Genomic DNA, 43,244 nt, shown 5'->3' with positions numbered 1-43,244 from the left:
CGGCTGCCGGCTGCCCGGCGGCCGGCGCTACGGCAGATTCTGCCGCGGCCAGGACCTCGGCCAGGCTTTTGCCGGTCTGGGCCGCAACCGCGGCGGCCACCGTACCTTCCACCAGCGGGGCATCGGCCATCCGCACACGCTGCTGCTGGTCGGGTTCCAGGAACTCCAGCGCCATCTCGGCCGTCATCACGGCCGAGCCCAGATCGGTCAGCAACAGGACGCCGTCACCGGAGTCCGACTGAGCAATGCCGGCCTGGATTTTTTCCAGGCTGGTGCCGATGCCGCCGTCGTCGGTCCCGCCGGCCGGCGCGAGCTGAACATCGGCCGCCATCTGGGCGGCAAGTTCGCAGACCCCTTCAGCCAGTTTCCCGCTGTGCGAGACCACCACCAGGCCCACGCTCATGCCGGGCCCTCCGCTGCCTGCACGGCGGCCTGCAGGATCAGGGCGGTGGACGCGGCACCGGGATCCAGATGGCCCGCACTCCGCTCACCCAGGTAGCTGGCCCGGCCCTTGCGCGCCACCAGCGGTTCGGTGCCGGCCAGTCCGGCCTCGGCGGCGTTGGCCGCCGCGGTCAGGATCTCCACCGGCCCCGAGCCGGCGGCCTCCGCGGTGGCCGCGGCGTCGACGGCGGGTGTCCAGGCATCCACCATGGTCTTGTCCCCGGTTTCGGCCTTGCCGCGGGCAACGATGCCGTCCCGTGCGGCGGTCAGCGCTGCGGTCAGCTCCGCCGGACCGAGGGCAGCGGCGCTGCCGGCGGCGGTGGAAGCACGCAGGAAGGCGGTGCCGTACAGCGGTCCTGCCGCACCGCCCACTTTGGACATAAGCGTCATGGCCGCGGTCTTGAACACTGCGCCGGGAGTATCCGGCACGCCGTCGGCGTCGAGCTTCTCCACAATGGCACTGAACCCGCGTTCCATGTTCTCGCCGTGGTCGGCATCGCCGATCTCCCGGTCAAGGGTGGTCAGCCGCTGCCGGTTTTCCGTCACCGCCCGGGCGCTGTCCCGCATCCAGCGGTCCGCCCATGCTGCATCAAGTGCCATGCCTAAACTCCCCACCGCATTGCCGGCGTTTTCACCGGCGAGTCCCACAACTCCGTCATTTCATCGTCCAGGCGCAGCACGGTTACCGAGGCGCCCTGCATCTCCAGGGCCGTGATGTAGTTCCCGACCAGGGACCGCTCAACCCGCACCCCGCGTTCGGCCAGGATCTCCGCGGCGCGGCGGTACACAATGTAGAGCTCGCTGAGCGGTGTTCCACCCATCCCGTTGACGAACAGCAGCACCCGGTCCGAATCCTTGATGCCGAGATCGCTGAGCACCGGTTCCATCAGCTGGTCCGTGATGGCGTCGGCGTTGGTCATGGGCACCCGGTGCCGGCCTGGTTCGCCGTGGATGCCCACCCCCATCTCAATCTCGTCCTCGGCAAGGGTAAAGCTCGGCTCGCCGGCGTGGGGCACGGTGCAGGGTTCCAGCGCCACCCCCATGGAGCGGACGTTGCTGTTCACGCGTTCGGCAATCCCCGCGACCTTGTCCAGGTCATCCCCGCGGTCCGCGGCGCCGCCGGCAATGCGCTCCAGCAGCACGGTGCCTGCCACCCCTCGGCGTCCTGCAGTGTAGGTGGAGTCCTCCACGGCGACGTCGTCATTCACCACCACGGTACGGACGTCTACGCCTTCCGCTGCGGCCAGTTCCGCAGCGGTCTCAAAGTTGAGGATGTCCCCCGTGTAGTTCTTCACCACCAGCAGCACACCGGAACCGGAATCGCTGCGGACAATGGCCGGCAGGATCTGGTCCGGGGTGGGCGAGGTAAACACCGCGCCGGGAACTGCGGCAGTCAGCATGCCCGCTCCCACGTAGCCGCTGTGCAGGGGCTCATGTCCGCTGCCACCGCCGGAAACCAGGGCAACCTTCCCCTGCACGGGGGCATCGCGGCGTACCACGTAGTCAGGGTCCAGATGGACTTCCACCAGATCCTGGTGGGCCTGCCCGAATCCCGCCAGGGATTCCGCAACCACGGACCGCGGATTGTTGATCAGTTTCTTCATGGCGCTGGAACTCCTTCGTAGAACTTCCTCCGGCACAGAACCATCCCGTCTCCACGTTCGACACTACCCGGGCCCGGCACGGCACAACAGGGTGTTCGGCGGCGGCCGGGCGGGCATTCGGGCAAACAAAAAGCGGGAGGGGTGTCCCTCCCGCTTTTCCGCGTTGGCGGCCGCAGGCGCGGCCCGGCGGCGTTACTTGCCCTTGAAGGCGTCCTTCACGTTTTCGCCGGCGTCCTTGAGCTTGGACTTGGCCTGATCGCCGTGGCCTTCGGCTTCCATGCTTTCGTTGCCGGTGGCCTTGCCCAGGCCTTCCTTCACCTTGCCGCCAAGGTTTTCGGCCTTGTTCTGCATCTTGTCATCTGCGCCCATTGCTGAACTCGCTTTCTGATCGGCTTCCGGAACGGCAGCACACGCTTCAAAATCCTGCGCCTGCCTCCGACCTGCAGAAAGGCTGCGGGGCCGGCCGTTCCATCGGCATCGGATGATGCTAAGTACCCTTAGTATAGCCGGGGAAAGGAGCCGTGGCCACTTGGGCGCAAGCTGCACCCCGCCGCAGGCCCTAGAGCCAGCGGATCATCCGGGTATTTCCCAAGGTGTTCGGCTTGACCCGGGCCAGGTCCAGGAACTCGGCCACACCCTCGTCATGGGAGCGCAGCAGTTCCGAATAGACCACGGGGTCCACCGCGTTCTGGTTCTCCATCACCTTGAAGCCGTGCCGTTCAAAAAAGTCCACTTCGAAGGTCAGGCAGAAGACGCGTGCCACCCCAATGTCCAGGGCATCGCCCAGCAGCGTTTCCAGCAGGGCGTGGCCCACTCCGCGGCCGCGTGCAGCGGGATCCGTGGCCAATGTGCGCACCTCGGCCAGGTCCTCCCACATGACGTGCAGCGCACCGCAGCCGATGACGTTGCCTTCGCCGTCTTCGGCGATCCGGAATTCCTGCAGGCCCTCATAGTAGGCCACCGCTTCCTTGGCGATCAGTACCCGCTCGCGGGCCAGCGGCGCCACGAGCCGGCGGATGTCGTGGACATCGGCGGTACGGGCACGGCGGACGGTGATCTGTGAAGCGGACATCATCGGACCAGTCTAGGACTTTCACCCTGTGTACCGGCGGTGCATCCGTAACAGGCGGACGCGCGGGCGCCGGACGTACGGACGGGTCCCCGTCCGAACGCAGGGCCGTGCAGCCAGGAGACGCCCGGACGCAAAGGAAGCCCCGGATAACTCCGGGGCTTCCTTTGGTGAAACTGTTTCCCTTGCGTGCGGGGTTACTCCCCGACGCCTGCCTCGATGGCGGGATTGGCTTCCTCGATGGCCTTCGGTGCGCCGTGGCCCACGAACGTGAACCGGGCTTCGTCACCCTCACCCTCGACGTCCACCGAAATCAGCTCACCCGGCTTGATCTCTCCGAAGAGGATCTTCTCGGACAGCTGGTCCTCGATTTCGCGCTGGATGGTGCGGCGCAGCGGGCGGGCACCCATGGCGGGATCGTAGCCGCGGGTAGCCAGCAGCACCTTGGCGGCGGGGGTGAGCTCGATGCTCATGCCCTTGTCGGCCAGGCGCTTGCCCAGGCGGTCCAGGAAGAGATCCACAATCTGGACAATCTCGTCCTGGGTCAGCTGCGGGAACACCACGGTGTCATCAACACGGTTGAGGAACTCGGGGCGGAAGTGCTGGCGCAGCTCCTCCGTGACCCGGGCCCGCATCCGGTCATAACCGGTCTTGGTGTCCGTGCCGGACTGGAAGCCGGTCATAACGCCCTTGGAGATGTCCTTGGTTCCAAGGTTGGTCGTCATGATGATGATGGTGTTCTTGAAGTCCACCATCCGGCCCTGTGCGTCCGTCAGGCGTCCGTCTTCCAGGATCTGCAGCAGCGAGTTGAAGAGGTCCGAGTGGGCCTTTTCAACTTCGTCGAACAGCACCACGGAGAACGGCTTGCGGCGGACCTTCTCGGTCAGCTGGCCACCTTCTTCGTAGCCCACGTAGCCGGGAGGGGCACCGAACAGACGGGAAACGGTGTGCTTCTCGGCGTATTCGGACATATCCAGGGTGATGAGGGCGTCCTCGTCACCGAACAGGAACTCCGCCAGTGCCTTGGCCAGCTCGGTCTTGCCGACGCCGGTGGGGCCGGCGAAGATGAACGAGCCGCCCGGACGCTTGGGGTCCTTCAGTCCGGCACGCGTACGGCGCATGGCCTGCGAGATGGACTTGATCGCCTGGTCCTGGCCGATGACGCGCTTGTGCAGTTCGTCTTCCATCCGCAGCAGGCGGGTGGATTCTTCCTCGTTCAGCTTCACCACGGGGATGCCGGTGGAGTTGGCAAGCACTTCGGCGATGAGTTCCTCATCCACCTCGGCGATGTCGTCCAGGCCGCCGGACTTCCACTGGCGTTCCTTCTCGGCGCGCTGGTCCTGGAGCTTCTGCTCCTTGTCGCGCAGGGAAGCGGCACCTTCGAAGTCCTGGGAGTCGATTGCCGACTCCTTCTCCATCTTCAGGGCCGAGATCCGCTCGTCGATTTCCTTCAGCTCCGGCGGAGCCGTCATCCGGCGGATACGCAGGCGGGCACCGGCCTCGTCGATCAGGTCAATGGCCTTATCGGGGAGGAACCGGTCGCTGATGTACCGTTCGGCCAGCGTGGCAGCCGAGGCCAGGGCGGCATCGGTGATGGATACCCGGTGGTGCGCTTCGTAGCGGTCACGCAGGCCCTTGAGGATCTCGATGGCGTGGGCCACCGAGGGCTCGGCAACCTGGATCGGCTGGAAGCGCCGTTCGAGGGCGGCATCCTTTTCGATGTGTTTGCGGTACTCATCCAGCGTGGTGGCACCGATGGTCTGCAGCTCGCCGCGGGCCAGCATCGGCTTCAGGATGGAGGCGGCATCGATTGCGCCTTCGGCGGCACCGGCACCCACCAGGGTGTGGATTTCGTCGATGAACAGGATGATGTCGCCGCGGGTGCGGATTTCCTTGAGGACCTTCTTCAGGCGTTCCTCGAAGTCGCCGCGGTAGCGGGAGCCGGCAACCAGGGAGCCGAGGTCAAGGGTGTAGAGCTGCTTGTCCTTCAGCGTCTCGGGAACGTCGCCGCGCACGATTGCCTGGGCCAGTCCCTCGACGACGGCGGTCTTGCCGACGCCGGGCTCGCCGATCAGCACGGGGTTGTTCTTGGTGCGGCGCGAGAGCACCTGCATCACGCGTTCCATTTCGTGCTCGCGCCCGATGACGGGGTCAAGCTTGGCTTCGCGCGCTGCCTGTGTCAGGTTGCGGCCGAACTGGTCCAGCACCACCGAACCGGCGGGCTGGCCTTCCTGCTGCTGGCCGCCGCTGGCGACGGGCTCCTTGCCCTGGTAGCCGGAGAGCAGCTGGATGACCTGCTGGCGGACCCGGTTCAGGTCGGCACCGAGCTTGACCAGGACCTGCGCGGCAACACCTTCGCCTTCGCGGATCAGGCCGAGCAGGATGTGTTCGGTACCGATGTAGTTGTGGCCGAGCTGCAGGGCTTCACGGAGCGAGAGCTCCAGCACCTTCTTGGCCCGCGGGGTGAAGGGGATGTGGCCGGTCGGGGCCTGCTGGCCCTGACCGATGATCTCCTGCACCTGCTCGCGGACAGCACCAAGCGAGATGCCCAGGGATTCAAGGGCCTTAGCTGCAACACCTTCACCCTCATGAATGAGGCCAAGCAAAATATGCTCGGTGCCGATGTAGTTGTGGTTGAGCATGCGGGCCTCTTCTTGGGCAAGCACGACAACGCGACGGGCACGGTCGGTAAATCTTTCAAACATGAGGCACACTCCTAGCTAACGCGTAATTCGATGCTACGTGCCTAAGGGGTGCAATAGGAGCTTGTTCGCCGTGGGCGTGAGACCTGCACGGCATCCCTCCGCCGGGAAACGGCGGAGGGACCGGCGGAAGAGGGCCGCCGGACCCGTTCCGCGGCTAGCCCTGGGCGGCGCGGTAAGCGTCGATGATCTCGCTGTTGACCCGGCCCCGCTCGGAAACGGTGTAGCCGTTCTTCCGGGCCCATTCGCGGATCTGCGCTGCCTCGTTGCTGCGGGCGGAACCGGAGCTGCGCGGACGGCCGGTGCGGCCGCCTACCTTGCGGCCGGCATCCACATAGGTCTTCAGGGCATCACGAAGGTTTTTCGCATTGTCCTTTGACAGGTCAATCTCGTACTGTGACCCGTCCAGGGCAAACCGAACAGTCTCATCGGCACTTCCACCGTCGAGGTCGTCCACGAGAATGATTTTTACCTTTTGTGCCATGACAGGCTCCTAAGCAGCTAAAAACGGGAAGACTTATTAATGAGACCACTTAGAGTATGGCGCAATTAGCAAAGCCCCGTCAAAGTACTTGGGTATTAATTCTCTTCTTCGCCTGTTTTCTTCAAAGGTTGCTGGTCTACACTCTGGTCCAGCTCCCTCTCCGCCTCGGCGAGAGCCTGCCGCTCCGCGCGATCAGAGTTGAGGAGAGCCTTCATCACGAAATAAAAGAGAGCTGCAACACAAACTGACGGCAGGAGTACTTCTACATATTCCATGTCTAACCCATTTCCGGCTTAAGGAGGGGAAACAGAATTGTTTCCCTGATTCCCGTATTCGTGAAAAGCATCACAAGGCGGTCAATTCCCAGGCCGATACCGCCCATGGGAGGAGCGCCGTATTCCAGTGCGCGGAGGAAGTCCTCGTCCAGTGCCATGGCCTCGTCATCGCCGTTGGCTGCCAGGCGTGACTGTTCGGTAAGCCGTTCACGCTGGATAACCGGGTCAATGAGCTCGGAGAACGCCGTGCCCCTTTCCATGCCGCCGATGATGAGGTCCCAGGCTTCGATCAGGCGCGGATCGTCCCGGTTCGGGCGGGCCAGCGGCTGCGCGGACGGCGGGTAGTCATAAACAAAGGTCGGCTGGAGCAGCGTAGGTTCGACAATCTCGCCGAACAGTTCAATAACCAGCTTTTCGGCATCCCACTTGGGATCCACCTTCACGTTGTGCCTATCCGCAATCTCCCGCAGCTGTGCCGCGTCGGTGTCCGGGGTGATCTCCGTTCCAACGGCCTCCGAAAGGCCCGGATAGACGCTCAGCCAGCGCCACTCGCCGTCGAGGTCGATGGTCCCGGCAGCGGTTTCGATCTGCCGGCTGCCCATGAGGTCTGCGCAGTGCAGGATGATTTCCTTCATCCGGTCTGCCATAACGTACTGGTCTGCGTATGCCTCGTAGCATTCCAGCGTGGTGAATTCCGGCGAATGCGTGGAGTCCACGCCTTCATTGCGGAAAATGCGGCCGATCTCGAAGACCCGCTCAATCCCGCCCACCACTGCACGCTTGAGGTAGAGCTCGGTGGCGATACGCAGGGTCATCTTCTGGTCGAAGGCGTTCAGGTGGGTTTCGAACGGCCGGGCGGCGGCTCCGCCGTGCACCAGCTGCAGCATGGGTGTTTCCACTTCCACGTAGCCGTGCCCGTGGAGGGTGTCGCGGACGCCGCGGATGATGGCCGCGCGGTTGTAGACCATGTCGCGGGCCTCGTCGCGCACCATCAGGTCCACGTAGCGCTGGCGGACGCGGGTTTCCTCGTTGAGTCCGGCGTGGAGCACCGGCAGCGGACGCAGCGCCTTCGAGGCCATGGACCAGGACTGGGCCATCACGGAGAGTTCGCCGCGGCGGGAGGAGATGACTTCGCCGCGGATAAAGACAATGTCGCCCAGGTCCACCAGGGACTTCCAATCCGCCAGCGACTCCTCGCCTACGACGGCGAGGCTGAGCATCGCCTGGAGGCGGGTGCCGTTGCCTTCCTGCAGTGTTGCGAAGCAGAGCTTGCCGGTGTTGCGGATGAACACTACGCGGCCGGTGACCCCCACTGTTTCACCGCTGGCCTCGTCGGCCTGCAGGTGGCCGAACTTTTCCCGGACTTCCTTGAGCGAAGACGTGCGCTCCACGCCTACCGGGTAGGCCTCGTCCCCGCGGTCAATCAGCCGCGCACGCTTTTCGGCGCGGATGCGCATCTGTTCGGAGGTATCGGCGGCTTCGGGAACGGGGTTAGATGTGGTCACGGTTATTAAGTTTACAGAGCAATGCGCTTCCCCCGGTCCGCTGCCCCGTGCTCCTGCGCCGTAAGACAGGAGGAACACGGGGCAAACGTTCCGCAAGGCAGCCCCGCCGGGTCCCGGAACCGCAGGAAAAGCAGGCCGGTCCGCCGGGGCGGCATGGTTATAGGGCAGGCCGCTAAGGCAGCACCGTATTGTCGATCAGCCGGACCGGGCCCACCCGGGCGGCCAGCAGCGCCAGCGCCGGCTGGCTCAGGGGTTCATCCGTGGGCAGGGGCTCCAGGGTTGCGGGGTCCACAACCTCGAAGTAGTCCAGGTCCACACCTGGCTGCTCCGCAACAAGCCCGACGGCGGAGGCCAGGTCCAGCGCCTCACCGGCAGCGGCGCGGTCCTTCAGCAGGGTCAGGGCCTTCGACAGGACCAGCGCGGACTGGCGCTGTCCGGCATCCAGGAACCGGTTGCGGCTGGATTCCGCCAAACCGTCTGCCGCGCGCACGATGGGCACCGCCGTGATTTCCACCGGGAAATTCAGGTCGGCGGCCATCCGCCGGATCAGTGCCACCTGCTGGGCGTCCTTCTGCCCGAAGTAGGCCCGGAAGCGGGCGGGCACCGGCGGTGCAGCGTAGTGGAAGAGCTTGGCAACCACGGTGAGGACGCCGTCGAAGTGGCCCGGCCGTGACGCGCCTTCCCAGCGGGTGCCCATGGTGCCGGAGCTGACCCGGACCTGCGGCAGGCCGCCGGGGTACACCTCCTCCACGGACGGGGCGAAAACCAGGTCGACGCCGGCACGGCCCAGCAGTTCCAGGTCCGCGTCCAGGGTCCGCGGGTAACGCTCCAAGTCGGCGGGGTCGTCGAACTGGAGCGGATTGACGAATACCGACGCGGTCACCACGTCGTTTTCGGCCCGTGCGGCGGACATCAGCGAGGCGTGGCCTTCATGCAGGGCGCCCATGGTGGGGACCAGCGCCAGGGCGGGAGGGCGTGAGGGGTTGGCTGACGCCGCTTTTCCAAGCAGCTCCGCGGTGGCGGTGCGTAGGTCTGCGGCGGTGGTGACGAGGCGGGGGGTGTTCAACGCTGTCCTTCTGGGGTTGTTTCTTCTGGATCCGTGGGCTCCGGCCGCAGCGCCCGGGCGATTGCTTCGCCCTGTTCGGCGGTGAGCAGGCCGCGGTCCACGGCGCGGGCGGCCGTGGCGGCCGAGAGTGCCTGGTAGGCGGTACGGAGGTCTTGGGTGCCGGCGTCGGCCAGGGCACGGGTATGGGCGGCAACGGTGCCGGCGTCGCCGCGCGCCACCGGTCCGGTCAGGGCACCTTCACCGGAGGCGAGGGCGTTTTCCAGCGACGCGCGCATCAGCGGCCCGAGCAGGCGGTCCGGGTGTTCGACGCCGAGGGAGGCCAGCAGTTGGGTGGATTGGGAGGCCAAGGTGACCAGGTGGTTGGAGGCGTGGGCCAGGGCTGCGTGGTAGAGCACGCGGTCCGCCTCATCGATGACCACCGGTTCGGCGCCCATCTCCACCACCAGGGCCTGCGCGATCGGCAGCACGGCCGCCGGCGCGGTAATGCCGAAGGAGCTGTCCGCCAGCCGGGTGAGGTCCAGGCTCATGCCGGTGAACGTCATGGCCGGATGCAGGGCCAGCGGGATGGCTCCGGCAGCACGGGCGGGGGCGAGGATCTCGGTGCCGAAGCGGCCGGAGGTGTGCGCCACAAGCTGGCCCGCCTGCCATGCACCGGTTTTCGCCAGCCCTGACACCAGCGGGCCCAGTGCGTCGTCCGGAACGGCCAGTAGCACCAGTTCGGAACGCTCGACAATGTCCGGTATGTCCAGGATCGGCACGCCCGGCAGCAGGTTCTCGGCCCGCTCCCGGCTGGCATCGGAAACTGCGGACACTCCGACGACGGCGTGTTCGGCGGCCCGCAGGGCGGCACCCAGGACGGCGCCCACCCGGCCTGCACCGATGACGCCGACCCCCAGGCGGCCGCGGCGCCGGCGTTCCTCGACGCTGGCGGAATCAGCGGTGTTCATGGTCAGGCTCCTCCTTGGAGACGGGTGCTGGCAAAAGGGGGCGGGGCGCTTCCGGGGGCTTCGGCGCTTCCGCATCCGGGGTCTTCGTCAGGGACGGTCCGGGGGCACGCAGCCATTGTTCGGGGAGGTCCCGGCGGCGGGCGGTCCGCGCCCGCTGCGCCTGCTCATCGAGCAGCTGCCGGGCGGTGCCTGCGTCGATCTGGGTGATGCGCGGGGAGACCGGGCCGGGTGTGGAGTGCAGGACCAGGTCCGCCAGATCCAGCCGGCGGGCCACCGGGCCTTGTTCCAGGGCAAGGGACTGGGTCCTGCTGTGCGGAACCATTTCCAATGACCGCCACAGGAATCCGTGGCGGGACAGGACGGCGGTCTCCGTGATCAGGTAACCGTTCCGCCGCCGGGAAAGCGGGGAGAGCCAGCGCGCCCGCCGCGGGGATACCGTGAACCCGGCGTCACTGCCGCTGCCGCTCATCCCGGCGGTGAACGCGGTTACCGGATCGGCAGTGCCGGCATCGGGAAGCACCAGGGCCAGCATGCGCAGGACTTCTTCCCGGGTCCCTACCGGGAGCAGCCGGGTCCGCGCCTGCGCGTCGCCGTTCCTGGCGGCCCCGTAGCCGGCCACGTTGACGGAGACCGCGTACCATCCGGTGATCCGCCACAACGGCGGCTGCCGCACGGCCACCGCCTGGATGCGTCCCGGCGGAACGGTCTGCGCCCTCGTGTCCAGCAGTCCGGAGCGGATCCGGATGCCGTCACGGGAAACGGAGGCGCGGAAGTTGAAGGAGGAACTGAACATCCCCCAATAGGCGCTGCCGAACCCGAAAATGACCGGGACCATGGCGGCTATGGAGCCGATCTCACCTGTGGTGACGGTCAGGAGCACAACGGCAGCGACAGCCAGCAGCAGGAACACAGTGGTGCCGGACAGCAGTACGGACGCGATGACGCGTCCGGCCGGAAGGACCAGGACCTCGCGCTCTCCCGGGACGGTCTCGGACGGGTCCTCGCTGTCCTCCTGCCCGCCGGGTGCTTCCGTTGCACCGGAGGCGCCGGAGAGGATCCGCGCCCGCAGCGCCTGCGCATCCGGGAGCCGCAGGTAGGCCAGGCGCACGGCTGATTCTCCGGCGTCGGCCACTTCAAAGCGCAGTTCCGCGAGTCCGAAGATCCGCGCCAGCAACGGCTGGACAATGTCGATGGCCTGGACACGGTCCAGCCGCGCCTGCCGCTGGCGCCGGACGAGGACACCCGAATGGACCCGGATGTGATCGCTGGTCAGCTGGTAGCGGGTAAACCACCAGGACAGGAAGAACGCTCCGGAAATGACCAGCAGTGCCGCCGCGAGCACCAGCAGTGTCCAGAAGAGGGCCTGGCCCTGCGGCAGCCTCATGCCGCCGCCGGAGAACCACCCTTCGGCCTGGTCACGGCCAACCACATAGGCCAGGGCGGCCAGCGCGATCCAGCCGCGGACCAGCGGCGACACCGGGTGGACCCGCTTCCATTCCGGTCCGGGAACCGGGGGCCCGGGCGTGCCCGGCAGCGCCTGTTCGCCGTCCGGGACGGAAGCGGCAGCGCCGTTCACAGTCCGGCCAGCTGCGCTTCGCCCCGCGCGGACAGGTGCTCGCGCAGGCGTGCGCCTTCCCCGCCGGGCAAACCGGCAATGGCGGCATTGGTGCCGGGGGAAGCGGTATGCAGTTTCAGGGTGCACAGGCCAAAGGCCCGTTCCAGCGGTCCGACGGCGACGTCCACGTACTGCATGCGTCCGTACGGGACCACCAGGGTGCGCTGGAAGAAAATGCCGCGGCGCAGCAACAGGTCCTCATGGCGTTCGGCGTAGCCAATCGCCCGGACCTGGCGGGGCAGCAGAATAACCCGCCAGAGCAGCGTGACGGCGAAAAAGGCCGGCAGCCCCCAGGCCAGCCAGGCGGGGTATCCGGGCCAGATTCCGGTCTGGCGGAGCACCAGCGGCAACCCCGTGATGAGCAGGGTGATGACGGTTTCAATGCCCCAGCTCAACAGCCGCAGCCGCAGGTATTTCGGGGACACCCGCTGCCATTGCAGCGCCGTTGGATCAATGGCTTCACTGGGCAAGCTGTCCCCCGTCCTCTCCGGAACCCTCTTCGCCGTTGCCGGACCCGGGGGTATTGCCGTTCCTGTCCTCGGGCGGCAGTTTACAGAACCGTTCCACGACCAGCCCGGTGGCGATCATCAAAAGTCCGCCGGCCGCCACGGCGAGGGAGGCCCAGGTGGCGGTGTGCCCGGGGCGCAGGGACCACAGCGGAAGCAGGGTGAGGAAAATGGCGGCATGCCAGCCCAGCAGCAGCGCACCGGCATAGGCCACGGCCTGGGCCAGGACCACCGTGCGGGCTGCGGCCAGCGGATCGAGTTCCCGGTCCCGCGCGCCGTTGCGCCAGCGGCGCACCCGCAGGCCCAGCACCAGTGTGGCGGCGGTGACGAGGATGATGGCCACCAGCGCCACGGGGCTCAGGACCGGGGCGGCATAGCTGCCGAGGTAGGAGTTGACGGCCCAGCCCACAGCCCCGGCGGCAAGGGCAATCACGGCCAGCCACCGGTAGCGGATGGTGATCACCGGCTCATTCTCCTTCGAAGATTTCGAGTCCGGGGAGGTCCTCGGCCCGCGCTGCCAGGTCGGCCACCGGCGTACCGTCCAGCACGGCGTCCGGCTCCATCCAGGCCCACGGCTGCAGCACGAAGGCACGCGTGGCCGCACGCGGATGCGGAATGGTGAGGTCGTCGTCGTCCACGTTGGCAGTGCCGTAGGTGATGATGTCCACGTCCAGGGTGCGCGGGCCCCAGCGGACAATGCGTTCGCGGTGGTGGCGGGCTTCCACGGCCTGGCAGTGTGCCAGCAGCTCATGCGGGTCCAGCCCGGTTTCCACCGCAACCACCAGATTCAGGTAGTCCGGCTGTTCCGGTCCGCCGACCGGCCGGGTGCGGACCACGGGGGAAACCGCACTCAGCTTCACCTGGGGGTGGTCAGCCAGGTCCGCCACAGCGGACGAGAGTGTGTCCCGGCTTTCACCGAGATTGCTGCCGAGGGCAAGGACGGCATGCACGGTACTCATGCGCGCTCCCGGTATACCGTTACCGCAACGTCGCCGAACTCGACGGCGATGGGAGCCTTTGGCTTGTGCACGGTGACTTCGACCGCCGCCAGGACGGCAAAGGAGGTGAGCACGGCGTCCGCAATGCGGGCGGCGAGTGCTTCGATGAGGTTGAGGGGTTCACCCGTAATGACCTGCACCACCAGCTCGGCTACCTCGCCGTAGTGCGCGGTCAGGGTCAGGTCATCGGTGGCGGCCGCCGGCCCCAGGTCGGTGAACAGCACCAGGTCCGCCACAAAGGGCTGGCCGTCGCGGCGTTCCTCCGGGAAAACCCCGTGGTAGCCGGTGGCGGTGATGCCGCGCAGCGTGATCCGGTCAAGTGCCGGTGTGCCGGGCATCCAGCTATCCCTTCCAGGCGGCGGTGACTTTGACCGCGTCCAGGCTGGCGGGCACGTTGTGCACGCGCACCGCCCAGGCACCCGAGAACGCAGCCAGGGCCGATACCGCCGCTGTGGCGTTATCGCGTTCCAGCGGCGGGGCTGCCTTGCCGAAGCTGGTGAGCAGCGATCCCAGGAACCGCTTGCGGGAGGCCCCCACCAGGACGCGGTGGCCCAGCACCCCGAGCCGGTCGATGCCGCGCAGCAACTGCCAGTTATGCTCAGCATTCTTGGAGAAGCCCAGCCCGGGGTCAACAATGATCTGCTCGGGGGCAACGCCGGCTGCGTAGAACCGGTCCCGCACCTTGAGCAGTTCCGCAGTCACTTCCTCCACGACGTCGTCATAGCTGGCGTTGGGATCGTCGCTGCGGACACTGCCGCGGCTGTGCATCAGCACGTAGGACACACCGGTGGCGGCCACGAGGGCGGGCATCTCCGGGTCGGTGTCGGTGCCGGATACGTCGTTCACAATCGCGGCGCCTGCCTCGATGGCACGCCGGGCGGTAGAGGCGTGCATGGTGTCGATGCTGACCAACGCGCCCGCACGGACCAGGGCCTCGACTACGGGAAGCACCCGTGCCTGTTCCTCTTCCTCGGGCACGCGGACCGAGTCCGGGCGGGTGGATTCACCGCCCACGTCAATGATGTCGGCGCCTTCGTAGTGCATTTTCAGTCCGGCCCGGATGGCGGCATCGGTGTCTGCGAACTGCCCGCCGTCGCTGAAGGAATCCGGGGTCACGTTGAGGATGCCCATCACCAGGGTGCGGTCGGTGGGCAGATCCCCGAGCTTCCGCGGGGCGCGGGCGGGACGCAGGACGGGCAGCGGCGAGGTGGCCGGTCCGGTGCCCGGCGCGGCGGCAAGTGAATCCATGGTGGTCCTATCGTCCGAGTATCAGGCTCATTGCTTCGGCGCGGGTCGCGGTCTCGCGAAGCTGGCCGCGCACTGCCGAGGTCACGGTCTTGGCGCCCGGCTTGCGGACCCCGCGCATCGACATGCACAGGTGCTCGCATTCGATAACCACTATGGCACCGCGGGGGGAAAGATTGGTCATCAGCGCGTCCACGATCTGCGTGGTCAGCCGCTCCTGGACCTGCGGCCGGCGGGCATAGACCTCCACCAGGCGGGCCAGCTTGGACAGGCCGGTGACCTTGCCCTCGTGCGAAGGAATGTAGCCGATGTGCGCGGTGCCATGGAACGGCACCAGGTGGTGCTCGCACGTGGAATAGAAGGCAATGTCCTTCACCAGGACCATTTCCTCGTGGTCCAGGTCGAAGGTGGTGGCCAGGAGGTCCGAAGGGCTCTCATGCAGGCCGGAGAAGATTTCCGTATAGGACTTGGCCACCCGGCTGGGGGTGTCCTTCAGCCCGTCACGGTCCGGGTCCTCCCCGATTGCGAGGAGGATCTCCCGGACCGCCCGTTCAATCCTGGGCTGGTCCACCGGGGAGTCTGCTGCCCCGGTCAGTAGTTCGTCGTCGAAATCCGTCACTGGTCGATCCTATCGTGCCCGGACTTCCCTTCCGGCGGGTGCCGGGGGTGGCCGGGCGGCCCCGCGGGGCCGCCCGGCTCAGCTAGGCGCCCGGCTCAGCTACGCGTCCGGCGCCTCGTTGGAGCCGCCGGCGCTACCGTTGCGGCCTGAGTGGCTGCCCTGGCCGCTGCTTTCGGGCTGCGGCAGGCCATTGCCGGAGACATCGAAGTCCTGCGGCAGGTCGGCGTCGGCGATCTGGTCCTGCGGGGCAACCGAGGCAGGGTCCGGGGCACCGATTTCCTTGGCCTCGCGCCGTTCCCGGGGCGACACCACGGGCGGCATGCTGTGCACCGGGCGGGTGGGCTTGGACAGCCAGACCTCGCGGACGTCGCGCTTGCGCACGTCGGAGAAGACCTCGGCGATTTCGGCCTGGTTCAGCGTCTCGCGCTCCAGCAGTTCCAGTGCGAGCCGGTCCAGCACGTCGCGGTTCTCCGTGAGGATCTGGTACGCCTCGTCATGGGCGTTGTCCAGCAGGCGCCGGACCTCCTCGTCCACCACATAGGCCACCTGGTCGGAGTAGTTGCGTTCCTGGCTCATGTCGCGGCCCAGGAACGGCTCCCCGCCGCCGGAGCCCAGCTTGACGGAGCCGATCCGCTCGCTCATGCCGTACTGGGTGACCATCTTCCGTGCCGTGGAGGTGGCTTTCTCGATATCGTTCGAGGCGCCGGTGGAAGGATCGTGGAACACGATTTCCTCTGCCACCCGGCCGCCCATCGCGTAGGCCAGCTGGTCCAGCAGTTCGTTGCGGGTCACGGAGTACTTGTCGTCCTGCGGCAGGACCATGGTGTAGCCCAGTGCCCGGCCGCGCGGGAGGATGGTCACCTTGGTGACCGGGTCGGTGTTCCGCAGGGCCGCCGCCACCAGGGCGTGACCGCCTTCGTGGTACGCGGTGATCTTGCGTTCCAGTTCCTTCATCACGCGGCTGCGCTTCTGCGGGCCCGCAACCACGCGGTCGATGGCTTCATCCAGGGCGCGGTCATCAATCAGGTCCGCGTTGGAGCGTGCGGTGAGCAGTGCGGCTTCGTTGAGTACGTTGGCCAGGTCGGCGCCGGTGAAACCGGGCGTCTTGCGGGCCACGGTCTCGAGATCCACGCCGTCGGCCATGGGCTTGCCCTTGGCATGGACCTGGAGGATCCGGAGCCGGCCCTGCATGTCGGGGGCCTCCACGCCGATCTGCCGGTCAAAGCGGCCGGGCCGCAGCAGGGCCGGATCCAGGACGTCGGGACGGTTGGTGGCGGCAATCAGGATGACGTTCGTGTTGCCGTCGAAGCCGTCCATTTCCACCAGCAACTGGTTCAGCGTCTGCTCGCGTTCGTCGTTACCGCCGCCCACGCCGGCACCGCGGTGGCGGCCGACGGCGTCGATCTCATCCACGAAGATGATGGCCGGGGCGTTGGACTTGGCCTGCTCGAAGAGGTCGCGGACGCGGGAGGCGCCCACACCAACGAACATTTCCACGAAGTCCGAACCGGAGATCGAGTAGAACGGCACGCCGGCCTCACCGGCAACGGCGCGGGCCAGCAGGGTCTTGCCGGTGCCGGGAGGGCCGTAGAGCAGCACGCCCTTGGGGATCTTGGCGCCCACGGCCTGGAACTTGCCCGGATCCTGCAGGAATTCCTTGATTTCGTGGAGTTCCTCCACGGCCTCGTCAGCGCCGGCAACGTCGTCGAACGTCACCTGCGGCATGTCCTTGTTGGTTAGCTTGGCCTTGGACTTGCCGAACTTCATGACCTGCGAGCCGCCGCCCTGCATGCGGGACATCAGGAACCAGAAAATCAGGCCGATGATGATGAACGGCAGGAACAGGCCCAGGAAGCTGGTGAACCAGTTGGTCTGGACGGGCTGGTCGGTGTAGTCGGCACCGGAATTGGTGACCGCCTCCACCACATCGTCGCCACGGTCGGTGCCGAAGTAGAACTGCACGTTTTCCGTGCCCTCGGCCTTCTTGCCGTCCTCGTCGAGCGTCAGGTCAACTCGTTGGTCGCCGTCGTAGATCTTCGCCTGCGACACCTGGCGGTCGGCAAGAAGCTCCATACCCTTCTTGGTGTCCACCTGCTTGGCCCCGCTGGCAGTGAGGCTGGGCACGATGATCAAAAGAGCAGCCAGTGCCAGCGCGATCCAGATGACCGGCCCCTTGAAGAAGTTCTTGGATTTCATTCGTCGTCAGGGCTTGAGCCCCGTCCCTCCTGATCAACAACGCTGATGTGCGCGGAATTTACCTACTAGCTATACACCGTCCCCCAAAAGAACACGGTCCCGGTAGGGGATTAGTTCCCTCAGGGCGTAGCGGTGTGCCGTGATGGTGATCGCGCTGAACGGGGCCGGCCCCTGACGCTTACTCGTAGACGTGCGGCGCCAGGGTGCCGATGAAGTCCAGGTTGCGGTAGCGCTCGGCGAAATCAAGGCCGTAGCCGACCACGAATTCGTTCGGGATTTCGTATCCGACGTACTTCACGTCGATTTCCACCTTGGCGGCATCCGGCTTGCGCAGCAGGGTGCAGATTTCCACGCTGGCGGGGCCGCGGGACTCCAGGTTGGTGCGCAGCCAGGACAACGTCAGGCCGGAGTCGATGATGTCTTCGACAATCAGGACATGCTTGCCCAGCAGGTCCGTTTCCAGGTCCTTGAGGATGCGGACAACGCCGGAGGACTGGGTGCCGGAGCCGTAGGAGGACACGGCCATCCAGTCCATGGTGACGTGGCTGTGCAGGGCACGGGAGAGATCTGCCATCACCATCACGGCGCCCTTGAGGACACCGACGAGGAGGACGTCGCGGCCGGCGTAGTCGCGGTCAATTTCGGCCGCCAGTTCATTGATCCGGGTTTGGATCTGTTCCTTGGTGTAGAGAACGTGCTTGAGATCTGATGCGACGTCGTGTGAATCCACGAATGACTCCCGGGTGCGAAGTGTTGCAGCTTGGATGTTAGGTGCTGCTCTTTTTCCTAAAAACAAGATTGCCATAGCTTGCAGCCCCGTGGTGAACCGATTTGCTGCGCGGCTGGCGGTACACGCTGACTTTGCCCACCAGCTGCACCGGGCCTGCGGAGCCCGTGCGGCGCAGCAGTGACTCCACGGCGGAGAGCCGTTCGTAGCTGGGCTGGGCCCCGCCCAATGCGAGCGCCGCAAGCGCCAGGACGCGCTGCCGCAGGGCGGGAGCGAGCTGCCGCAACTGTGCTTCAGGCAACAGCAGTTCTTCGGATTCCGTGCCGCTGCCGGCCGGGGCTGCGGCACGCAGTGCCTCGAAGGCACGCGCCGCTTCTGCGTCCAGATAATCGGCGTCGGCGGAGAGGATACGTGAGGAACGGAACAGCGCCTCCGCGATTCCGGGACCGAGTTTCTCCTCCAGGAACGGCAGCACCTCGGTCCGCACCCGTGACCGGGCGTAGGCCGGGTCGCGGTTGCTGGGATCGTGCCAGGGCTCCAATCCGGCATGTGCGCAGATCTCCAGGGTCTGTTCCCGGCGCAGGCCAAGGAAGGGACGCAGATAGATCCCGCGCACCGCAGGCATGCCCGCCAGGGAACGGGTGCCGGAACCGCGCATGAGGCCCAGCAGCACCTGCTCGGCCTGGTCGTCGAGTGTGTGGCCCAGCAGCACGGCGGCGGCTCCCAGTTCGGCGGCGGCCTCATCCAGTGCCGCATACCGGACACTGCGGGCCGCTGCCTCCGGTCCCATCCCGGACGCCGGCACGGAAACCTGCCGCACCAGCACGGGGTCCAGTCCCATCGCCTGGCATGTGGCGCTGGCGCGGGCAGCCACCTCGGCGCTGCCCTCCTGCAGCCCGTGGTCCACCACGACGGCGGCCACCCGGTAATCGCCCCGCCGGGAGAAGAAGGACGCTGCTTCGGCCAGGGCCAGCGAATCCGGTCCCCCGCTGCAGGCCACCAGGATCAGCGGGGGCTGCCCGCCGCCGGGAGCAAGGCCGGCGTCGCGCAGCGCGTCGCGGATGCTGTTGCGTGCGTCGCCGAGCGTCGGCAGGAGCCGCTTGCGTACACGGGGGGCGCGGGGTGAGGCTCCGGCCCCGGTATTGGGGGCGGAGTTCTTTTCGTGGAGCACGTTCGGTTACAGTCCCATCCTGGTAATCCAGAGATCGGCGGAGTGGATTTCCGCCTCGGTCGGCAGGTTTTCGGGCCGTTCCCAGACCCGGTTGAAGCCCTCCATGCCCACCCGGGCGGTGACGGCCCGGACAAAGCGGGCACCGTCGTCGTACTGGCGCATCTTGGCGTCCAGGCCCATGATCTGGCGGAAGAACCGGTCAATCCAGCCGCGTTTGGCCCCGCGGTTGTTGAAGCGCTGCCGGATGGTCTTGACGCTGGGCACAATCCCGGCGTCGACGGCGTCCATCACCACGTTGGCATGGCCCTCCAGCAGGGACATCACCGCGGTCAGGTGCGAGAGCCGTTCCTTGTCCTCCGGATCCTGGAGCAGTGAAAGGAGGTCCACCGGCTTGCGCGGCACGCCGTCCGCCTCCCCGCTGTCCCGGGCGTTTGAGGTCAGGGCCTTCACGGCAGAGCCCAGGCGCTCGGAGAGGGTGGAGGCCTTGTCCATCATGCCGTTGGAAAGCTGGCTGATCTCCCCCAGCATGTGCTCCCGCAGCCACGGGGCGGCAGCGAACTGGACCCGGTGGGTCTGTTCGTGCAGGCAGACCCACAGCCGGAAGTCGGCAGGCTCCACGTTGAGTTCGCGTTCCAGGGTGATGATGTTCGGCGCCACCAGCAGCAACCGCCCGCCGGGCTTGCCCACGCCGCCCAGCGCGGCAAAGGGATCATATTGGCCGAGGACCTTGCTGGAGAGGAACGCCAGGACAGCGCCCAGCTGGGTGCCGGTGACGGTCCCGCCCAGGGCGGTGTTGGCAGCCTCGAGCTGTTCCGGGCGGGTCTGTGCCAGGTGTTCCAGGGCCGGGCCCATCAACACGGAGAAACTCTGGGAGTTGGCGCGCGCCCAGGAGGCGCGGTCCACAATCAGGACGTCCGAGTCCCGCAGGTCGCGGGCGGCGTCGAGGCCGGTGATGCGATGCACGTGCTCCACGGACTTATCCGCGGCGGCGCGCAGATCGGCAACGGCATCGCGGATTTCCCGGGCGGACATTTTGGGTCCCGGTGCCACCATGGCGGCGGCCGTGGACGCGGCCAGGTCCCAGTTCACCAGGGACGGCACGGCGGACGCGGAGGGAGATGGACTGCGGTCAGGGGCCGGACGGCTTTGCTTGTTGCTCTCCATTGCTCCATTCGACCACACGCGGAGGGTCTCCACACCTCCTGCCGGGAACGCTGCCGGCGTAACCGGCCCGGCCGGGTACCTGTCAGCGGCAGCCGCAGCCGGCCAGCACGGCGGCCGCTGCGTCCACGGCGTTCCGGGCCGCTATCGTGTTGCCATCCAGGCCGGTGGCCACAAAGGTGAACGCCAGCACCCGGCCGTCTGCATCGGTGACGTACCCGCTCAGCGCCGTCACGGCCAGCAGCGTCCCGGTCTTGGCCCGGACGATGCCGGCGGCACCGGAGTCGGCGGTTTCGTCGTAGCGGCCGGCCAGGGTCCCGCTCAGTGCGGCCACCGGAAGCCCGCCCGCCACGGAGCGCAGGTCCGGGTCCTCCGTAGTCAGCAGGATCCGCATCAGGGAGGTCAGCTGCGCCGCCGATACCGACGTTTCCGCGGACAGGCCGCTGGTGTCCCCCAGCACCATCGCCGACGTGTCCACACCCAGGGCTCCCACTTCGGCCAGGACCGTTTCGATCCCCCCGGCAAAGGACGCCTCCCGGCCGGTGGCGTGCGCACTCAGCCGGGCCAGGGCCTCGGCCAGGTAGTTGTCCGAGTTCAGCAGCATGTAGTCAACCTGGTCCGCCAGCGGAGCGGAGCGGACTTCCGCCAGGGCGGCGGCTCCGGCCGGAGCGGTGCCGCGTTCCACGGACGGGTCGACGTCGATGCCCTTCTCCGCCAGCGCGGCAGCGAGGGCGGCACGGAAGGACTCCCCCGCGGACAGGGCGGCGTCGTCCACCCGCGGGCCGGGCCCGGTGCCCTCCTCCGCCCAGGCAGAGCTGATCGCGAGGGCGTGGACGGGCGCGATTTCGCCGGCCTCCACGTCCGCCTCGCCCCAGGCGTCGGACAGGGCGGGGCCGGTAAAGAGGGTGTCATCCACCAGCACCCGGACGGGACCGGTGGTGCCGTCCTTGGCGAGGGCGGCGGCGGTCTGTTCGGCCAGGGTGGCCAGGCCGGCGCGGCCCGCCACGGTGCGGGGGTTGGACTTGCCGGCTGTCAGCAGTACATCGCCGCCGCCGCGGAGCACCACGGTGCCGGGTTCTTCCCCGGGCAGCACGGTGGTGGCCAGGCGGGTGTCCGCGTCCATGGCAGAGAGTGCGGCGGCTGCGGTAAGGACCTTGAGGTTGGATGCCGGGGCCAGTCCGGTGCTGCCGCCGCGGTCGTACAGCACCGTGCCGGTCAGGGCGTCGGAGACCACGGCGTGGAAGCTGCCGCTGCCTTCGATCGCCAGCTCGGCGTCCAGGAGCCTTCCCAGCACTGTGGCATCCGGCAGCGGATCGGTGGCCTGGGGAGCGGAAACCAGGTCACTGCCGGCAAGTTCCGCCGGGGGCTCCTGGTAGTCGGGAACAACCTCGGCGCGCTGGACCCGGGGTCCGGTCAGGGACTGGGCGACGGGCGGCAGGGCATAGCAGGCCAGAGGAACCAGCAGCACCGCAAAGGCAAGCGCCAGCAGCGTGCTGGAGAACACCCGAGACATGTCCTCACCGATTCTTTCCGTCCGCCGGAAACCCGGCCGCTCCGTCCCCGTGCACGGTTGGGCGCGCGGGACATATATCTTTAAGACTAGACCGACGCCGGCGTCCTCCCCGACCGCCCGCTTGTACGGGCCGTTGCGGGGCACGTCCGGCGCATGATCGATTATCAAGTCTTTCCGAGTGGTTCCTCGCGGGCCACGCCAGTGAGGAGTCGCAATGCTGAAGCTCGACGTAACGATCGAGATCCCCAAGGGATCCCGGGTCAAGTACGAAATTGACCACGAAACCCACCGCCTGCGCCTGGACCGGGTCCTGTTCACCTCCATGGCCTACCCCACGCACTACGGTTTCTTCGAGAACACCCTGGGCGAGGACGGCGATCCGCTGGACGCCCTGGTGATGCTGCAGGACTTCGACCTGATGCCCGGTGTCCTGGTGGAATCCCGCCCCATCGGCGTGTTCAACATGGTCGACGACGGCGGCGGAGACGCCAAGGTCCTGTGCGTTCCGGTGGACCCGCGCTTTGACCACATCCAGGACATCTCGGATGTTTCCGACTTCCTGCTGGATGAAATCAAGCACTTCTTCACCAAGTACAAGGACCTGGAGCCCGGCAAGTGGGTTGAGGCTGCCGACTGGGCCGGCCGCGAAGCCGCCGAAGCAGAGGTTGAAGCCTCCCTGGCCCGCTTCAAGGCCCTTGGTGAAGGCAGCGAAGAGGACGAATCGCAGGGCCGCGACGTCGACGCGAACCCGATCAACAACTAGTTTTCCCGCCGGCTCCGGCCGGTACGACGGCGGCTGCCTCCTTGCGGGGGCGGCCGCCGTCGGCGTTTAACGCCTTCGTTGAACGGCCCTGTTGGCCGGCCGTACCGGCCGTTTACATGCCCTACTGGTTTCGGCGGTCCTGTTGCCTGGCCCAGGTACGCGCATCCGACGCGTAAGTCCGGGCCGGGAACACCGCCACAAAAACGGCAACGGCCAGGACGACCCAGCTGGACGTGAGCCACGCCGCCCAGAGGCCGAAGATGATGACTCCCAGCGCGAACCACAGCGGCAGCTTGGAGGTGCGGTCGGGACCGGAATCGGGCGGCGGTGTGTTGGTCATGCGGCCCACCCTATCCCGGCGCGCACCCGGGTCCGGAGCCCGCCGGCAGGAAGGAGATTCCCACGCTCAGTGGCTGCTGTTACCCGTGGGGTCACAGCAGCCACACCTGTACCGAAGCGTGGGAAGTTCGGCGGCAGGGAAGCCTCCTCCTGCACGACCCTGCCGGTCACGGAACCGCTTCGGGCGCGCCGCAACCTGTTTCGGTTGTTTTCCGGGGTGGTCTGCCATGCTGAACCCATGCATTTTGTGCTGACGATCAACCAGCGGGATTCGCGTGAAGTCGGTGACCTGGTACCGGAACTGATCCGCACGCTGCGGCATGTGCCGGCCGCCGTCCCCTTCCAGCGCACCGTGGGCGACGAGGCCCAGGGAGTGCTGGCTGAACCCCCCGCCGCAGTGGCGGCGGCATTGGCCGCGGTACGCGAACGGCGGTGGCACGTCGGCATCGGCGTGGGCGAGCTGGCGGTGCCGCTGCCGGCCGATCTGTCGACGGCACGCGGGTACGGCCTGGTGTATTCGCGGCGCGCCGTGGAGCGCGCGCAGCGCAGCAATGACCGTGTGCCGGTGGCAGTGGAAGGACCGGATGCGTCGCTCGCCGCGGAGGCCGAGGCGGTGCTTCGCCTGCTCGGCCTGATTGTGGCGGCCCGGACCGACGCCGAGTGGAAAGTGCTGGACCTGATGACGCCCGGAGCGCGCGGGCAGCAGAAATTCGTGGCCCAGGAGCTGGGGATCACGGCGCAGGCGGTCAGCAAGGCGGTGGTCCGTTCGCACTGGAGCGAGGAATGGGCCACGCGTCCTGCCGCCGCACGGCTGCTGGGGCTGGCCTATGGGCCGGCGGCGCTGCCGCCGGCCGCCCTCCCCTACTGAATCCGGCTAGAGGTTGCGGCCCAGCACACTGTTCAGCACACTGGCAGCGCCGTCCTCGTAAACGGTGCCGGTGACTTCGGCCGCCACGGCAAGGACCTCGTCCGGTGCCTGACCCATCGCTACCCCGCGGGCGGCCCAGTCCAGCATCTCGATGTCGTTCCGGCCGTCGCCCAGGGCCACGGTCAGCGCCGGGTCAACACCGAGCCGGGAGCGGACCTGTTCCAGCGCGCTGGCCTTGGTCACTCCGGCGGCGGCAATGTCCAGCCACGCCGTCCAGCCCACGGAATACGTCACACCGTGCAGGCCGATGGAGGACACTGCCGAACCGAATTCCTCCGCCGTGCTGTCCGTGCTGAAGACCACCACTCGCACGGCCCGGGCATCCAGCAGGGACTCGAAGTCCACGGCAAGGGCCTCGGCGCCGAAGCTGGCGTCCTGGAAGCGTTCGGTGGACAGGAACTGCCCGTCGGCGTCCTCCAGGGCGAACTTGGCGGTGGGAAGCTTCTCCCGCAGAGCGGCCAGGGCCGGTTTCGGATCGAACACCACCCGGTCCACCACTTCGTAGCCGTCCTCCAGATCGGGGTCCAGGCGCAGGGTGACGGCACCGTTGGAGCAAACGCAGTAGCCTTCGGCCAGCCCAAGCAGTTGCAGGATGGGCAGCGCCGCCCCGTAGGAACGGCCGGTGGCAATTACCAGGTGGTGCCCGGCCTCGCGTGCTTCGCGCGCGGCGTTCCGGACGCCGGGGGACATGTGGCCGTCGTGGTCCACCAGGGTGCCGTCCACGTCCAGGGCCACGAGGTGTCTTTTATCTGGGGTTAGCTGGTCTTCGATGCCAGCCGTACTCATAGTTGTCATCGTTTTATATAAGCAGATTTCCCGCAGGGGGACATAGGACGGGACCATCCCGCCGGTTCGGGCCGGTCAAACATTGCGGGACGCCTGCCGCTTTGGGAAATCCCTGCCGGTGTGCGGCGGAGGGATTTCCCAAAGTGGCAGCGTGCTACAGGACCGGCAGTACTTCCAGTCCGCCCATGTACGGACGCAGCGCGGCCGGTACGTTGACCGATCCGTCCGGGTTCTGGTGGTGTTCCAGGATGGCGACAATCCAGCGCGTGGTCGCCAGTGTGCCGTTCAGGGTGGCGACCGCACGGGTGCCCTTACCCTCGGCCTGCCGTTCGCGGATGTTCAGCCGGCGGGCCTGGAAGGTGGTGCAGTTGGAGGTGGAGGTCAGCTCGCGGTAGGCGTTCTGCGTGGGAACCCAGGCTTCGCAGTCGAACTTCCGGGCGGCGGACATGCCCAGATCACCCGCGGCCGTGTCGATAACCCGGTACGGCAGTTCCACCTTAGCCAGCATTTCCTCTTCCCACGCGAGCAGCCGCTTGTGCTCTTCGGCAGCATCCTCGGGGCGGGTGTAGACGAACATTTCGACTTTGTTGAACTGATGGACGCGAATGATGCCGCGGGTGTCCTTACCGTGCGAGCCGGCTTCCCGGCGGTAGCAGGAGGACCAGCCGGCGTAACGGACAGGGCCGCCGTCGAGCTCAAGAATTTCATCGGCGTGGTAGCCGGCCAGCGGCACCTCGGACGTGCCCACCAGGTACAGGTCGTCTTCAGCCAGGCGGTAGATCTCAGCGTCGTGTGCCACGTCGAATCCGGTGCCCTGCATGGTTTCCGGGCGGACCAGGGTGGGGGTGATCATGGGAACGAAGCCGGCCTTCACGGCCTGGTCCATGGCCATGTTCAGCAGGGCCAGTTCCAGGCGGGCACCGACGCCGCGGAGGAAGTAGAAGCGGGAACCGGAGACCTTGGCGCCGCGCTCCATGTCGATGGCACCGAGCATCTCGCCCAGTTCCAAGTGGTCGCGGGGCGCAAAACCCTCGGCCTCGAAGTCCCGCGGCCTGCCGACCGTCTTGACCACTTCGAAGTCGTCCTCACCGCCGGTGGGAACGCCATCGGACACGAGGTTCGGGATCCGGCGCAGGAGGGCGTCGGATTCGGCCTGGATGGTGTCGGCTTCGGCGCCGGCAGCCTTGACCGCGGCAGCCAGTTCCTTCACCTCGGCCAGCAGGGCCTGCTTCTCTTCACCCTTGGCCTGCGCCACTCGCTTGCCGAAGGCGTTCTGCTCGGCGCGCAGGGTCTCGTAGCGGGTCCGGGCGTCACGGCGGGCAGCGTCGGCGGAAATGATCGCGTCCACAATGCTCTCGTCGGCCAGCCGGGCACGCTGCGAGGCTCGGAATTTTTCAGGGTTTTCGCGGAGCTCATTTACATCGATCACGTCTCAAGAGTACCGAAAACCGGCCCGGCCTTTGCGTTGGCAGGCGGAGGCTATTCTGGGAGGCATCATGCCCCTTGAAATCAGCTTGCTCCTGGTGCTCTGCACTGCCCTCCTGGCTTCGGCCGTCACCTGGCTTGTGATCGGCGTCCGCAGCCGCCGGCGCAAGGCAGCCGAGGCCGCGGTGTTCGCCCCGCGGGGGCCGGCACACCAGCGGGTGGCAATGGTGGTCAATCCGGTCAAGGTCCTGGCTCCCGACGCCCGGGAACTGCTGGCTGCCGCCTGTGAGCTGGCGGGCTGGGATCCGCCGCTGATCCTGGAAACCACAGTGGAAAGCCCCGGTTACCTGCAGGCGCTGGCGGCCCTGGAGTCCGGCGCCGACGTCGTTATTGCCGCCGGCGGCGACGGAACGGTCCGGGAGGTGGCACGGGCAGTGGCCCATTCCGGAGCCGCCCTGGGCCTGGTCCCGCTGGGTACCGGAAACCTCTTGGCCCGGAACCTGGACATTTCGGTGGCAGACCTCAGCGGGAACATCCGCAACGCCCTGCACGGCGACGTGCGGCGGATCGACATGGCGACCATCCAGCTTGCCGACGCCGGCAGCGGGCTGCGGTCGCGCAATGCCTTCCTGGTGATGGGCGGTATCGGTCTGGACGCCGAAGTGATTGCCGCTACCCGCGATGACCTGAAGCGGCGGGTTGGCTGGCTGGCCTACAGCGAGGCCGGCGTGCGCCTGCTCCCCGGCCGCCGCACCCGGATGACCGTCAGCCTCGACGACGGCCCGGCGGAATCCCTCAAAGTGCACAGCGTGCTGGTGGCCAACACGGGCCGGCTGCCCGCGGGGATCGATTTCATTCCCGATGCCGTGGTGGACGACGGCCTGCTGGACGTCATCATCATGAGTCCGCGCAGCGTACTGGGCTGGGCCTGGGTGGCCGGCAAGGTGATGACCCGCTACCCCAAGGACCTGCCGGTGATCCGCCACCACCGGGCCCGGACGATCACGGTCTCCGTGGCTGAACCCACGCAGACCCAGCTGGACGGCGACCTCACCGGCCCGGCCACGTCCGTCAGGTTCGAGGTGGACCCCGGCGCCCTGCGGGTCCGGGTGCCGCAGACACCGGTGCGCCCGGCAGCCCTGGCGAAACGGCGGAGCTAGGCGACAGCAGAAGCGGCACCCCATCCGGTGAGGATGGAATGCCGCTTAGGTTGCTGCATGTTGTTACTCCTGGGTGCCTTCGGAGTCGGTGTAGCCGCCTTCGCGGTGCCGGTCCGTCCGGGCGCCGTCGGCGTCGGTGTACTCGCCTTCATCGTCCGGCAGGGAGGACGGGGAGGACTGCTCGCGGATCAGGGCTTCTTCTTCCGCAAACCGGATGTCGTTGCCCTGGTCGCCTACATCGCCGCGGTAGTTGTCATCATTGGTGGAGACACCGCTGGGCTTCGGGTCCTTGAGCTGTTCTTCTTCTTTGGGGTACTCGCTCATGCCGGCACCTTCCTTCATAGGGTGGTTGTCCAGTGCGCCAATACTGCGCGCGCCTTCCATCAGCATACTTACGGATGCCGTTTGCCGAAACCCGGCTAATCTTCGAGCATCAGGCGCACGGCGGTCTCCGATGCGGAATATCCGGTTACCGGAATCACGTGTCCGTCATAGAAGCGGTCCACCACGCGGGGATCTATGTAGGACTTCCGGGCAATGGCCGGGGTGTTGCCGAGGTGGTCCGCCACATCGCGGGCAGTGGCCGCCACGGCCTTCTGCTTGGCCCGCACCGTGCGGGCTTCCTGTGCCAGCCGGGCCAGGGACATGGCCGCAACCACCGTGGCCTGCCAGGTACGGAAATCCTTGGCGCTGAATTCCCCTCCGGTGACTTCCTTCAGGAAGGCGTTCAACTGCGCGGCGTCCACACTGTGCCAGGCACCGTCCGTGCCCACATAGGCCAGCGCCGTGTCGGCGTCCGGGCTGGTTCCCGGACGGCGGAGCATGGGTTCCAGCGCTGCCACCAGGTCCTCGTCCTTGATGGACGTGTGCCATTCCTGCCCGCTTTTGCCCGGGAAATCGAACCGGACCTCCGGCCCCTCCAGGCGGACGTGCCCGATGCGCAGCGTGGTGGTGCCGTAGGAACCGTTGGCCTCCGCGTACCTGGTGCCGCCCACCCGCAGTGCGCCGGCGTCGACAATCCGAAGGGCTGCCGCGAGGGCCCGCTCCGGACCGGTGCCCTCGGCCCGCAGGTGTTTGGTGATCAGGCGGCGTGCCGCCGGCAGTGACTGGGCGAAGGCCAGGGCGCGGTCAAACTTTTCCCGGTCCTTCATTTCCCGCCAGTGCGGGTGGTACAGGTACTGCTTGCGTCCGGCGCCGTCGGTGCCGGTGGCCTGGATATGGCCGTTGGCGTACGGGCTGATCCAGACGTCGGTCCACGCCGGCGGAATGGCCAGCGAACGGATCCGGGCCAGGACCTGGCGGTCACTGATCGCGGCACCCCGGATGTCCCGGTAGCTGAACCCCTTGCCCCAGCGCCTCCGGGAATACCCCGGGTGTTCACAGTTGCTTCGCCGAAGTCGAGCCATGGTGTGCACCTTTCACCCGCCGCGTGCCGGTACTGCCGCGGCCTTGCTGCCTAGTATCCGTTCAGCAGGGACTCGAGCCAAATGTCCGCGGCGCGGAACGCGTCGTCGCTGGTGTGCCGGGGCACCTCCGGTTCGCGGCGGTCCGCCCGCGGATAGGAGCCCAGGAAGCGCAGTCCCGGACTGATCCGGTGCAGCCCCTTCAAGGCGTCGGCCATGCGGGCATCGGCAACATGGCCGTCCGCGTCAATGCTGAAGAAGTAGTCGCCCAGGAACATGCCGGTGGGGCGGGACTCAATCCGGCTGAGGTTGACGCCGCGGGTGGAGAACTGTTCCAGGATTTCCATCAGCGCGCCCGGGTGGTCTTCCGGCAACGGGATGACCAGTGTGGTCTTGTCCGCACCGGTGGGTTCGGGCAGCAGCCCGGGCAGGCTGATCATCACGAAGCGGGTCACTGCGTCTCGCACATCGCCGATATCCTCGCGCAGCACCTGCAGGCCCAGCCGCTCCGCCACCAGCGGCGCGCAGATGGCGGCGTCGAAGGAGGGATCCGGTTCGCTCAGCTCCACCGCGGCAGCGGCCGTGGAGGACGCCGGGAGATATTCCGCATCGGGAATATTCGTCGCTGCCCACTCCCGGCACTGGGCCCAGGCGTGCGTATGGGTGGACACCGTACGGATGTCCTCCAACGCCACGCCCGGACGTCCGGCCAGCACAAAGGTGATGGGTACCAGGATCTCCCGCAGGATCCGCAGCGAGGCACCGGCGGACAGCGCATCCAAGGTGGCGGTGACGCCACCTTCCACGGAGTTCTCGATGGGCACCACAGCCGCGTTCGCCTGTCCGGAGCGGACCATCTCCAAGGCGGAATTCACACTGGCGGACGGGATCCGCACGGCATCCTGTGCGCCGGGCACCCTGAGCAGTGCCGCTTCGGTGAAGGTTCCTTCCGGCCCGAGGTAGGTGTACACCACCGTTTCGCCCAGCGGACCGGGATGATGCGGAGCGGACTGGGCGTGCGCGGTATGCGTCATTTAACGGTCGGTTCCTGCCCGTTGTCCGAAACCATCGGCTTGCCCGCTTCCAGCCAGGCGCCCATGCCGCCGTTGACGTTCACGGCCGAGTAGCCGTGGGCGTCCAGCCACTGGGTGGCGCGGGCGCTGCGGCCGCCGGTGCGGCAGATGACCGCAAAGTCCTGGTCCGGGTCAAGGTTGTCCAGGCTGTCCGGCAGCTGGTCCAGCGGAATGTGGACGGCGCCGTCCACGTGGCCGGCCTCCCACTCGTAGTCTTCCCGCACGTCAAGGATTTTTGCGCCTTCCGGGATGTTGTCCACGGATACGCTCTGCATCTCACTCATTGCTGCCCTCACTGTCCAACCGATATTGCATGGCGCCGCAGGCCCGTTCCGGGCCGGGCGGCGATCGTTTTGTCCAGCCTATAGTGGGACGCGGCCCGAAGAAATAAACGTCCAGGCCCGCACGCACCGGAGGTACGCAATGACCGCTCCCCACGAGATGACCGCCGTCGAACTGCGGGATGCCCTGGCCTCCGGCCAGCTGGGCGCCGAAGAGATTACCGCCCACTTCCTGTCCCGCGTCGATGCCCTGAACCCCGGACTGGGAGCCTTCCTGACGCCGACGCCGGAACTTGCCCTGGCCGAGGCCCGCGCTGCCGATGAACGCCGTTCCCGTGGCGAACAGTTGGGGATGCTGCACGGAATGCCCCTGGCCCACAAGGACCTCACCGACGTGGCTGGGGTGCGGACCACCATGGGAAGCGCGGCCCTGGATCCTTGGATAGCGAAGGAAGACGCTCCGCTTCCCGCCGTGTTGCGCCGTGCCGGCGCCATCAGCCTGGGGAAGACGCAGGTGCCGGAATTCGGGCTCAACAGCTACAGCGAAAACAGGGTGGGCCCGCCTGCCCGCAATCCGCGTGACCCACGCCTGAGCCCGGGCGGATCCTCCGGGGGCAGCGCCGCGGCTGTGGCTGCGGGCATGATTCCCTTTGCCCCCGGCACCGACGGCGGCGGATCGGTCCGTATCCCGGCGGCGGCCACCGGCCTGGTCGGTTTGAAGCCCAACCGCGGACGGATTCCCTCCGGCTCCGCGCAGCAGGATCTGGGCCAGTTTGTGGTGGCCGGACCGCTGGCCCGCAACGCCGCGGACGCGGCACTGCTGCTGGACGCCATGCTGGAAGAGCCGAATCACCGCGCCACCAGTGCGGCCCGGCACCAGGGGAGCTTCCTGGCGGCCGTCCGCCGGACCGAGGGCCGGTTCCGGATCGGTGTCAGCACCCGGTCCCCGTTCGAGTCCCGGCTGGATATTGTCCTTGAGGCGGAGGCAGTGGAAGCCCTCGACGCCGGGACCGCGGCACTGGTCGCTGCCGGCCACGACCTGGTGGACGCCGACCTCCGCTATGACGAGCGGTATCCGGACGCTTTCCAGACGGTCTGGACCGCATCCCTGGCCACGGCGGTGCTGGCGCCGGGCCGCGAGGAACAGCTCACTGACCTGTCGGCCACCATGCGGCGGCGGGCACAGGGCCGCACTGCCGCGGACCTGGTCACCGCCATCGACATCCTGCGGACCTTTGAAACGGAAACCATCCGGCAGTACAGCGCGTACGACATGATTCTCACCCCGACGCTGGCCATGACCCCCCGGCCCATCGGCTGGTACGAGGGTGGGGACGCGGACGAGGACTATGCACGGCAGTGCCGGTACTCCCCCTTTACCTCCATGGTCAACGTCTGCGGACTTCCCGCCATCAGCATCCCCGTGCTGGACACCGCGGACGGTCTGCCGATGGGCATCCAGCTGATCGGCAGGCCCGGTGCCGAAGCGGATCTGCTCGCCGTCGCCGCCCAGCTCGGGTACTGATCCCGCTGCGGCAGGGCTAGGGGGCAGCCAGTTCGGCAAGCAGGCGGTCGGACTCTCGCTGGCCTTCGACGTCGAAGGCTCCGCCGGTGACCAGCAGCTCATCCGCACCGGTGGCGTGCACCAGATCCGCCACGCGGCGGCGTACCGAGTCCGGGGTGCCGTGGATGGAGTCCGCCAGGAATCCGCGGACCAGGTCCTGCCTCCGGGCCGAACCCGTCACCTTCCCATCGGTAGCCGCCAGCGCCGGAAAAACACCCTTGGTCTTGGAGTCGGCCAGGGCGCCGGCTTCCGGAAGCAGCAGTTCGACGGCGGCCCGTTCCGTATCTGCAACCGCCACGTTTACGGCGGCCAGCACGTACGGCCGGGGGAATCGGTCCGACGGGCGGAACGCCGTCCGGTACCGCTGCAGGGCTGACCCCGGCCCGGAACGGAACAGGGCCGGACCGCCCAGGACCAGTCCGAGGCCCGCCTTCGCGGCGATATCCGCTCCCGACCCGGTGGCCAGGACAAACACGGGCGTTTGGCTCTTGTCCTGCGGCCTGGCGGTGATGGCGGCCGTTCCGTCGAGGTACGCCAGCAACTCGGCCAGGTGCTCTTCAAACTGTTCCGCCTCGGCTGTCCCGGCACGCAGTGCCCGGCGCACGGCAGCCGTGAACCCTAGGGACCGGCCCAGCCCCAGGTCAATGCGGCCCGGATACAGGGCAGCCAGGGTGGCGGCCTGTTCAGCCACAACGAGCGGTGCATGGTTGGGCAGCATGATTCCACCGGATCCGATCCGGATACTGTGCGTGCGGGCAGCAAGGGAGGCCATCAGAACGGCTGGCGCAGACCCGGCAATCCCGGCCACGGCATGGTGTTCGGCCACCCAGAAGCGCCGGTAGCCCAGCTTCTCGGCTGCCTCGGCCCGTTCCGCCACCGCCAGCAGCGCGTCGGCTTCGGAAGACCCTTCCCGGGAATTGGCCCGGTCAAGAATGGAAACAGGGATGTTCAGGGTGGACATACGGGTGCCAACCGCGCCCCCGCCCGCGGAATTCCGTCCCGCTTGTAGTCAAATCCGCTTGTTTGCGCCAAATCCGCGTGTAACGGGAGACTTAAAGCACGTAACCTCGCCAAAATCGAGCCGGAATCCGGTGACCTTCCCCACAGGGCTTCGAAAAACCTTCCCGGTCCGGAGCGGATTACGCAGGATTGTCCGGCGCCAACCCAAGGAAGGGGTGGGAACATTAATGGGTGAGCCATACCCCCAGTACCCCAGGCGTCCAAGAAGCGCGTAAAACCTTCTTCGGCCATCCCCGGATGTTGGCCAATCTTTTCAGTGTCGAGCTGTGGGAACGATTCTCGTTCTACGGCATGCAGGGCATCCTGCTGTACTACATGTACTACTCGGTCACTGAAGGCGGCCTCGGCATCGATGTTGCTGTTGCCACCTCTTTGGTTGGCGCGTACGGCGGTGGCGTTTACCTTTCCACCATTCTCGGCGCTTGGCTGGCCGACCGCGTGCTCGGCTCCGAGCGGGTCCTCTTCTACTCCGCAGCCATAGTCGTACTCGGCCACATTTCCCTGGCCGTACTTCCGGGTGCCGCGGGACTGGCTGCCGGCCTGATCCTCATTGCACTGGGCTCGGGCGGCGTCAAGGCCAACGCCACGTCGCTGGTTGGAACCCTGTACTCCGAGAAGGATGAACGGCGCGACGCCGGTTTCTCCCTCTTCTACATGGGCATCAACCTGGGCGCCCTGGTGGGCCCCCTCCTCACCGGCCTGCTCCAGGTCCGCCTCGGCTTCCACTACGGCTTCGGCCTTGCCGCAATCGGCATGGCCATCGGCCTGGTCCAGTACGGCCTCACGCGCAAATACCTGCCGGAAGCCGCGCATGAAGTAGCCAACCCGCTGCCCAAGCAGCAGTACCTCAAGGTCGGCGTGTACACCGTTGCCGCCCTGGTGGTGATTGTCCTGGCCGTGGTGTTCGGACTCCTGACCGCCACGAACCTCGCCGTGGTGATGGCCGCAGTGGCCATCCTGGCCGCGGTTGCCTACTTCGTCATCATCCTGGGCAGCAAGAAGGTCAACCAGGTGGAACGGCGCCGGGTGTTCTCCTTTATGCCGCTGTTCATTGCCAGCGCCGCCTTCTGGGCCCTGTTCCAGCAGCAGTTCACCGTGGTGGCGCTGTACGCCGACACGTCCCTGGACCGCACCATCTTCGGCTGGACCATGCCGCCGAGCTGGGTGCAGTCGATCAACCCGATCTTCATCATCATCTTCGCGGCCGTCTTCGCTGCGGTCTGGACCAAGCTGGGCGACCGGCAGCCGTCCTCGCCGCTGAAGTTCGCACTGGGCCTTGCCGTCATGGGCCTGGCGTTCCTCGCCTTCATTCCGTTCTCCGGCGGCGGCGCCAACAGCACCCCGCTGCTGGCCCTGGTCGGCATCCTGCTGCTGTTCACCTTCGCGGAACTCTTCATCTCCCCGATCGGCCTGTCCGTGGCCACCAAACTGGCCCCGGAGGTCTTCCGGACCCAGATGGTTGCCCTGTTCTTCCTCTCGGTTTCCCTGGGCACCACCCTTGCGGGCTGGCTGGCTCAATTCTACAACCCCGACACCGAGGTCAGTTACTTCCTGTTCAGCGGCGGAACCGCCATTGTCCTGGGCATCGCCCTGGCAGCGGCGACCCCGGCCATCAAGAAGCTGATGAGCGGCGTTCGCTAGCAAGCACGGCACGATACCCTCCACAGGGCGGCAGCACCGGAAAACCCGGAGCTGCCGCCCTTTTTGCTTTTCGTCATGTGCTTGGTGGGGACGGCACGGCGTGGTTAGGATGGCACCAGCTTCAGGAGACACGGCCGCCAAGCTCCGACTTGGCCGTGCACCAACCCCATGCTTCACGGGTGGTTCGGATGACGAAGCGGCCTGCACCGCCCTTCAGGGCATCCGGTGCAGGCAAGAGCACACGATCCCCGAGGATTCCCATGCGCAAAAGCACCGACCGTATCCTGACCACCCACGCCGGTTCACTCCCCCGCACACCCGAACTGCTCGCCGCCAATGCGGCCAGGGACGCCAACCCCGCGGACACCGCCGGCTATGAACAGCTGCTGCGGGATGCCGTAGCCGACCTGGTGCGGCGCCAGCAGGAGGCCGGCATCGATATCCCGAACGACGGCGAGTACGGGCACGCGATGTCCGCCGAGGTGGATTACGGGGCCTGGTGGTCCTACTCCTTCGCCCGGCTGAGCGGCCTGAGTGTGGCTGAAACGGGCATCTGGGACATGGAGCCGGTCCGTTCGGAACCGGGCAAGGTTGTTCTGACCAGCTTCGGTGACCGCCGCGACCGGGTCCGTTTCCGCGAGGCCTACACAGACCCGTCGTCGGGCATCACCACGGGCGCGCAGAAGGTTTTCCCGAAAGTCACCGGCAAAGTGGAATACACCGGGTACGACGCCGTGGCGGGAGATATTGCCAACCTCAAGGCAGGCCTGGTCGGGGCGGGCCTGTCGGAGGGCTTCCTGGCCTCCCTTTCGCCGGGCTCCTGCTCCCGGATCGCCAACGAGTACTACTCCACGGAGGAAGAGTTCATCTACGCGTGCGCCGATGCCATGCGCGAGGAGTACAAGGCGATCGTCGACGCCGGACTGATTGTGCAGATCGATGACCCCTCGATTGCCGAGAACTGGGACCAGATCAACCCGGAACCGTCGGTTCAGGATTACCTGCGGTTCACCCGGATCCGGGTGGAGGCCCTGAATTACGCCCTGCGCGGGCTGCCGGAGGAACAGATCCGCTTTCACCTGTGCTGGGGTTCCTGGCACGGCCCGCACACCACCGACATCGAGTTCCGCCACCTCGTGGACACCCTGCTGAGCATCAACGCCGGCGGCTACAGCTTCGAAGCCGGCAATGTCCGGCACGAGCACGAATGGCGGGTGTGGGAAGACACCAAGCTGCCGGACGGGAAAGTGATTATCCCCGGCGTCGTTTCCCATGCCACCAACGTGGTGGAGCATCCGGATCTGGTGGCGGACCGGATTGAGCGTTTCGCCCGGCTGGTGGGACGGGAGAACGTTATTGCCTCAACCGACTGCGGGCTGGGCGGCCGGGTGCATCCCCAGATTGCGGCTGCCAAGCTTGAGGCGCTCGGTGAGGGCGCCCGGCGGGCCAGCAACCGGCTTTGGTAGGTCCGGACCTAACCGTGCGGACCGCTGTTGGACTACAGTGGAAACCGTAAGGTTACTGATGGTTTGGAGCAAGGGAGGACGCAGTGGCAAAGACAGACAAGCCGGCGGAATCGTCGAATCCGATTGAGAACGCCGTGGAGAACCTCATGCAGACCTCGGAGGAGGTTCCGGACGGCAGCGGCAGCCAGGACCACTCCGATCCGCGCACCGAGGTGCACTCCAACCTTGCGCAGGGCCTGAATTCCGACAACGAGAACTTCAAGGCCAATCACAAGGACCAGTAGCACCTGCTGCGGGGAGGGAAACCTTCCCGCAGCTGCTTTTAAGGCGGCCGTTCGCTGCTATCCGTCCAGCCCGGCGCTGGTCAGTGCCAGCATCCCGGCGGCCGCGGCCAGCAGCCCCAGCGAAGACATGAAGTTGAAGATGGTTCCCGCTGCCTGCGGCCGGCCGTGGCCGAAATGGACGGCGGCGGCGCACCATGCCGCCGCGAACATCAGCACGGGCAGGATCCCGCCGGTAAACCCGGCCGCGTTTTCGGCCCACTCCGGCAGGTGAAACGCCGTCCGCTGACTCCAGGCGAACCAGAACACCGGGGACGCACAGAGGCAGGCAAGGTTCAGCACCACCATGCCCGTGCGGGTGCCCCGGCGCATCCCGGGGCGCCGGACCGTTACCGGAGCTGCTCCTGCCGCCATGGTGCCCCCTTCCTGCCGCCCCCGCTGCTGTCGGATAGAGCATACGGCCCCGGCGCCGGGATTTACGCGTAGGGGTCCGTCTGCCGTCCCCGCCGTTTCTTTGGCATGCTTAGGGGTATGTCTAATCGTGCAGGAAAACCAGCCGAACCTTCCGACCTTGTAGATCTCACAGCGCTGTTGGACGCCTATTACGACGTCGCGCCGGACCCTTCCAACGTTGCGCAGCGCGTTGCTTTCGGTACCTCCGGACACCGGGGATCTTCCCTGAACGGTGCCTTCAATGAACAGCACATTGCGGCCATCACCCAGGCGATCGTCGAGTACCGCACCTCGGCGGGCATTACCGGGCCGCTGTTCATGGGCAAGGACACCCACGGCCTGTCCGAGCCGGCGCAGAACACCGCCCTGGAGGTCCTGGCCGCCAACGGCGTGAACGTGCTGATCGACGCACGGAACGGTTTCACCCCCACGCCCGCCGTCAGCCACGCGATCCTGAAGTACAACGCCTCGCGGACGGACCAGGCAGACGGCATTGTGGTGACGCCGTCGCACAATCCGCCTTCCGACGGCGGGTTCAAGTACAACCCGCCCACGGGCGGTCCCGCCGGTTCGGACATCACCAACTGGATCGCGGACCGCGCCAACCAGCTGCTTGTTGCCGGCCTGGAGGGCGTGAAGCGGATTCCCCTGGGCGAAGCGCGGCTGGCCGACTCGGTGGGCACCTATGACTTCATGCAGAACTACGTCGAGGACCTCCCCTCGGTCCTGAACCTGGATGCCATCCGCAACGCCGGCCTGCACATCGGGGCGGATCCCCTGGGCGGCGCCTCCGTGGACTACTGGGGTGCCATTGCCGAACGGCACCGGCTGAATCTGACCGTGGTGAATCCCAATGTCGACCCGCAGTGGGCCTTTATGACCCTGGACTGGGACGAGAAGATCCGTATGGACTGCTCCTCGCCGTACGCCATGGCCTCCCTGATTGCCCGGGCGGACCGGTACGACATTGCCACCGGCAACGACGCCGACGCAGACCGCCACGGCATCGTTACCCCCGACGGCGGGCTGATGAATCCGAACCACTACCTCGCCACCGCCATCGACTACCTGTACCGCAACCGCTCCGGCTGGAGCGCGGACGCCATGGTGGGCAAGACGCTGGTCTCCTCCTCCATGATCGACCGGGTGACCGCCGACCTCGGCCGGGTCCTGATGGAGGTGCCCGTCGGCTTCAAGTGGTTTGTGCCCGGCCTGCTCTCCGGTGAAACGGCCTTCGGCGGCGAGGAATCCGCCGGTGCCTCCTTCCTGCGGATGGACGCGACGCCGTGGAGCACCGACAAGGACGGCCTCCTGCTCGCGCTGCTGGCCTCCGAAATGACGGCCGTCACCGGCAAGACCCCCTCGCAGCGGTACCGCGAGCTCACCAACCGGTTTGGCGATCCGGAGTACGCCCGCGTGGATGCTCCCGCCACCAGGGAACAGAAGGCAGCGCTGGCCAAGCTCTCGCCGTCGGACGTCACCGCCACCACCCTGGCCGGCGAGGAGATCACCGCCCGCCTCACGGAGGCACCCGGCAACGGAGCGCCCGTCGGCGGACTGAAGGTAACCACCGAGAACGCATGGTTTGCCGCCCGGCCCTCCGGCACCGAGGACGTCTACAAGATCTACGCCGAGTCCTTTAAGGGCGAGGAGCATCTGCACCAGGTCCAGGCCGAGGCCAAGGCCATTGTGGACGGCGTGATTTCCTAGGAAGCAACCGCACAAAAGAGGTGCACGGCCCGGCGGGCGGTGCACCTCTTTTGGGTTTCGGGCCTGCCCTAGAGCAGCCGCCGGAGGATCTGCTTCTTCACCCCGTTGTAGGGCGGGTACGCGAACCGGAGCGTGTCCAGCAGGGTTCCCTTGGTGAAGACCGGACGCAGCTGGCTGAACGTGTCGAAGGTGTACTTGCCGTGGTACGCCCCGGTTCCGCTGGCGCCGGCGCCGCCGAAGGGCAGTCCCGGCACGGCCAGCTGCACGGTGCTGGCATTGTGGTTGATGCTGCCGGCACGCACCCCTGCTTCAAACGCCTGCCGGGCAGGCGCCGAATTGGTGTAGAGGTAGGCCGAAAGCGGCACCGGGCGGGCATTGATGAACTCCATCGCCTCATCCAGGTCCTTCACTGTCAGCACGGGCAGGATGGGCCCGAAAATCTCCTCCTGCATCACCGGCGAGCCCGGATCCACATCCGTGAGGATGGTGGGCTCGAGGTACAGCGAGGCCCGGTCGCTGCGCCCGCCGGCCAGCACGGTGCCGCTCTCCAGCAGCCCCACCAGGCGCTCCCAGTGCTGTTCGTTGACAATCCGCCCGAAGTCCTTGCTCTTGGACGGATCCTTGCCGAACAGCTCCGCCACCGCTTTGACGAGGTGCTTCTGCAGCGCCGGAGCGGCTTCCTCTGTGACGAGCACATAATCCGGCGCCACGCAGGTCTGCCCGGCGTTGAGCAGCTTGCCGAACACCAGCCGGCGGGCCACGCCGGCCCAGTTGCCGTCCAGCACCACGGCCGGGGACTTGCCGCCCAGTTCCAGGGTGACCGGTGTCAGGTGCTCGGCGGCGGCCTGCAGGACAATCCGCCCAACCCGCTCGCCGCCGGTGAAGAAGATCGAGTCGAAACGTTCCTTCAGCAGCGCGGTGCTGGTTTCCTGTCCGCCCTGGACCACGGCCACGGCGTCGGCATCCAGGTAGCGGGGCACCAGTTCCGCCAGCGCGGCCGATGTCGCCGGGGCCAGTTCGCTGGGCTTGAGCACCGCAGCGTTGCCCGCGGCCAGGGCACCGACCAGCGGGGCCAGCACCAGCTGCACGGGATAGTTCCAGGGACCGATGATCAGCACCACGCCCAGCGGCTGCGGCTGGGTCTTGGCCGACGCCGGCATCAGGCCAAGCGGTACCGGAACCCGCCGGCTGCGCGTCCACTTGTCCAGGTGCTTGAGTGCGTGCTCAGCCTCGGCCCGTACCAGCGACAGTTCGGTCACATAGCTTTCGAGCGGGTTCTTGCCCAGGTCCGCGGCCAGGGCGTCGGAGAGCTGCTGCTCGCTTTCACGGAACAGCCGGATGAGTCCTTCCAGCTGGGCGCGCCGCCACGCCAGCGGGCGGGTGCGGCCGGAGGCATATGCCTTCCGGACCCGCTCCAGCACCACCGGTACCGTTGCTCCGGTTCCGGCAGGCGTGCCGGAGTCGGAAGAGAAGGCGGAAACCATTTCACTCATGCCTTGCCGGCTTCCTTCGGCTCGACGGCCGGTTTGCGGCCGGTGAAGTGGTCCATGGACTGGTAGACCTTGAACACCCGTCCGGCCACCACATCCCAGGCGGGCTGCGGCAGCACGTTGCGCAGTGCGCTGCCCAGCGCCACGGTCCACGGCAGCTGGATCCGTGCCTTGCCGGCCAGCAGGGCCTCCCAGGCCCGGTCCACCACGTACTGCGGTTCCATCAGCGGGGTCATCAACGGTCCGCGTGCCCCCTCGAACATGCCGGTCTTGATGTAGCTGGGGATCAGGGTGGTGACGGCAACATGGCCGTTGCCGGATTCATTCAGTTCCAGCCGCATGGAATCGCTCCAGCCGATCACCGCCCACTTCGAGGCCGTGTAGACGCTCATCTTGGGCACCGAGAGCGTGCCGGAGGCCGATGCCACGTTCAGGATGCGGGCCGGAGTGCGGCGTTCGATCATGCCGGGCAGGAAGGCGCGGGTCACCTGCATGGGGGCCAGCGTATTCACCTGCATCACGGCGTCGATATCTGCTTCGGGAGCGTGCTCCCAGAAGTACTTTCCGCGCACGATCCCGGCGTTGTTGATCAGGATGTCCGGCACGCCGGCGTCGCGGATGACCTTTTCCGCCGTGGACTGGATGTCCGGCAGGGAACTGACGTCCACCGCGTAAGGGTAGATCGCGGAAGAGCCCTGCTCCCGCAGCTCGGCTGCAGTACCCTCCAGGGCCTCGGCATTGAGGTCCCACAGCACCACGGCGGCCGCCCCTTCGCGGACGGCACGTTCGGCGTAGAGCCGGCCCATGCCCATTGCTGCGCCTGTGATGAGAACTACGCGTCCTGAAACTGAAATGCTCATGCTGCTCCATCGTCTAGATCGGTATGAAATCAAGGGTCCGCCGGCCGGGCCGGGCGCGCACTTCTATGCAACGTAACATCTGCGCAACGAGGGCCGGTTAGAATTTTGATTAAAACCCCCTGTCTTCGGAAGGCACCACCATGAGCAGACTCGGTACGGCCTGGACACTGCACGGAGACGGCAAAACCATCAAACCCGGGGCCTATGTTGCTCCGGAGGAACGTCTGAGCTGGCCGCGCACCATCGGAATCGGTTCCCAGCATGTGGTGGCAATGTTCGGCGCCACGTTCCTGGTCCCGTTGCTGACCGGCTTCCCGCCGGCCACCACCCTGCTGTTCTCCGGCATCGGCACCATCCTGTTCCTGATCATCACCGCCGGTAAGGTCCCCAGCTACCTCGGCTCCTCCTTCGCCTTTATTGCCCCCATCACCGCCGCCACCAGCCAGCACGGGCCGGGCGGCGCACTGGGCGGCATCATCATGGCCGGCGCTGCCCTGTTCCTGATCGGCCTGGCTGCGCAGGTGGCCGGCACCCGGTGGATCCAGGTCCTGATGCCGCCGGTGGTCACCGGTACCATCGTGGCCCTGATCGGGTTGAACCTGGCCGGCTCGGCCCGGACCAACTTTGAAAAGGGACCCGTGACGGCCGTGGTCACCGTGGCGGTGATCCTGCTGGCCACCGTGCTCTTCCGCGGGTTCTTTGGGCGGCTGTCCATCCTCATCGGCGTCCTGGCCGGCTACGGTGTGGCCATGCTGCGCGGCGAAGTGGATTTCGACGCCATCAATTCCGCCGCCTGGTTCGGGCTGCCCGACTTCCATGCGCCGAGCTTCCACTTCTCCGTGATCGGGCTGTTCGTCCCGGTGGTGCTGGTGCTGGTGGCGGAGAACATCGGGCACGTGAAGTCGGTTGCGGCCATGACCGGCCGGGACCTGGACCCGTACGCGGGCCGCGCACTGATGGCCGACGGCCTGGCCACCATGCTCGCCGGCTCCGGCGGCGGTTCAGCCACCACCACCTACGCCGAGAACATCGGCGTGATGGCCGCTTCCCGCGTCTACTCCACCGCCGCCTACTGGGTGGCGGGCATCGTTGCCGTCCTGCTCAGCCTGTTCCCGAAATTCGGTGCGCTCATTGCCACCGTCCCGGCCGGCGTCCTGGGCGGAGCCGGCGTGGTGCTGTACGGCATGATCGGCATCCTGGGCGTGCGGATCTGGGTGGATAACCGCGTGAACTTCTCCAACCCGATCAACCTCTCCGCCGCAGGGCTGGGCCTGATCGTTGCCATCGCGGACTTCACCTGGGTGATCGGCGACCTGACCTTCGGCGGCATCGCCCTGGGCACCGGCGCCGCCCTGGTGGCCTACCACGGAATGCAGTCCATTGCCCGCTGGCGCGGGACCGATCCGGACGAGCCGCGCGAAGACGCCGGGGCCACGCCCAGCCGCCTCGGCTAGTGCCGGGCGTCAGGCCCCTTCAAGGACCTGGCGGGTGGCCCAGGCGACGTACTTTTCCGCCTGGGCCATGGCATCCTGGGGCCGCTGCACCACGTCCAGCAGGCTGACCGCCGCAACAATCCCGTACTCCTGGAGCTGGCCCGGGCTCAGCGTGATTTGCCCGGCCACCGCCACCACGGGAATGCCCGCGTCCCGGGCCAGGATGGCGACTTCCAGCGGTGCCTTCCCGTACCGTGACTGTTCATCCAGGGAGCCCTCGCCGGTGAGCACCAGATCGCAGCGGGTCAGCGCCTCGGCCAATCCGGTGAACGCGGAGAGCAGTTCAAATCCCGGTTCCAGGGACGCTTTGGTGAAGGCCAGGAACCCGGACGGGAACCCGCCGGCCGCCCCCGCCCCGGGAACGTCGACGTCGATGCCGGTAGCCTCCTTCAGCAGCCGCGCCCAGTTCCCCAGGGCTTCTTCCAGCAGGTCCTGGGCGGCAGCATCCGCCCCTTTCTGGCCGCTGAACACCGCCGCCGCGCCTTCATAACCCAGCAGGGGATTGCGGACGTCGGCAGCAATCCGCAGCTGAACGGACGCCAGCCGCGGATCCAGCCCGGACGCATCCACGGACGCCGCCCGGAGCAGTCCTGCACCGCCGGGCGGAACCGGGTTCCCGGCGTCGTCCAGGATCTTCAGGCCCAATGCCGTCAGCGCTCCGGCACCGCCGTCCGTCATGGCTGATCCGCCGATGCCCAGGATGATGGAGTCCACGCCGGCCGCCAGCGCTTCGGCAATCAGCTGCCCGCTGCCGTAGCTGGTGGCCGCCAGCGCGGTCTCCGGAGAAGGGTCCAGCAGGGTCAGCCCGGAGGCCCGTGCCGTCTCAATCAGGGCAGTCCCGCCGGAGAGGGCCCACACCGCACTGATTTCCCGCCCCAACGGACCGGAGACCCGGGCCGGGCGCAGATCGGCGCCGGCCGCAATGGCGGCGTCGAGGGTGCCTTCCCCGCCGTCGGCCACGGGCACCACCGTGACGGAGGCCTCGGGGTAGACCGCAAGAACCCCCTCGGCCATGGCCGCCGCGGCTTCCGCCGATGTGAGGGAACCTTTGAACTTATCGGGGGCAATAACTACGCGCATTCCTTTATCCTGCCAGCCGGGGCCGGCAGGGCGGGTACCTGCTTCCCTAGCGCCACTGCCCGCGGTCTTTGAGTACCTTCACCAACAGGTCCGAACGGTCCGACACGAGGCCGTCCACCCCCATGTCCAGCAGCCGGTTCATGGTTGCCTCGTCATTGACTGTCCAGACGTGGACCTGGACACC

General features: G+C 67.1%; 45 protein-coding genes and 1 riboswitch (1 of these 46 only partly in view). Of the genes, 9 read left to right on the top strand and 36 right to left on the bottom strand.

All coding sequences use genetic code 11. From position 1 onward, the window contains the following. The 23 genes from dhaM to dacB all read right to left on the bottom strand — a co-directional run. Positions 1–403: dihydroxyacetone kinase phosphoryl donor subunit DhaM (gene dhaM / locus AC5RUF_RS05590; RefSeq protein ID WP_494129960.1), on the bottom strand; the 403-nt coding region annotated here is incomplete at its 3' end. Beyond that, on the bottom strand, positions 400–1,041 hold the full coding sequence (gene dhaL / locus AC5RUF_RS05585; RefSeq protein WP_494129959.1) for a dihydroxyacetone kinase subunit DhaL: 642 nt from the start codon (positions 1,039–1,041) through the stop codon (positions 400–402). The genes dhaL and dhaM, both read right to left, overlap by 4 nt. Positions 1,042–1,043: 2 nt before the next feature. Then, entirely contained in the window at positions 1,044–2,045 is a 1,002-nt protein-coding gene (gene dhaK, locus AC5RUF_RS05580) for a dihydroxyacetone kinase subunit DhaK (RefSeq protein WP_493996776.1), read from the bottom strand. A gap of 192 nt (positions 2,046–2,237) precedes the next feature. Then, positions 2,238–2,414 (bottom strand): CsbD family protein, encoded by a 177-nt coding sequence (locus tag AC5RUF_RS05575; RefSeq protein ID WP_152271694.1) that lies wholly within the window; start codon positions 2,412–2,414, stop codon positions 2,238–2,240. A gap of 190 nt (positions 2,415–2,604) precedes the next feature. Next, positions 2,605–3,120, bottom strand: coding sequence for an amino-acid N-acetyltransferase (locus tag AC5RUF_RS05570; RefSeq protein ID WP_494129958.1), 516 nt, complete (start codon positions 3,118–3,120; stop codon positions 2,605–2,607). A gap of 191 nt (positions 3,121–3,311) precedes the next feature. Continuing rightward, entirely contained in the window at positions 3,312–5,819 is a 2,508-nt protein-coding gene (locus AC5RUF_RS05565; protein ID WP_494129957.1) for an ATP-dependent Clp protease ATP-binding subunit, read from the bottom strand. 154 nt (positions 5,820–5,973) lie between these two features. Beyond that, complete coding sequence (locus tag AC5RUF_RS05560) at positions 5,974–6,300, bottom strand: histone-like nucleoid-structuring protein Lsr2 (RefSeq protein ID WP_493996779.1); 327 nt, start codon at positions 6,298–6,300, stop codon at positions 5,974–5,976. A gap of 95 nt (positions 6,301–6,395) precedes the next feature. Continuing rightward, positions 6,396–6,575 carry a hypothetical protein gene (locus AC5RUF_RS05555; RefSeq protein WP_493996780.1) on the bottom strand — a complete coding sequence of 60 codons (180 nt, stop codon included), beginning with the start codon at positions 6,573–6,575 and terminating at the stop codon, positions 6,396–6,398. 2 nt (positions 6,576–6,577) lie between these two features. Continuing rightward, positions 6,578–8,032: a lysine--tRNA ligase gene (gene lysS / locus AC5RUF_RS05550; RefSeq protein ID WP_493996782.1), complete on the bottom strand. Its 1,455-nt coding sequence runs from the start codon at positions 8,030–8,032 to the stop codon at positions 6,578–6,580. Positions 8,033–8,252: 220 nt separating this feature from the next. Beyond that, the gene (gene panC / locus AC5RUF_RS05545; RefSeq protein WP_493996781.1) at positions 8,253–9,146 is read right to left on the bottom strand and encodes a pantoate--beta-alanine ligase; all 894 of its coding nucleotides are present in this window, start codon (positions 9,144–9,146) and stop codon (positions 8,253–8,255) included. Then, positions 9,143–10,093, bottom strand: a complete 951-nt coding sequence (locus AC5RUF_RS05540) for a Rossmann-like and DUF2520 domain-containing protein (RefSeq protein WP_494129956.1) — start codon at positions 10,091–10,093, stop codon at positions 9,143–9,145. Before AC5RUF_RS05540 ends, panC begins: the two co-directional genes overlap by 4 nt. Continuing rightward, positions 10,080–11,669: a PH domain-containing protein gene (locus tag AC5RUF_RS05535; RefSeq protein WP_494129955.1), complete on the bottom strand. Its 1,590-nt coding sequence runs from the start codon at positions 11,667–11,669 to the stop codon at positions 10,080–10,082. Before AC5RUF_RS05535 ends, AC5RUF_RS05540 begins: the two co-directional genes overlap by 14 nt. Continuing rightward, complete coding sequence (locus AC5RUF_RS05530; protein WP_494129954.1) at positions 11,666–12,178, bottom strand: PH domain-containing protein; 513 nt, start codon at positions 12,176–12,178, stop codon at positions 11,666–11,668. Before AC5RUF_RS05530 ends, AC5RUF_RS05535 begins: the two co-directional genes overlap by 4 nt. Continuing rightward, entirely contained in the window at positions 12,168–12,677 is a 510-nt protein-coding gene (locus tag AC5RUF_RS05525) for a DUF3180 domain-containing protein (protein ID WP_494129953.1), read from the bottom strand. Before AC5RUF_RS05525 ends, AC5RUF_RS05530 begins: the two co-directional genes overlap by 11 nt. Before the next feature lie 4 nt (positions 12,678–12,681). Continuing rightward, positions 12,682–13,173 carry a 2-amino-4-hydroxy-6-hydroxymethyldihydropteridine diphosphokinase gene (gene folK, locus AC5RUF_RS05520; RefSeq protein WP_494129952.1) on the bottom strand — a complete coding sequence of 164 codons (492 nt, stop codon included), beginning with the start codon at positions 13,171–13,173 and terminating at the stop codon, positions 12,682–12,684. Next, positions 13,170–13,550 (bottom strand): dihydroneopterin aldolase, encoded by a 381-nt coding sequence (gene folB, locus AC5RUF_RS05515; protein WP_493998330.1) that lies wholly within the window; start codon positions 13,548–13,550, stop codon positions 13,170–13,172. Before folB ends, folK begins: the two co-directional genes overlap by 4 nt. Positions 13,551–13,554: 4 nt before the next feature. Beyond that, the gene (gene folP, locus AC5RUF_RS05510; protein ID WP_494129951.1) at positions 13,555–14,460 is read right to left on the bottom strand and encodes a dihydropteroate synthase; all 906 of its coding nucleotides are present in this window, start codon (positions 14,458–14,460) and stop codon (positions 13,555–13,557) included. A gap of 7 nt (positions 14,461–14,467) precedes the next feature. Beyond that, positions 14,468–15,076, bottom strand: coding sequence for a GTP cyclohydrolase I FolE (gene folE / locus AC5RUF_RS05505; RefSeq protein WP_493998328.1), 609 nt, complete (start codon positions 15,074–15,076; stop codon positions 14,468–14,470). 99 nt (positions 15,077–15,175) lie between these two features. Further along, the gene (ftsH, locus tag AC5RUF_RS05500) at positions 15,176–17,272 is read right to left on the bottom strand and encodes an ATP-dependent zinc metalloprotease FtsH (RefSeq protein ID WP_494129950.1); all 2,097 of its coding nucleotides are present in this window, start codon (positions 17,270–17,272) and stop codon (positions 15,176–15,178) included. 178 nt (positions 17,273–17,450) lie between these two features. Continuing rightward, entirely contained in the window at positions 17,451–18,002 is a 552-nt protein-coding gene (hpt, locus tag AC5RUF_RS05495) for a hypoxanthine phosphoribosyltransferase (RefSeq protein WP_493997989.1), read from the bottom strand. A 37-nt stretch (positions 18,003–18,039) separates the two neighbouring features. Beyond that, the gene (gene tilS / locus AC5RUF_RS05490) at positions 18,040–19,170 is read right to left on the bottom strand and encodes a tRNA lysidine(34) synthetase TilS (RefSeq protein ID WP_494129949.1); all 1,131 of its coding nucleotides are present in this window, start codon (positions 19,168–19,170) and stop codon (positions 18,040–18,042) included. A 6-nt stretch (positions 19,171–19,176) separates the two neighbouring features. After that, positions 19,177–20,334, bottom strand: coding sequence for a zinc-dependent metalloprotease (locus AC5RUF_RS05485; RefSeq protein WP_493998770.1), 1,158 nt, complete (start codon positions 20,332–20,334; stop codon positions 19,177–19,179). Positions 20,335–20,416: 82 nt separating this feature from the next. Beyond that, positions 20,417–21,844, bottom strand: a complete 1,428-nt coding sequence (gene dacB / locus AC5RUF_RS05480) for a D-alanyl-D-alanine carboxypeptidase/D-alanyl-D-alanine endopeptidase (protein ID WP_494129948.1) — start codon at positions 21,842–21,844, stop codon at positions 20,417–20,419. Positions 21,845–22,061: 217 nt separating this feature from the next. On the opposite strand from dacB, the gene AC5RUF_RS05475 reads away from it, so the two are divergent. Beyond that, positions 22,062–22,607 (top strand): inorganic diphosphatase, encoded by a 546-nt coding sequence (locus tag AC5RUF_RS05475; RefSeq protein ID WP_493998599.1) that lies wholly within the window; start codon positions 22,062–22,064, stop codon positions 22,605–22,607. 121 nt (positions 22,608–22,728) lie between these two features. On the opposite strand, the gene AC5RUF_RS05470 is transcribed toward AC5RUF_RS05475, so the two are convergent. Next, on the bottom strand, positions 22,729–22,947 hold the full coding sequence (locus tag AC5RUF_RS05470; protein WP_494129947.1) for a hypothetical protein: 219 nt from the start codon (positions 22,945–22,947) through the stop codon (positions 22,729–22,731). A gap of 237 nt (positions 22,948–23,184) precedes the next feature. Here AC5RUF_RS05470 and AC5RUF_RS05465 point away from each other — a divergent pair, with 237 nt between their 5' ends. After that, entirely contained in the window at positions 23,185–23,814 is a 630-nt protein-coding gene (locus AC5RUF_RS05465; protein WP_494129946.1) for a hypothetical protein, read from the top strand. A 6-nt stretch (positions 23,815–23,820) separates the two neighbouring features. Here the strand turns inward: AC5RUF_RS05465 and AC5RUF_RS05460 are convergent, their stop codons facing one another. Then, on the bottom strand, positions 23,821–24,669 hold the full coding sequence (locus AC5RUF_RS05460) for an HAD family hydrolase (protein WP_494129945.1): 849 nt from the start codon (positions 24,667–24,669) through the stop codon (positions 23,821–23,823). A 145-nt stretch (positions 24,670–24,814) separates the two neighbouring features. Continuing rightward, positions 24,815–26,089, bottom strand: a complete 1,275-nt coding sequence (gene serS / locus AC5RUF_RS05455) for a serine--tRNA ligase (protein ID WP_493997118.1) — start codon at positions 26,087–26,089, stop codon at positions 24,815–24,817. Positions 26,090–26,156: 67 nt separating this feature from the next. Between serS and AC5RUF_RS05450 the strand changes: the two genes are divergently transcribed. Further along, complete coding sequence (locus tag AC5RUF_RS05450; protein ID WP_493997119.1) at positions 26,157–27,245, top strand: diacylglycerol/lipid kinase family protein; 1,089 nt, start codon at positions 26,157–26,159, stop codon at positions 27,243–27,245. Between the two features lie 63 nt (positions 27,246–27,308). Here AC5RUF_RS05450 and AC5RUF_RS05445 read toward each other — a convergent pair whose 3' ends face one another. The 4 genes from AC5RUF_RS05445 to AC5RUF_RS05430 form a co-directional block, all read right to left on the bottom strand. Continuing rightward, positions 27,309–27,569 (bottom strand): hypothetical protein, encoded by a 261-nt coding sequence (locus AC5RUF_RS05445; RefSeq protein WP_493997120.1) that lies wholly within the window; start codon positions 27,567–27,569, stop codon positions 27,309–27,311. A gap of 95 nt (positions 27,570–27,664) precedes the next feature. Continuing rightward, positions 27,665–28,651: a DNA topoisomerase IB gene (locus AC5RUF_RS05440; RefSeq protein ID WP_493997121.1), complete on the bottom strand. Its 987-nt coding sequence runs from the start codon at positions 28,649–28,651 to the stop codon at positions 27,665–27,667. A 50-nt stretch (positions 28,652–28,701) separates the two neighbouring features. Beyond that, on the bottom strand, positions 28,702–29,682 hold the full coding sequence (gene pheA / locus AC5RUF_RS05435; RefSeq protein WP_493997122.1) for a prephenate dehydratase: 981 nt from the start codon (positions 29,680–29,682) through the stop codon (positions 28,702–28,704). Next, entirely contained in the window at positions 29,679–30,005 is a 327-nt protein-coding gene (locus AC5RUF_RS05430) for a rhodanese-like domain-containing protein (protein WP_494129944.1), read from the bottom strand. Before AC5RUF_RS05430 ends, pheA begins: the two co-directional genes overlap by 4 nt. Positions 30,006–30,144: 139 nt before the next feature. On the opposite strand from AC5RUF_RS05430, the gene AC5RUF_RS05425 reads away from it, so the two are divergent. Continuing rightward, positions 30,145–31,527, top strand: a complete 1,383-nt coding sequence (locus tag AC5RUF_RS05425; RefSeq protein ID WP_494129943.1) for an amidase — start codon at positions 30,145–30,147, stop codon at positions 31,525–31,527. Between the two features lie 16 nt (positions 31,528–31,543). Here AC5RUF_RS05425 and AC5RUF_RS05420 read toward each other — a convergent pair whose 3' ends face one another. Next, complete coding sequence (locus AC5RUF_RS05420) at positions 31,544–32,527, bottom strand: MsnO8 family LLM class oxidoreductase (RefSeq protein ID WP_494129942.1); 984 nt, start codon at positions 32,525–32,527, stop codon at positions 31,544–31,546. 296 nt (positions 32,528–32,823) lie between these two features. Here AC5RUF_RS05420 and AC5RUF_RS05415 point away from each other — a divergent pair, with 296 nt between their 5' ends. The 3 genes from AC5RUF_RS05415 to AC5RUF_RS05405 all read left to right on the top strand — a co-directional run bounded on the left by AC5RUF_RS05415 (position 32,824) and on the right by AC5RUF_RS05405 (position 35,977). Continuing rightward, entirely contained in the window at positions 32,824–34,227 is a 1,404-nt protein-coding gene (locus AC5RUF_RS05415; protein WP_494129941.1) for a peptide MFS transporter, read from the top strand. A gap of 119 nt (positions 34,228–34,346) precedes the next feature. After that, a riboswitch (SAM riboswitch) is annotated at positions 34,347–34,471 on the top strand. A 16-nt stretch (positions 34,472–34,487) separates the two neighbouring features. Beyond that, complete coding sequence (locus tag AC5RUF_RS05410) at positions 34,488–35,693, top strand: cobalamin-independent methionine synthase II family protein (protein ID WP_494129940.1); 1,206 nt, start codon at positions 34,488–34,490, stop codon at positions 35,691–35,693. Between the two features lie 83 nt (positions 35,694–35,776). Then, the gene (locus AC5RUF_RS05405; RefSeq protein WP_493996094.1) at positions 35,777–35,977 is read left to right on the top strand and encodes a hypothetical protein; all 201 of its coding nucleotides are present in this window, start codon (positions 35,777–35,779) and stop codon (positions 35,975–35,977) included. Between the two features lie 57 nt (positions 35,978–36,034). Here the strand turns inward: AC5RUF_RS05405 and AC5RUF_RS05400 are convergent, their stop codons facing one another. After that, positions 36,035–36,388 carry a hypothetical protein gene (locus AC5RUF_RS05400; protein WP_493996095.1) on the bottom strand — a complete coding sequence of 118 codons (354 nt, stop codon included), beginning with the start codon at positions 36,386–36,388 and terminating at the stop codon, positions 36,035–36,037. Positions 36,389–36,505: 117 nt separating this feature from the next. Between AC5RUF_RS05400 and pgm the strand changes: the two genes are divergently transcribed. Continuing rightward, positions 36,506–38,137 carry a phosphoglucomutase (alpha-D-glucose-1,6-bisphosphate-dependent) gene (pgm, locus tag AC5RUF_RS05395; protein ID WP_494129939.1) on the top strand — a complete coding sequence of 544 codons (1,632 nt, stop codon included), beginning with the start codon at positions 36,506–36,508 and terminating at the stop codon, positions 38,135–38,137. A 68-nt stretch (positions 38,138–38,205) separates the two neighbouring features. Here pgm and AC5RUF_RS05390 read toward each other — a convergent pair whose 3' ends face one another. Both AC5RUF_RS05390 and AC5RUF_RS05385 read right to left on the bottom strand, forming a co-directional pair. Continuing rightward, positions 38,206–39,630, bottom strand: coding sequence for an aldehyde dehydrogenase family protein (locus tag AC5RUF_RS05390; protein WP_493996097.1), 1,425 nt, complete (start codon positions 39,628–39,630; stop codon positions 38,206–38,208). Beyond that, entirely contained in the window at positions 39,627–40,487 is an 861-nt protein-coding gene (locus AC5RUF_RS05385) for an SDR family NAD(P)-dependent oxidoreductase (protein WP_493996098.1), read from the bottom strand. Before AC5RUF_RS05385 ends, AC5RUF_RS05390 begins: the two co-directional genes overlap by 4 nt. Before the next feature lie 140 nt (positions 40,488–40,627). On the opposite strand from AC5RUF_RS05385, the gene AC5RUF_RS05380 reads away from it, so the two are divergent. After that, positions 40,628–41,941, top strand: a complete 1,314-nt coding sequence (locus AC5RUF_RS05380) for a uracil-xanthine permease family protein (RefSeq protein WP_493996099.1) — start codon at positions 40,628–40,630, stop codon at positions 41,939–41,941. A gap of 9 nt (positions 41,942–41,950) precedes the next feature. Here the strand turns inward: AC5RUF_RS05380 and AC5RUF_RS05375 are convergent, their stop codons facing one another. Together AC5RUF_RS05375 and AC5RUF_RS05370 are read right to left on the bottom strand one after the other, a co-directional pair. After that, complete coding sequence (locus AC5RUF_RS05375; RefSeq protein ID WP_494129938.1) at positions 41,951–43,060, bottom strand: glycerate kinase; 1,110 nt, start codon at positions 43,058–43,060, stop codon at positions 41,951–41,953. A 46-nt stretch (positions 43,061–43,106) separates the two neighbouring features. After that, on the bottom strand, positions 43,107–43,244 hold the final stretch of the coding sequence (locus AC5RUF_RS05370; RefSeq protein ID WP_494129937.1) for a glycerophosphodiester phosphodiesterase family protein. It continues 666 nt past the right edge of the window; only the last 138 of its 804 coding nucleotides appear in the window; its start codon lies off the right edge, out of view — the gene reads right to left on this strand; its stop codon occupies positions 43,107–43,109.

This window comes from Arthrobacter sp. Y3224198 (assembly GCF_059090025.1).
Note: the sequence above shows the minus strand (reverse complement) of the source record. Positions and strands in the feature narration are given on the sequence as shown.

Bases quoted from the DNA above. Each gene is read 5' to 3' on its own strand.
- dhaL (WP_494129959.1), bottom strand. From the start codon at position 1,041: ATGGCACTTGATGCAGCATGGGCGGACCGCTGGATGCGGGACAGCGCC.
- dhaK (WP_493996776.1), bottom strand. From the start codon at position 2,045: ATGAAGAAACTGATCAACAATCCGCGGTCCGTGGTTGCGGAATCCCTG.
- AC5RUF_RS05575 (WP_152271694.1), bottom strand. From the start codon at position 2,414: ATGGGCGCAGATGACAAGATGCAGAACAAGGCCGAAAACCTTGGCGGC.
- AC5RUF_RS05570 (WP_494129958.1), bottom strand. From the start codon at position 3,120: ATGATGTCCGCTTCACAGATCACCGTCCGCCGTGCCCGTACCGCCGAT.
- AC5RUF_RS05565 (WP_494129957.1), bottom strand. From the start codon at position 5,819: ATGTTTGAAAGATTTACCGACCGTGCCCGTCGCGTTGTCGTGCTTGCC.
- AC5RUF_RS05560 (WP_493996779.1), bottom strand. From the start codon at position 6,300: ATGGCACAAAAGGTAAAAATCATTCTCGTGGACGACCTCGACGGTGGA.
- AC5RUF_RS05555 (WP_493996780.1), bottom strand. From the start codon at position 6,575: ATGGAATATGTAGAAGTACTCCTGCCGTCAGTTTGTGTTGCAGCTCTC.
- lysS (WP_493996782.1), bottom strand. From the start codon at position 8,032: ATGCGCATCCGCGCCGAAAAGCGTGCGCGGCTGATTGACCGCGGGGAC.
- AC5RUF_RS05540 (WP_494129956.1), bottom strand. From the start codon at position 10,093: ATGAACACCGCTGATTCCGCCAGCGTCGAGGAACGCCGGCGCCGCGGC.
- folK (WP_494129952.1), bottom strand. From the start codon at position 13,173: ATGAGTACCGTGCATGCCGTCCTTGCCCTCGGCAGCAATCTCGGTGAA.
- folB (WP_493998330.1), bottom strand. From the start codon at position 13,550: ATGCCCGGCACACCGGCACTTGACCGGATCACGCTGCGCGGCATCACC.
- folP (WP_494129951.1), bottom strand. From the start codon at position 14,460: ATGGATTCACTTGCCGCCGCGCCGGGCACCGGACCGGCCACCTCGCCG.
- ftsH (WP_494129950.1), bottom strand. From the start codon at position 17,272: ATGAAATCCAAGAACTTCTTCAAGGGGCCGGTCATCTGGATCGCGCTG.
- AC5RUF_RS05485 (WP_493998770.1), bottom strand. From the start codon at position 20,334: ATGGAGAGCAACAAGCAAAGCCGTCCGGCCCCTGACCGCAGTCCATCT.
- dacB (WP_494129948.1), bottom strand. From the start codon at position 21,844: ATGTCTCGGGTGTTCTCCAGCACGCTGCTGGCGCTTGCCTTTGCGGTG.
- AC5RUF_RS05470 (WP_494129947.1), bottom strand. From the start codon at position 22,947: ATGACCAACACACCGCCGCCCGATTCCGGTCCCGACCGCACCTCCAAG.
- AC5RUF_RS05465 (WP_494129946.1), top strand. From the start codon at position 23,185: ATGCATTTTGTGCTGACGATCAACCAGCGGGATTCGCGTGAAGTCGGT.
- AC5RUF_RS05460 (WP_494129945.1), bottom strand. From the start codon at position 24,669: ATGACAACTATGAGTACGGCTGGCATCGAAGACCAGCTAACCCCAGAT.
- AC5RUF_RS05450 (WP_493997119.1), top strand. From the start codon at position 26,157: ATGCCCCTTGAAATCAGCTTGCTCCTGGTGCTCTGCACTGCCCTCCTG.
- AC5RUF_RS05445 (WP_493997120.1), bottom strand. From the start codon at position 27,569: ATGAGCGAGTACCCCAAAGAAGAAGAACAGCTCAAGGACCCGAAGCCC.
- AC5RUF_RS05440 (WP_493997121.1), bottom strand. From the start codon at position 28,651: ATGGCTCGACTTCGGCGAAGCAACTGTGAACACCCGGGGTATTCCCGG.
- pheA (WP_493997122.1), bottom strand. From the start codon at position 29,682: ATGACGCATACCGCGCACGCCCAGTCCGCTCCGCATCATCCCGGTCCG.
- AC5RUF_RS05430 (WP_494129944.1), bottom strand. From the start codon at position 30,005: ATGAGTGAGATGCAGAGCGTATCCGTGGACAACATCCCGGAAGGCGCA.
- AC5RUF_RS05425 (WP_494129943.1), top strand. From the start codon at position 30,145: ATGACCGCTCCCCACGAGATGACCGCCGTCGAACTGCGGGATGCCCTG.
- AC5RUF_RS05420 (WP_494129942.1), bottom strand. From the start codon at position 32,527: ATGTCCACCCTGAACATCCCTGTTTCCATTCTTGACCGGGCCAATTCC.
- AC5RUF_RS05415 (WP_494129941.1), top strand. From the start codon at position 32,824: ATGTTGGCCAATCTTTTCAGTGTCGAGCTGTGGGAACGATTCTCGTTC.
- AC5RUF_RS05410 (WP_494129940.1), top strand. From the start codon at position 34,488: ATGCGCAAAAGCACCGACCGTATCCTGACCACCCACGCCGGTTCACTC.
- AC5RUF_RS05400 (WP_493996095.1), bottom strand. From the start codon at position 36,388: ATGGCGGCAGGAGCAGCTCCGGTAACGGTCCGGCGCCCCGGGATGCGC.
- pgm (WP_494129939.1), top strand. From the start codon at position 36,506: ATGTCTAATCGTGCAGGAAAACCAGCCGAACCTTCCGACCTTGTAGAT.
- AC5RUF_RS05390 (WP_493996097.1), bottom strand. From the start codon at position 39,630: ATGAGTGAAATGGTTTCCGCCTTCTCTTCCGACTCCGGCACGCCTGCC.
- AC5RUF_RS05385 (WP_493996098.1), bottom strand. From the start codon at position 40,487: ATGAGCATTTCAGTTTCAGGACGCGTAGTTCTCATCACAGGCGCAGCA.
- AC5RUF_RS05380 (WP_493996099.1), top strand. From the start codon at position 40,628: ATGAGCAGACTCGGTACGGCCTGGACACTGCACGGAGACGGCAAAACC.
- AC5RUF_RS05375 (WP_494129938.1), bottom strand. From the start codon at position 43,060: ATGCGCGTAGTTATTGCCCCCGATAAGTTCAAAGGTTCCCTCACATCG.